The 54,319-nt window shown below is 72.3% G+C and carries 58 protein-coding genes, 1 tRNA gene and 2 pseudogenes (2 of these 61 cut by a window edge); 37 read left to right on the plus strand and 24 right to left on the minus strand.

Annotated elements, in window-relative coordinates; genetic code table 11:
• The 4 genes in view from HG542_RS16080 to HG542_RS16095 are tightly spaced (at most 38 nt apart) and all read left to right on the plus strand, a layout consistent with a single transcriptional unit that may run on beyond the window.
• Positions 1-1,081: the 3' portion of a glycosyltransferase gene (locus HG542_RS16080; protein ID WP_171081983.1), read on the plus strand. 98 nt of this gene lie to the left of the window's left edge; only the last 1,081 of its 1,179 coding nucleotides appear in the window; its start codon lies off the left edge, out of view; its stop codon occupies positions 1,079-1,081.
• Positions 1,081-2,256, plus strand: a complete 1,176-nt coding sequence (locus HG542_RS16085) for a nucleotide disphospho-sugar-binding domain-containing protein (protein WP_171081985.1) — start codon at positions 1,081-1,083, stop codon at positions 2,254-2,256. The genes HG542_RS16080 and HG542_RS16085 overlap by 1 nt, the downstream gene beginning before the upstream one ends.
• A gap of 38 nt (positions 2,257-2,294) precedes the next feature.
• Positions 2,295-3,584, plus strand: a complete 1,290-nt coding sequence (locus HG542_RS16090; protein WP_176606608.1) for a nucleotide disphospho-sugar-binding domain-containing protein — start codon at positions 2,295-2,297, stop codon at positions 3,582-3,584.
• The gene (locus tag HG542_RS16095; RefSeq protein ID WP_171081989.1) at positions 3,577-3,789 is read left to right on the plus strand and encodes a DUF6059 family protein; all 213 of its coding nucleotides are present in this window, start codon (positions 3,577-3,579) and stop codon (positions 3,787-3,789) included. The genes HG542_RS16090 and HG542_RS16095 overlap by 8 nt, the downstream gene beginning before the upstream one ends.
• Before the next feature lie 44 nt (positions 3,790-3,833).
• Here the strand turns inward: HG542_RS16095 and HG542_RS16100 are convergent, their stop codons facing one another.
• Positions 3,834-4,574: a VC0807 family protein gene (locus HG542_RS16100; RefSeq protein WP_171081990.1), complete on the minus strand. Its 741-nt coding sequence runs from the start codon at positions 4,572-4,574 to the stop codon at positions 3,834-3,836.
• A gap of 163 nt (positions 4,575-4,737) precedes the next feature.
• Between HG542_RS16100 and HG542_RS35790 the strand changes: the two are divergent.
• The 3 genes and pseudogenes from HG542_RS35790 to HG542_RS16115 all read left to right on the plus strand — a co-directional run.
• Positions 4,738-4,821 (plus strand): annotated as a pseudogene (locus HG542_RS35790) (MBL fold metallo-hydrolase); the annotation flags it as partial.
• A gap of 111 nt (positions 4,822-4,932) precedes the next feature.
• The gene (locus HG542_RS16110; protein ID WP_218039043.1) at positions 4,933-5,418 is read left to right on the plus strand and encodes a hypothetical protein; all 486 of its coding nucleotides are present in this window, start codon (positions 4,933-4,935) and stop codon (positions 5,416-5,418) included.
• 137 nt (positions 5,419-5,555) lie between these two features.
• The gene (locus HG542_RS16115) at positions 5,556-5,936 is read left to right on the plus strand and encodes a hypothetical protein (RefSeq protein WP_171081992.1); all 381 of its coding nucleotides are present in this window, start codon (positions 5,556-5,558) and stop codon (positions 5,934-5,936) included.
• Positions 5,937-5,963: 27 nt separating this feature from the next.
• Here HG542_RS16115 and HG542_RS16120 read toward each other — a convergent pair whose 3' ends face one another.
• Positions 5,964-6,593, minus strand: a complete 630-nt coding sequence (locus HG542_RS16120; protein WP_171081994.1) for a VC0807 family protein — start codon at positions 6,591-6,593, stop codon at positions 5,964-5,966.
• Positions 6,594-6,703: 110 nt separating this feature from the next.
• On the opposite strand from HG542_RS16120, the gene HG542_RS35095 reads away from it, so the two are divergent.
• Together HG542_RS35095 and HG542_RS35100 are read left to right on the plus strand one after the other, a co-directional pair.
• Positions 6,704-7,996: a sensor histidine kinase gene (locus HG542_RS35095; protein ID WP_171081995.1), complete on the plus strand. Its 1,293-nt coding sequence runs from the start codon at positions 6,704-6,706 to the stop codon at positions 7,994-7,996.
• Positions 7,948-8,604, plus strand: a complete 657-nt coding sequence (locus HG542_RS35100; protein WP_171081997.1) for a LuxR C-terminal-related transcriptional regulator — start codon at positions 7,948-7,950, stop codon at positions 8,602-8,604. Before HG542_RS35095 ends, HG542_RS35100 begins: the two co-directional genes overlap by 49 nt.
• 7 nt (positions 8,605-8,611) lie before the next feature.
• On the opposite strand, the gene HG542_RS16135 is transcribed toward HG542_RS35100, so the two are convergent.
• Positions 8,612-9,745 carry a baeRF3 domain-containing protein gene (locus HG542_RS16135; RefSeq protein WP_171081999.1) on the minus strand — a complete coding sequence of 378 codons (1,134 nt, stop codon included), beginning with the start codon at positions 9,743-9,745 and terminating at the stop codon, positions 8,612-8,614.
• Between the two features lie 118 nt (positions 9,746-9,863).
• Between HG542_RS16135 and HG542_RS16140 the strand changes: the two are divergent.
• Positions 9,864-10,468, plus strand: a pseudogene (locus HG542_RS16140) (HhH-GPD-type base excision DNA repair protein).
• 10 nt (positions 10,469-10,478) lie between these two features.
• On the opposite strand, the gene HG542_RS16145 reads toward HG542_RS16140, so the two are convergent.
• Both HG542_RS16145 and HG542_RS16150 read right to left on the minus strand, forming a co-directional pair.
• The gene (locus HG542_RS16145; RefSeq protein ID WP_171082001.1) at positions 10,479-11,672 is read right to left on the minus strand and encodes a glycosyltransferase; all 1,194 of its coding nucleotides are present in this window, start codon (positions 11,670-11,672) and stop codon (positions 10,479-10,481) included.
• Positions 11,669-12,448, minus strand: coding sequence for a MerR family transcriptional regulator (locus HG542_RS16150; protein WP_171082003.1), 780 nt, complete (start codon positions 12,446-12,448; stop codon positions 11,669-11,671). Before HG542_RS16150 ends, HG542_RS16145 begins: the two co-directional genes overlap by 4 nt.
• Positions 12,449-12,557: 109 nt before the next feature.
• Between HG542_RS16150 and HG542_RS16155 the strand changes: the two genes are divergently transcribed.
• The 4 genes from HG542_RS16155 to dmpI all read left to right on the plus strand — a co-directional run bounded on the left by HG542_RS16155 (position 12,558) and on the right by dmpI (position 14,382).
• Positions 12,558-12,758 carry a DUF5988 family protein gene (locus HG542_RS16155; RefSeq protein WP_171082005.1) on the plus strand — a complete coding sequence of 67 codons (201 nt, stop codon included), beginning with the start codon at positions 12,558-12,560 and terminating at the stop codon, positions 12,756-12,758.
• Between the two features lie 103 nt (positions 12,759-12,861).
• On the plus strand, positions 12,862-13,158 hold the full coding sequence (locus tag HG542_RS16160; RefSeq protein ID WP_004943146.1) for a type II toxin-antitoxin system VapB family antitoxin: 297 nt from the start codon (positions 12,862-12,864) through the stop codon (positions 13,156-13,158).
• A gap of 23 nt (positions 13,159-13,181) precedes the next feature.
• On the plus strand, positions 13,182-14,084 hold the full coding sequence (locus tag HG542_RS16165) for a LysR family transcriptional regulator (RefSeq protein WP_171082007.1): 903 nt from the start codon (positions 13,182-13,184) through the stop codon (positions 14,082-14,084).
• 115 nt (positions 14,085-14,199) lie between these two features.
• Positions 14,200-14,382 (plus strand): 4-oxalocrotonate tautomerase DmpI, encoded by a 183-nt coding sequence (gene dmpI / locus HG542_RS16170; protein WP_171082008.1) that lies wholly within the window; start codon positions 14,200-14,202, stop codon positions 14,380-14,382.
• 75 nt (positions 14,383-14,457) lie between these two features.
• On the opposite strand, the gene HG542_RS16175 is transcribed toward dmpI, so the two are convergent.
• The 7 genes from HG542_RS16175 to HG542_RS16205 form a co-directional block, all read right to left on the minus strand.
• A complete protein-coding gene (locus HG542_RS16175) occupies positions 14,458-15,144 on the minus strand; it encodes an HAD family hydrolase (RefSeq protein ID WP_218039044.1) in 687 nt (228 codons plus the stop codon).
• Between the two features lie 41 nt (positions 15,145-15,185).
• The gene (locus HG542_RS16180; protein ID WP_218039045.1) at positions 15,186-16,175 is read right to left on the minus strand and encodes an AfsA-related hotdog domain-containing protein; all 990 of its coding nucleotides are present in this window, start codon (positions 16,173-16,175) and stop codon (positions 15,186-15,188) included.
• Between the two features lie 28 nt (positions 16,176-16,203).
• Positions 16,204-17,400, minus strand: a complete 1,197-nt coding sequence (locus tag HG542_RS16185) for an MFS transporter (protein ID WP_171082009.1) — start codon at positions 17,398-17,400, stop codon at positions 16,204-16,206.
• Positions 17,401-17,465: 65 nt separating this feature from the next.
• Positions 17,466-18,527, minus strand: coding sequence for an aldo/keto reductase (locus HG542_RS16190; RefSeq protein ID WP_171082010.1), 1,062 nt, complete (start codon positions 18,525-18,527; stop codon positions 17,466-17,468).
• 51 nt (positions 18,528-18,578) lie between these two features.
• Positions 18,579-19,724 (minus strand): beta-ketoacyl synthase N-terminal-like domain-containing protein, encoded by a 1,146-nt coding sequence (locus tag HG542_RS16195; RefSeq protein WP_171082011.1) that lies wholly within the window; start codon positions 19,722-19,724, stop codon positions 18,579-18,581.
• On the minus strand, positions 19,721-20,956 hold the full coding sequence (locus HG542_RS35965) for a beta-ketoacyl-[acyl-carrier-protein] synthase family protein (RefSeq protein WP_171082012.1): 1,236 nt from the start codon (positions 20,954-20,956) through the stop codon (positions 19,721-19,723). Before HG542_RS35965 ends, HG542_RS16195 begins: the two co-directional genes overlap by 4 nt.
• Positions 20,949-21,221: an acyl carrier protein gene (locus tag HG542_RS16205; RefSeq protein WP_171082013.1), complete on the minus strand. Its 273-nt coding sequence runs from the start codon at positions 21,219-21,221 to the stop codon at positions 20,949-20,951. The genes HG542_RS35965 and HG542_RS16205 overlap by 8 nt, the downstream gene beginning before the upstream one ends.
• Before the next feature lie 242 nt (positions 21,222-21,463).
• Here HG542_RS16205 and HG542_RS16210 point away from each other — a divergent pair, with 242 nt between their 5' ends.
• Together HG542_RS16210 and HG542_RS16215 are read left to right on the plus strand one after the other, a co-directional pair.
• Positions 21,464-22,516 carry a ketoacyl-ACP synthase III family protein gene (locus HG542_RS16210; RefSeq protein WP_171082014.1) on the plus strand — a complete coding sequence of 351 codons (1,053 nt, stop codon included), beginning with the start codon at positions 21,464-21,466 and terminating at the stop codon, positions 22,514-22,516.
• Between the two features lie 52 nt (positions 22,517-22,568).
• Positions 22,569-23,273, plus strand: coding sequence for an SDR family oxidoreductase (locus tag HG542_RS16215; RefSeq protein WP_171082015.1), 705 nt, complete (start codon positions 22,569-22,571; stop codon positions 23,271-23,273).
• A gap of 121 nt (positions 23,274-23,394) precedes the next feature.
• Here HG542_RS16215 and HG542_RS16220 read toward each other — a convergent pair whose 3' ends face one another.
• Positions 23,395-24,918, minus strand: coding sequence for an FAD-dependent oxidoreductase (locus HG542_RS16220; RefSeq protein WP_171082016.1), 1,524 nt, complete (start codon positions 24,916-24,918; stop codon positions 23,395-23,397).
• Positions 24,919-25,001: 83 nt separating this feature from the next.
• On the opposite strand from HG542_RS16220, the gene HG542_RS16225 reads away from it, so the two are divergent.
• The 3 genes from HG542_RS16225 to HG542_RS16235 all read left to right on the plus strand — a co-directional run bounded on the left by HG542_RS16225 (position 25,002) and on the right by HG542_RS16235 (position 27,392).
• The gene (locus HG542_RS16225; protein ID WP_171082017.1) at positions 25,002-25,811 is read left to right on the plus strand and encodes an AfsR/SARP family transcriptional regulator; all 810 of its coding nucleotides are present in this window, start codon (positions 25,002-25,004) and stop codon (positions 25,809-25,811) included.
• Between the two features lie 115 nt (positions 25,812-25,926).
• On the plus strand, positions 25,927-26,616 hold the full coding sequence (locus tag HG542_RS16230) for a 4'-phosphopantetheinyl transferase family protein (protein ID WP_171082018.1): 690 nt from the start codon (positions 25,927-25,929) through the stop codon (positions 26,614-26,616).
• Between the two features lie 92 nt (positions 26,617-26,708).
• On the plus strand, positions 26,709-27,392 hold the full coding sequence (locus HG542_RS16235; RefSeq protein ID WP_171082019.1) for a LytR C-terminal domain-containing protein: 684 nt from the start codon (positions 26,709-26,711) through the stop codon (positions 27,390-27,392).
• 156 nt (positions 27,393-27,548) lie between these two features.
• On the opposite strand, the gene upp is transcribed toward HG542_RS16235, so the two are convergent.
• Positions 27,549-28,184 carry a uracil phosphoribosyltransferase gene (upp, locus tag HG542_RS16240; RefSeq protein ID WP_171082020.1) on the minus strand — a complete coding sequence of 212 codons (636 nt, stop codon included), beginning with the start codon at positions 28,182-28,184 and terminating at the stop codon, positions 27,549-27,551.
• Between the two features lie 171 nt (positions 28,185-28,355).
• On the opposite strand from upp, the gene HG542_RS16245 reads away from it, so the two are divergent.
• The 4 genes from HG542_RS16245 (at position 28,356) to HG542_RS16260 (ending at position 29,910) form a co-directional block, all read left to right on the plus strand.
• Positions 28,356-28,571 (plus strand): hypothetical protein, encoded by a 216-nt coding sequence (locus HG542_RS16245; RefSeq protein WP_171081898.1) that lies wholly within the window; start codon positions 28,356-28,358, stop codon positions 28,569-28,571.
• Positions 28,572-28,740: 169 nt separating this feature from the next.
• Positions 28,741-29,265 (plus strand): tRNA adenosine deaminase-associated protein, encoded by a 525-nt coding sequence (locus HG542_RS16250; protein WP_171082021.1) that lies wholly within the window; start codon positions 28,741-28,743, stop codon positions 29,263-29,265.
• 34 nt (positions 29,266-29,299) lie between these two features.
• Positions 29,300-29,815, plus strand: coding sequence for a tRNA adenosine(34) deaminase TadA (gene tadA / locus HG542_RS16255; RefSeq protein WP_171082022.1), 516 nt, complete (start codon positions 29,300-29,302; stop codon positions 29,813-29,815).
• Between the two features lie 10 nt (positions 29,816-29,825).
• A tRNA-Ser gene (locus HG542_RS16260) sits at positions 29,826-29,910 on the plus strand.
• Between the two features lie 66 nt (positions 29,911-29,976).
• Here HG542_RS16260 and HG542_RS16265 read toward each other — a convergent pair.
• The 5 genes from HG542_RS16265 to HG542_RS16285 form a co-directional block, all read right to left on the minus strand.
• Positions 29,977-30,672, minus strand: a complete 696-nt coding sequence (locus tag HG542_RS16265) for a response regulator transcription factor (protein ID WP_171082023.1) — start codon at positions 30,670-30,672, stop codon at positions 29,977-29,979.
• The gene (locus HG542_RS16270) at positions 30,665-31,330 is read right to left on the minus strand and encodes a sensor histidine kinase (protein ID WP_171082025.1); all 666 of its coding nucleotides are present in this window, start codon (positions 31,328-31,330) and stop codon (positions 30,665-30,667) included. Before HG542_RS16270 ends, HG542_RS16265 begins: the two co-directional genes overlap by 8 nt.
• A gap of 117 nt (positions 31,331-31,447) precedes the next feature.
• Positions 31,448-32,032 carry a ScbR family autoregulator-binding transcription factor gene (locus HG542_RS16275; protein WP_171082027.1) on the minus strand — a complete coding sequence of 195 codons (585 nt, stop codon included), beginning with the start codon at positions 32,030-32,032 and terminating at the stop codon, positions 31,448-31,450.
• Positions 32,033-32,220: 188 nt separating this feature from the next.
• Complete coding sequence (locus HG542_RS16280; RefSeq protein WP_229922662.1) at positions 32,221-32,997, minus strand: SDR family NAD(P)-dependent oxidoreductase; 777 nt, start codon at positions 32,995-32,997, stop codon at positions 32,221-32,223.
• Entirely contained in the window at positions 32,994-33,905 is a 912-nt protein-coding gene (locus HG542_RS16285) for a ScbA/BarX family gamma-butyrolactone biosynthesis protein (RefSeq protein ID WP_171082028.1), read from the minus strand. Before HG542_RS16285 ends, HG542_RS16280 begins: the two co-directional genes overlap by 4 nt.
• Before the next feature lie 230 nt (positions 33,906-34,135).
• Here HG542_RS16285 and HG542_RS16290 point away from each other — a divergent pair, with 230 nt between their 5' ends.
• From HG542_RS16290 to HG542_RS16300, 3 genes are all read left to right on the plus strand, one after another.
• Positions 34,136-34,768, plus strand: coding sequence for a ScbR family autoregulator-binding transcription factor (locus HG542_RS16290; protein ID WP_171082030.1), 633 nt, complete (start codon positions 34,136-34,138; stop codon positions 34,766-34,768).
• A 329-nt stretch (positions 34,769-35,097) separates the two neighbouring features.
• Entirely contained in the window at positions 35,098-36,474 is a 1,377-nt protein-coding gene (locus tag HG542_RS16295; protein ID WP_171082031.1) for a family 2B encapsulin nanocompartment shell protein, read from the plus strand.
• On the plus strand, positions 36,461-37,753 hold the full coding sequence (locus tag HG542_RS16300; protein WP_171082033.1) for a cysteine desulfurase: 1,293 nt from the start codon (positions 36,461-36,463) through the stop codon (positions 37,751-37,753). The genes HG542_RS16295 and HG542_RS16300 overlap by 14 nt, the downstream gene beginning before the upstream one ends.
• Positions 37,754-37,801: 48 nt before the next feature.
• On the opposite strand, the gene HG542_RS16305 is transcribed toward HG542_RS16300, so the two are convergent.
• Both HG542_RS16305 and HG542_RS16310 read right to left on the minus strand, forming a co-directional pair.
• Positions 37,802-38,239, minus strand: coding sequence for a GNAT family N-acetyltransferase (locus tag HG542_RS16305; protein ID WP_171082035.1), 438 nt, complete (start codon positions 38,237-38,239; stop codon positions 37,802-37,804).
• Positions 38,240-38,253: 14 nt separating this feature from the next.
• Positions 38,254-38,868 carry a mycothiol-dependent nitroreductase Rv2466c family protein gene (locus HG542_RS16310; RefSeq protein WP_171082038.1) on the minus strand — a complete coding sequence of 205 codons (615 nt, stop codon included), beginning with the start codon at positions 38,866-38,868 and terminating at the stop codon, positions 38,254-38,256.
• A 156-nt stretch (positions 38,869-39,024) separates the two neighbouring features.
• Here HG542_RS16310 and HG542_RS16315 point away from each other — a divergent pair, with 156 nt between their 5' ends.
• From HG542_RS16315 to HG542_RS16335, 5 genes are all read left to right on the plus strand, one after another.
• On the plus strand, positions 39,025-39,981 hold the full coding sequence (locus HG542_RS16315) for an NADPH:quinone reductase (RefSeq protein WP_171082108.1): 957 nt from the start codon (positions 39,025-39,027) through the stop codon (positions 39,979-39,981).
• 90 nt (positions 39,982-40,071) lie between these two features.
• Positions 40,072-40,632, plus strand: coding sequence for an SRPBCC family protein (locus HG542_RS16320; RefSeq protein WP_171082040.1), 561 nt, complete (start codon positions 40,072-40,074; stop codon positions 40,630-40,632).
• Positions 40,629-42,203: a class I adenylate-forming enzyme family protein gene (locus tag HG542_RS35105; RefSeq protein WP_171082042.1), complete on the plus strand. Its 1,575-nt coding sequence runs from the start codon at positions 40,629-40,631 to the stop codon at positions 42,201-42,203. The genes HG542_RS16320 and HG542_RS35105 overlap by 4 nt, the downstream gene beginning before the upstream one ends.
• Positions 42,200-44,176, plus strand: coding sequence for an FAD/NAD(P)-binding protein (locus HG542_RS16330; protein WP_171082044.1), 1,977 nt, complete (start codon positions 42,200-42,202; stop codon positions 44,174-44,176). The genes HG542_RS35105 and HG542_RS16330 overlap by 4 nt, the downstream gene beginning before the upstream one ends.
• Complete coding sequence (locus tag HG542_RS16335) at positions 44,173-45,537, plus strand: nitrosuccinate lyase (protein ID WP_171082045.1); 1,365 nt, start codon at positions 44,173-44,175, stop codon at positions 45,535-45,537. The genes HG542_RS16330 and HG542_RS16335 overlap by 4 nt, the downstream gene beginning before the upstream one ends.
• 158 nt (positions 45,538-45,695) lie before the next feature.
• Here HG542_RS16335 and HG542_RS16340 read toward each other — a convergent pair whose 3' ends face one another.
• From HG542_RS16340 to HG542_RS16350, 3 genes are all read right to left on the minus strand, one after another.
• Positions 45,696-45,869 (minus strand): DUF397 domain-containing protein, encoded by a 174-nt coding sequence (locus HG542_RS16340; RefSeq protein WP_171082046.1) that lies wholly within the window; start codon positions 45,867-45,869, stop codon positions 45,696-45,698.
• Positions 45,866-46,678: a helix-turn-helix domain-containing protein gene (locus HG542_RS16345; RefSeq protein ID WP_171082047.1), complete on the minus strand. Its 813-nt coding sequence runs from the start codon at positions 46,676-46,678 to the stop codon at positions 45,866-45,868. Before HG542_RS16345 ends, HG542_RS16340 begins: the two co-directional genes overlap by 4 nt.
• A gap of 220 nt (positions 46,679-46,898) precedes the next feature.
• Complete coding sequence (locus tag HG542_RS16350) at positions 46,899-48,020, minus strand: transaldolase family protein (RefSeq protein WP_171082048.1); 1,122 nt, start codon at positions 48,018-48,020, stop codon at positions 46,899-46,901.
• Between the two features lie 313 nt (positions 48,021-48,333).
• Between HG542_RS16350 and HG542_RS16355 the strand changes: the two genes are divergently transcribed.
• The 6 genes from HG542_RS16355 to HG542_RS16380 all read left to right on the plus strand — a co-directional run.
• Positions 48,334-48,963 (plus strand): flavodoxin family protein, encoded by a 630-nt coding sequence (locus HG542_RS16355; protein ID WP_171082049.1) that lies wholly within the window; start codon positions 48,334-48,336, stop codon positions 48,961-48,963.
• Between the two features lie 53 nt (positions 48,964-49,016).
• Positions 49,017-50,192 carry a 3-deoxy-7-phosphoheptulonate synthase gene (locus tag HG542_RS16360; protein ID WP_171082050.1) on the plus strand — a complete coding sequence of 392 codons (1,176 nt, stop codon included), beginning with the start codon at positions 49,017-49,019 and terminating at the stop codon, positions 50,190-50,192.
• A gap of 17 nt (positions 50,193-50,209) precedes the next feature.
• Positions 50,210-51,004, plus strand: coding sequence for a 2,3-dihydro-2,3-dihydroxybenzoate dehydrogenase (locus HG542_RS16365; protein WP_171082051.1), 795 nt, complete (start codon positions 50,210-50,212; stop codon positions 51,002-51,004).
• A 115-nt stretch (positions 51,005-51,119) separates the two neighbouring features.
• A complete protein-coding gene (locus HG542_RS16370; RefSeq protein ID WP_171082052.1) occupies positions 51,120-51,749 on the plus strand; it encodes an isochorismatase family protein in 630 nt (209 codons plus the stop codon).
• Complete coding sequence (locus HG542_RS16375) at positions 51,746-53,590, plus strand: anthranilate synthase family protein (protein ID WP_171082053.1); 1,845 nt, start codon at positions 51,746-51,748, stop codon at positions 53,588-53,590. The genes HG542_RS16370 and HG542_RS16375 overlap by 4 nt, the downstream gene beginning before the upstream one ends.
• 132 nt (positions 53,591-53,722) lie before the next feature.
• Positions 53,723-54,319, plus strand: the start of a protein-coding gene (locus tag HG542_RS16380) for a class I adenylate-forming enzyme family protein (protein ID WP_171082054.1). It continues 987 nt past the right edge of the window; only the first 597 of its 1,584 coding nucleotides appear in the window; its start codon is at positions 53,723-53,725; its stop codon lies beyond the right edge, outside the window.

The raw sequence follows: 54,319 nt of genomic DNA on the forward strand, positions 1-54,319 counted from the left end.
CGGGTGCCCGCCGTCGCTGGTGCCCGTCGCCGTCCGCACCGGGCTGCCGTCCATGGCCGTCGGGCACGACTTCGATCTCGGTCCTGTGATCCAGCGGCTGCTGCTCAAGGCGAAGCCGGGCGCGTCCGGGCCGCGCCGCCGCGATCGCAACGGGACCGCGCCCCGGACCCCCCTCGACTCCTTCAGCGACACGGCGGACGCCATGGCCGACGGCCTCCTGGAGGCATGCCGGCTGTGGCGGCCCGACGTCATCGTGCACGACGCCACCACCTACGCGGCCACGGCCGTGGGGCGGGCCCTGGGGATCCCCACGGTCCGGCACCTGTGGGGCATCGACTACACCTATCTGCAACGGGAGTTCGAACCCGTGGCCTTCGGGCCGTTGTACCGGCGACTGGGCCTGGACGAGGTCGTGGTGAGCGGCGAGACCCCCACCCTCGATCCCTGCCCGTCAGGTCTCCAACTGCCCGTGGACTACCGGCCCGTCCGGCTCCGGCACATTCCGTACAACGGCTCGGCGGTGCACGATCCGGGACTGCTCGCACGCTCGCGACGGCCCCGGCTGTGCATCACGTGGGGCACCACCAGCAGCCGGTTCGGCGACGACGACCCGGTACTCACCATGGTCCTGGAGGCGGCCGCCGACCTCGCGGTGGACGTGGTGTTCGCCACCACGGGCAAGGAGGCCACGCCTGTGGCCCTGCAACCCCACTGGCGTACCGCCGTCATGCAGCCGCTGCACCTGCTCCTGCCGTACTGCGACGCGGTCGTCAGCCCCGGCGGGTCCGGCACGGTGATGACCGGTGTGATGGCCGGCCTGCCCCAGGTGTGCCTGCCGCTCCTGCCGGACCAGCAGGTCACCGCCGACCGGCTGGTGGCGTCGGGAGCCGGTCTGCGGGTCACGCCCCGTGACGCGACCCGGGCCTCCGTGCGCGACGCCCTGGAGGCGGTGCTGACCGACGCCCGCCACGCGGACGCGGCGCGCGGTCTGCGCGAGGACGCACGGCAACAGCCGTCGCCGCGTGACGCGGCGCGGTTCCTGGAGCGGCTGGCCGCCGGTTGTGCACCGGAGGAGGCGTGATGCGCGTCCTGCTGACATCGTGGTCATGGCCCACGCACTACAACTGGCTGGTCCCGGTTGCCTGGGCCTTCCGGTCCGCAGGGCACGAAGTGCTCGTCGCCGTTCCGCCGGGGGGCACGCACGGGGTGACCCGGGCAGGTCTGCCGGCGGTTGCCGTGGGCGCGGACTTCGACGTGGACCGGGTGATCTCCAAGTACTACTGGTCGTCGCCGATCGCCGAGATCTCCGCACGCGGCGACGACGTCGACTGGGACCGGATGCGGGAGGAGGGCCAGCAGCCCCTGGCCGTCTACGCACTGCTCGCCTCGATCATGCAGGACGGTCTGGTGGCCCTGACCCGTGGCTGGCGCCCGGACCTCATGGTCTTCGACGGGGTGAACTACGCGGCTCCGCTCGCCGCGGCCGCCTGCGGGATCCCTGCCGTCCGCCAGATCTGGGGCGTGGACTTCAGTTCCCAGCTGGCACCGTTCGCGGACGAGGCACTTGCCCGCCATCGCGCGCAGCTCGGGCTCGGCGAGGTCGACGTCCTGGGCACCGCCACTCTCGATCCCTGTCCGCCGAGCATGCAACTCGTGGACGGGGTACGACGGCTGCCCACGCGCTACCCCTCGTACAACGGGCCGGGGAAGGCCCCGCGATGGGTACTGGACCGGCCGCGCAGGCCACGTGTCTGCGTGACGTGGGGGACGGTGTCCCACCTGTTCAACGGACGCATCTTCCCGCTCGGCGGTGCTCTGGACGCCCTGGCGGACCTGGACGTCGAAGTCGTCGCCACGGTGCCGAAGGGGGGCCGGAAGGAACTCGGCTCCGTACCCGCGAACACACGGGTGGTCGAGGATCTGCCCCTGCATCTGTTCATGGCGAGCTGCGACCTGGTCATTTCGCAGGGCGGAGGAGGGGTCACGGCAACAGCGGTCGAAGCCGGTGTTCCCCAGCTCACCGTGCCCCGCACCAGCGAGCAGGTACTCATCTGCCGCTCGCTGGAACGCACCGGCGCGGCACGGATGATCGCACTCGACGACGCGTCGACCGCCCTGCTGCGCGAGGAGGTCGTCCGATTGCTCGGTTCGGCCGCGCACACGGCCGCCGCCCGTTCACTGATGCGGGAGGCCAGGGCCCAGCGCTCCCTGGCCGACACCGTCGACACGCTGACCGCACTCGCCGGCCGGGCGTGAGCGCGCAGGGCGAGAGGAGAGGACACACCGTGCGCGTCATGTTCACGACCTGGAACTGGACCACGCACTACTTCCCGTTGGTGCCGTTGGCCTGGTCGATGCGGGCCGCCGGGCACGAGGTGGTGGTCGCCACCCAGCCCGGCCTCGCCGGGACGGTCTCCCGCTCGGGCCTGCCCGTCGCCGCCGTGGGCACGGACGTCGACGTGGCCTCGATGATGAGCAGCTACGTCCGGCGCGCGGAACGCCACGCCGCCCGGCTGCCGGAGTGGTCGTCGATGCGGAAGTTCGGCGCGGGGAACTGCTGGCTGAGCGTGGCGATGTGCCGGGCCATGGCCGACGGGCTGTGGGAGTTCGCCTCCCGCTGGCGTCCCGACCTGATCGTGTTCGAGCCCACGACGTATGCGGGACCGCTGGTGGCGGCACGGCTGGGGGTACCGGCTGTGCGGCACACCTGGGGCATCGACTTCGCCTATCTCCTGCGGGAGTTCGACGAAGAGGCGCTGGCCCCGTTCCGCGAGCAGTGGGGCCTGGGGCCGGTGGAGACGCTGGGCGAGGTGACCGTGGACCCCTGCCCGCCCGGGCTGCAGATTCCCTCCGGCGGAACGGTCCCGGTGGCAGCACGCCGGCTGCCCATGCGCTACGTGCCGTACAACGGCCCCGGCCGGGTGCCGGATTGGCTGCTGACACGGCCGCGCGCACCACGGGTGTGCGTGACGTGGGGCGTGTCCTCGGGGCAGTTCGACCCACGGCAGGTCGTCCTCGACGAGACCGTACGTGCCGTGGCCCGCCTGGGTGTGGAGGTCGTCGCCGCGGTGTCCCGCGCCGACCGCCGTCTCCTGTCCACGGTGCCGGACAACGTACGCGTGGCCGAGGGCGTGCCGCTGCATGCTCTCCTGCCCACGTGCGACGCCCTGGTGTCGCAGGGCGGACTGGGCACCGTGATGACCGCCGTCGCATCGGGCGTCCCCCAACTGCTGGTGCCGCAGACGACCGACCGCCTCGTCAATGCCGACCGCCTCGGCGCCACCGGCGCGGCCCGCACGCTCCTTCCGGACCAGCACGGTGCGCAGGCCGTCGGCGACCACGTGACGGCCCTCCTCACCGACCCCGCGCATGCCGCCGCCGCCCGCCGTCTCCGTGCCGAACAGGACGCCCTGCCCGACAGCAACGCCATGGCGGATCTGCTGTCGGGGACCGTGCTGCGCGGCGCGGCCCTTGGAGATATGTCAGAAACGTCAGCACCAGGAGTCCCCGTGTTCACGGAAACCGGCCGGCCCGGCCCGGCCACCCCCGCGCTCATATCGCGCCCGGGAGCCGCCCATGCGTAGGTCATTGAGTTCGTTCCTGCAGGCCGTCGGAGTCGGCCTCATGTTCTTCGGCGCCTTCCACTACGCGCCGGTGGGCCTGGGGATACAGCGGGAAAGGGACCGGCTCGACGGGCCGCCGCCGGGGCACCCGGAAAGGCTGGTGCCCCAGGTGGCACTGTCACCGGTCGAGAAGGAGCTGTGGAGGCAGATGCGGTCCATAGGGTGACAGCCGGCCCCCGTCCGCAGCAGGACGGGGGCGGCCAAGCCCGTTCAGCCCGCCGCGAGTCGGCCGTCGAGCGGGTCGGCGTCCGGCCGCGGCCCGACGACGCCCTCGCGGTGCAGCTGGTCGTGGACCTCGTCGACAAGCCCGTGCAGCACCTTGATCTGGAACTTGGTGAAGGCCAGCACGGCGACGATCAGTACGAGGCCGGGCAGCTGGGACAGCAGGAAGGACTCGTTGAACTTGTCGACGTCGTAGCTGTAGACGACGATCACGCGCAGCACGGAGTCGATCAGCGCGGCGAGACCGAACGCGGCGGTCACGGCGCGCTCACGGGCGCGGAACGGCTTGGAGCGCTCCCAGGCCTGCTCGTAGGCGACGGTGCGGTCGGGGTCGCCGTCGGTGGCCATCGGGGTGGCCGCCACGTAGACCAGGGGACGCCCGAAGACGCACGTGGACAGCAGGTACAGCGCAGCGAGCAGGGTGTAGAAGGACGGTTTGGCGGCGACCAGGCGCGGGTCGTCCGATATGAACAACAGGGCGACGGTGAGCGCCATTTCGAGGACGACGAGCAGGCCGATGACGTCGAGCTTGCGCCGCTGGACGGTGTGGATCAGCGTCCACACGCCGCCCGCCGCACCGGCGAGGGTCAGTGCCCAGACCTGGCTCAGGCCGGCCAGCTGGTGCAGGACGTAGAAGCCCGCGATGGGGATGACGAGGTCGAGCAGCATCGGGGCCAGGGCCCGGAACTTCTGCGCCGGGTTCGGTGCCGTACCGGCCGGGGTGGACATGCAAGGACTCCTTGACGAGCTTTCCAGTACCGGGGGACGGCACCAGCCCCCGCCCCGTACCCCGCACGTGCTTCCAGCCCGAGCCACGATGTGTCTGCGGCCGAGTCCTGTGTGAGCCCCCCGCGCATGATCATCGCACGGCGTGACACACCAGCAGCAAGGGGTCGTCACCGGCGAGCGCGACGCCCTGCTCGTCGACGCCGGCTTCACGCGGGCCGACGGCCACCGCCTGGCCGCCGCGGTCCTGGCGATGGCGTGACCGAACGGCCGAAACGAGGGCTCTCCCGACGGGGAGAGCCCTCTGTACCTTGCCCTCGTCAACTGCCTCCGGAATCACCGCTGGAAAGGACGTGACGAGATGCAGTCACCCCGCCCCGCACGTGCGAGACGCAAGGCCGCCGCAGCGGCCCCCGCGGCCCTGGCCACGCTGGCGGCCGCCGTCACCCTCGGCCTCGCCCCAGCTGCGCAGGCCGCCCCGGCCCGGGCCGAGAACCTGGACGGTGTCTGGTCCTGCTCCGTCCCGCAGGGCTACACCTACGACCAGGTGGTCAGCCGACTCGGCAGCTGTGGCCAGGGCTTTGCCCCGCAGTACCACCTGCGCGCTCCGCAGGACGGCATCTGGGCCTGCTCCGTCCCCGATTCGTCCTTCACCTGGGACCAGGTGGTCAGCCGGGTCAACACCTGCTCCACGTCCGGCTTCGCGGTCAGCTACCACATGCGCGTACCCGTCAACGGCCTGTGGGCATGCACCGTCCCGCCGGGCTTCGTCTACGACCAGGCCGTGAGCCGCGTCTCCACGTGCAGCACCTCCGGCTTCGCCTACAGCTATCACCTGCGCGGCTGAACTCCCGTACGCCCACAGCCCGTTAAGCCGTTCCACCGGCTCATACGAACGGGCTAAACCGGCGACTTCCCGCCGTTTTCCGGTCCGGGGGACGCAAAGATCCATGCGTACCGTCCCCCGGAACAAGGAGCACGCCCATGTCCCACGTCACCATGCGGCACATCGCCGCCGTCGCCGCCTCGGCGGCCCTGCTGTCCGGCGCCGCCACAGCGGCCGGGAGCGCGGCCTACGCCGACGCCCCGGGCCACCAGCACCACGGGGCCGGGGTCTCGGCCGAGCACAAGGAGGAGGCGCACGTCACCGTCCAGGGCAACCACCACGACCACGGCCTGCACCTCGGCTGGGACAAGGGCGTCGACAAGAAGAAGGACCACTTCGACGCCAAGCACAAGGTCTGGCAGCGCTGGGACGGCGACTCCCGCAGCTACGCCCGGTGGGACGAGCACACCCGCAGCTGGGAGCGCACGTACAAGGGCCATGTGCAGCACTGGGACAACGCCCACAAGGCGTGGAAGTGATCCCGGTTCCCTGAGCCGGGTGCTGCGTCACCGCGTCCCGCGGTGACGCAGCACCCGCACCGACCCCTGCCGCACCACGATCAGCAGCACGACCAGCAGCACCGCACCGGCCACGGGCACGACGTCCACCGGCAGCGTGTACGCCATGACGACCCTGGCCGCCGCGTCCAGCAGGAACGCCCCGCCCCACAGCACCGTGACCAGGCGCAGCCTCCGGCGGAAGCGCGGGTCGTTCGCCCAGGACTCCTCCCAGCGCCGCGCGGCGGCGCCCCGCAGGAACTTCAGCGTCACGTCGAGCAGGAAGGGGCGGCGGCCCAGCAGCGATCCGACGATCCACAGGCCGAACGCCGCGGTGCTCCAGCTCTCCCTGGCGAGCAGCAGCCGCGGGCTGCCCGTCAGCAGCGGCATCACAGCCGACAGCGCCATCGTCACCAGGACGAACAGGCCGATCGAGTCGATCCTGCGGGTGCGCACGAGGGTCCAGACGGTGTGCAGCAGCGGCGCCGTGCCGGAGAGCGCCAGGGCCCACCACTGCCCCGCCCCGGCCGCGCGGAGCCCGTAGTAGCCGGCAAGCGGAACGCACACGTCCAACAGCAGGGCCGGTACCGGCGTCGTCTTCGTCCCAGCGGTCTTCGTCCCAGTCTTCGTCTCAACCATGGCCACGACGCTAGGAATCCGCCGCCGCGCCCGGAATCCACAGAAGCACCGTCCTGAAGTGCACTTTTCTCCACTGCCCGGGCCGCGACCGGTGGGCGAGAATGAGCGGCATGATCCGAGACGCGCGTACCCGGGCCCGGTGGATCGCGGTCCTCCGCGAGGGGTCCCGCGCCCGGCGCACCGGCTTCGAGTGGCTGGGGCTGTCGCTCGTCCTGATGGCGGGGCTGCTGCTCTCCCTGGCCGCCCTCGGCAGCCTCCTCCTCGGCTTCACCGCCGCGTTCCCCGCGGTCGTCGAGGCCAACCGGCAGCTGCTCAACCGTGTCCGCACCGCGGTCGGCATCGAGGTGCCGTACCTGCCTCTCCCCGAGCCGGACACGGCCCGGGCCCGGGCCCTGCTCAGGGACCCGGCCACCGCGCGGGACCACGTGTGGATGCTGCTCGGCCTGCCGGCCGCCCTGCTGCTGTCCGCGCTGCCGCTGGTGATCGGCGTCTACGGGCTCGTCGCCGGCATCATCGGCGGCCTGCGCAACACGGTCCGCCCGGAGCCCGTCCCCGCCACGGGCTGGGCGGTGCTGACGAACCCGGCTGCCGCGCTGGGCCATTGGGCCTGGCTGGCCGTCCCGGCCGGTCTCGCCCTGTTCGCCGGAGTGCTGCTGCTCGGCACCACCGCACTGCGCGCCCAGGCCGCCTTCGCCCGCGCGCTGCTCCGGCCCACCAAGGCGGCCCGCCTCGCCCGGCGCGTACACCACCTCGCCGCCAGCCGCACCGACGCCACCGACGCGCAGGCCGCCGAACTGCGCCGCATCGAACGGGACCTGCACGACGGCGCGCAGGGCCGCATGGTCGCCGTGGGCATGGCCCTGCGCACCGTCGAGCACCTGCTGGACACCGACCCGGCGGCCGCCCGCGAACTGGTCGCCGAGGCCCGCCGCACCTCCGCCGCCGCGCTGGCCGAACTGCGCGAGCTCGTCCGGGGCATCCACCCGCCCGTGCTCGCCGAGCGCGGCCTGGCCGACGCCCTGCGCGCGGCCGCGCTGGACGCCGCGCTCCCGGTCACCGCCCACGTCGACCTGCCCGGCAGGCCGCCCGCGCCGGTCGAGGCGGCCGTGTACTTCGCGGTCCGCGAGCTGCTCACCAACGCCGCCAAGCACGCCGCCGCCGGCCGGGCCGAACTGTCCGTCCGGCACCGGGAGGGTTCCCTGCGCGTCACCGTCGCCGACGACGGCACGGGCGGCGCCGACCCGGACCGGGGCAGCGGGCTGCGCGGCGTGGAACGCCGGTTGGCTACATTCGACGGCACCTGCCAGGTCGACAGCCCGCCCGGCGGGCCCACCACGATCACCCTGGAGATCCCGTGCGCGTTGTCCTCGCCGAGGACCAGTACCTCCTGCGGACCGGCCTGACGCGGCTGCTCACCGCGTACGGCTTCGAGGTGGCCGCGGCCGTGTCCACCGGCCCCGAACTGCTGCAGGCCATGACCGAACTGCGCCCGGACGTCTCCCTCGTGGACGTCCGCCTGCCGCCCACGTTCACCGACGAGGGCCTGCGCGCGGCCCTCGCCGCGCGCGCCCGCGTCCCGGGCCTGCCGGTCCTGGTGCTCTCCCAGTACGTGGAGACGCTCTACGCACGCGAGTTGCTCGCCGACGCGGCCGGGGGCATCGGATACCTGCTCAAGGACCGGGTGTTCAGCGACGACGAGTTCGTCGACGCCCTGCACCGCATCGCCCGCGGCGGCACGGCGATGGACCCGGAGGTGATCGCCCGCCTGGTGTCCGGCGGTTCGGCAGGCGGCCGGCCGCAGCCACTCGACCGCCTGACGCCCCGCGAGTGCGAGGTGCTGACCCTGATGGCGGAGGGCCGCTCCAACGCGGCCATCGCGGAACGGCTGTTCCTGTCGGCGAGCGCGGTCACGAAGCACATCGCGAGCATCTTCGACAAGCTCGGCCTGGCCGCCTCCGGCGAGGACAATCGACGGGTGCTGGCGGTTCTGACATACCTGAGCGCCCCGTAAGGGGTGCTCAGAACCGCAGCACCCCCGCGATATGCCCCTCCTCCGCCAGGTCGCCGTCCGGGACGAACCGCACCTCCGAGCCCTTGTCCAGGGCGGCTTCGACGAGTTCGTCGACGATGTCCTCGTGCACCCCGTCCGGGGAGCCGGCGGCATCGGGGCCGGCGACGACCAGGTGACCGTCCTCCACCCGGGCCGCGGTCTCGTACCCCTCCTCGACCGCCAGCAGCGCCATCCGCCCCTCCTGCACCGTCTGCCACACCTCGTCCAGGCCTGCGGCGTACCGGCGTTGACCACGGGCGTCCACCAGACGGCGCTGGATGTCGACACGGCGCCGCTCGTGGCAGTCGTCGAAGGCGGGGCCCAGCAGGCCGCGCAGTTCGGCGGCCGTCGCGGAGGCGGCACCCCCGCGCCCGACGCGCGCGGTGACGGCCCCGCCGTGCGCGGAGACCTCCTCGAACCGGGCCAGCGACACCGGGAGCCCCACCAGGTACACCGGGCGCGGGTCGCGCTCCAGCACCCGGCCGAGCGCGCCGTCCACCGAGCGCAGATACTGGCGCTCCCGCTCCGTGCGGTAAGGGCTGGGCCGGCTGCCGTAGTTGGCGAAGTTCGCGCCCGGCAGCGCGTCCACCTGGTCGGGGATGGCCGGCGTCACCGGGAAGCCGTCGCCCGTCACCTCCTCCAGGTGCCCGCCGTGCGGACCGCCGCCGCTCCACAGCCGCGTCTCGCCGTCGGACAGCACCAGCGCCCAGTACGGCTCCTCGCCGATCCGCGCGGCGACCAGATTGCGGGTGAGGAAGGTCCCGTTGATCACCACTCGCTGCGGCACGGGCCGCGGCAGGTACCAGAGTTGGTGCTCGCCCGGCGCGGCGAGGAGCAGCAGCCCCTCGGCGGGGTGCAGGAAGTCGACCTCGGAGGCGGCTGCGTCCAGCTGCTTCTCCACGTCCATCCGGACGTCCCGCGAGACCTTCGGATCCTCCCCGAGCCGCCGCTTCGCCTCGGTCAGGGCGTTCCGCAGCCGGACCTTGTCCTCCGGGTTGCCGGGCTCGCGCCGGCGCGTCGGCACGAGGAGGGAGACGGCCGGGTACGTCCGCGGTCGGCGCACATCCTTCAGTACCGCGTCGGTGAGATCGCCGATGTCCATGGATCGCCCTTCTTCCTGACCCGCCGGGAAACCCTTTCAGACCACCAGAGCCCCGCCCCGGCTGCCATTCGTGCGCGTCCGGTCGAAGGAGGCCGCGCCGCCGGGGGATCATCGGGGAATGGACCGTTCCCTCCGCATCGCCCAGCAGCCGGACGCCGACGACCTGCTCTCCCGCAGCCCGCTGGCTGCGCTGACCGGCATGCTGCTGGACCAGCAGGTCCCCATGGAGTGGGCCTTCACCGGGCCGTACACGATCGCGCAGCGCCTGGGCCGCGACGACCTGGACGCGCACGAGATCGCGGCCTACGACCCGGAGGCGTTCGCCGCCCTGTGCGCGGAGAAGCCGGCGGTGCACCGCTATCCCGGTTCGATGGCCATGGGGGTCCCCCCATGCCGTTAAGGCTATGGGGGAGAGTGCAGCAGCTGTGCCAGTACCTGGTCGAGCACTACGACGGTGACGCGGGCGCCGTCTGGCGCGACGCGGACACCGGCGCGGAGCTGCTGCGCAGGCTCAACGACCTCCCGGGCTTCGGCAAACAGAAGGCCCAGATCTTCCTGGCCCTGCTGGGCAAGCGCCTGGGCGTCCGCCCGGAGGGCTGGCGCGAGGCGGCGGGCCCGTACGGCGAGGAGGGCTCGTACCGCTCGGCGGCGGACAGCACGGGGCCGGAGTCGCTGGCAAAGGTGAGGGCCTTCAAACAGGCGGCGAAACGGGGTGCCCCGTAGGGGCGGCGCTCTACCGGGCGAGCCGTTCCACCGCCTCCCGTGCCGCAGCGGCCCCGTCCTCCGCCGCCATCCGGCGCGACAGCGCCACCGCCGCCGCGCGGTACCCGGGCTCCTCCACGGCGGACCGCACCGCCGCCGCGAGCCGTTCCACGGAAAGCCCCGCGCGCGAGACCGGGGCCACCGCGGCCCCGACTCCGGCCACGCGCCGTGCCCAGAACGGCTGGTCCGCCGTCACCGGCACCGGCACCGCCGGCACCCCGGCGCGCAGCGCCGCCGCCGTCGTGCCGGCCCCTGCGTGGTGCACCACCGCGGCCATGCGCGGAAAGAGCAGCGCGTGCGGCACGTCCCCCACGGCGAAGAGGTCGTCACCGGACGGCGCGTCCGGCAGCTGCACGACGCCCCGGACCCCGGCCCGCCGCAGCGCCCCGGCGACCAGCGCGCCCAGCCCTTCGGCGGCACCGCCCATGCTGCCGAAGCCGACGAACACGGGCGGCGGCCCGGCCTGCAGGAAGTCCTCCAGATCGGCCGGCAGACCGGAGGGCACGTGCGGCCACCAGTTGCCGACGACGTCCAGCCCCGCCCGCCAGTCCGCGGGGCGCGGCAGCAGGGCCGGGCTGAAGCCGTGCAGCACCGGCCACCCGGCCCGTTCCCGGCGGGCCCGTTCCGCCCGCGGGCCGTGGCCGGGCGGCAGGTCCAGGCGGGCGCGCAGCCGCCGGACCGCCTGCGCGTGGAGGCGGTCGACGACCCGCAGCGAGAGCCGGCCGGCGGCCCGGTTGCCCCAACGACCGAGCGGGCGCCCGGTTCCGCCGACGGTCGGCGGGAACTCCCCGGTGGGCGCGACGGGCTGCAGGTAGGCGCCCAGCGAGGGCACCCCGAGCGCCTCGGCGGCATGCCAGCCCAGCGGGGCGGTGGTCGCGGAGAGCACCAGCAGCTCGGCGTCCCCTTCCGCCACGGCGTCCGCGACGCCGTCCCCCAGCGCGTCGATGTACGCCGCCGCCCTGCCCAGCAGCGAGCCCCCGGCGCCGATGCCGGCCTGTGCATCGGGCAGCGGGCGGAACCCCAGCCCGCAGTCCCGCACCGCCGCCGCGAAGCCGGCGGGCGCGGCCAGCACGACCTCGTGCCCGGCGTCCCGCAGCGCCGTGCCCAGGCCGGTGTACGGCACGACGTCGCCGCGCGACCCGGCCGCCATGACGAGGATCCTCACCGCTGCCTCCCGGCCGCTCCGGCGTTCGCGTGCACGGCCTGCCGCACGTACGCGGCCAGCCCGGGCCGCTGTTCGGCGGGCGGCACGACGAGCGCGAAGGCGCGCGCGTCCTCCACGTAGTCGTCGGCGATCCGGCAGTGCATCTCGTGCGGGCAGGGCGTGAACCAGCGGCCGATGTGCTGCCGGTGCTCCTCGGCGAGTTCCCGCGCCCGTTCGCCGTCGGCGTCGGCGCCCTCGTCGAACGCGGCCAGCAGCCGCCCCCGCCAGCCCGCGGCCTCGGCCATGAGCTGCCGCCAGTCCTCCTTGGTGTGGGCCGCGGCCCGGGCCATGGCCTGCCGGTGCCCGTCGCTCCGCCCCCACTTCAGGTGCGCGTCCGTCGCATAGCTCAGGTCGAAGGCGACGTCCCCGAAGACCTCGAACCGCTCCTCGGGCGACAGGCGCACGCCCGTGCGCTGCACCTCCATGGCCCGCTCGGCGACCTCCACGAGCCGCTGCAGCCGCAGGATCTGCTCGTTCAGCCGCCGGTGCCGTTCCCGCAACTGCTCCAGCGCACCGGCCTGCGGGTCCGCGAGGATGGCGGCTATCTCGTCGAGGGAGAAGCCGAGTTCGCGGTAGAAGAGGATCTGCTGCAACCGCGCCAGGTCCGCTTCGCCGTACTGCCGGTAGCCGGCCGGCGTGCGTTCGCCCGGGGACAACAGCCCGGCCCTGTCGTAGTGGTGGAGGGTCCGTACGGTCACTCCCGTGAAACCGGCGACCTGCCCGACCGAGTAGCTCATCCCATCACCTTTCGTTCGCGGTCAGGCTGGACCCTGACGCGGCGTCGGGGTCAAGCCGCCGTCGGCGCGTCGGGAAGCCGCGGCGGCCGATCGCGGCAAGACTGTGCGCATGTCTGCCAAAGCGTTCCTCGAAGGCGGCCCGGACGATCTCCACACCCGCATCGTCCCGATCACGCCTCCCGGGGTCGAGCTGAAGATCCCGCACCGCGGCGGGTACGAGCACTTCAAGACCACGCCGCGGCACACGGACACCGCCGAGGGCCGGCTCCCGGTCTACGAGTGGTTCGAACGGACGGAAATCGCGGAATAACGGCGAGCCCGCCGCGGCAAAGACGCGGTATGCGGCCGATTGCACCCTTCGCTCTGCCGTGCCATGGCTGCGCCGGGAGCCGCTCGCCCGGTAGGCTTTCCGTGTGATCTTCAAGCGCATCGGAAACGGTCGGCCGTACCCCGACCACGGCCGGGAAAGCACCCGCCAGTGGGCGGACGTCGCCCCGCGCCCGGTACGTCTTGACCAGCTGGTGACGACGAAGCAGCAGCTGGACCTGGAGACGCTGCTCGCCGAGGACTCGACGTTCTACGGGGACCTCTTCGCCCACGTCGTGAAGTGGCAGGGCGATCTCTACCTGGAGGACGGGCTGCACCGCGCGGTGCGCGCCGCGCTCCAGCAGCGCCAGGTGCTGCACGCACGGGTGCTCGAGCTGGACTGAGCCCGGTCCGCCGGGGTTCACACATGGAATTACGCCAGGTCCGGTACTTCGTCGTCGTCGCCGAGGAGTTGCACTTCGGCCGCGCCGCTGAGCGGCTGCACATCGTGCAGTCCGCCGTCAGCCAGCAGGTGCGGCGGCTGGAGCGGGAACTCGGCACCGAACTCTTCGACCGATCGCCCCGGCATGTGCGGCTCACCGGGGCCGGCGCCCGGTTCCTGCCCGCGGCTCGGGAGCTGCTCGCCGCGGAGGAGCGGGCCCGCGCCTGTATCACCGAGTTCACCGGGCGGGCGGGCCGCACCCTGCGGCTCGGGACCAGCGCCGGGCTCGGCGCCCACCTGGACCGGCTGCTGGACGCCTTCGCGGCCACGGCCCCCGATGTCACCGTGGAGCTCGTCTCCGTCCCCGCGCGGCAACGCACGGAAATGGTGGCGGCCGGAGAACTGGACGCGGCCTTCGTGCGCGGCGGCATGCAGACGCCGGGCCTGGAGGTACTCCCCGTGTGGCACGACCCCCTGGTCGCCGTGGTGCCCGCCGCGCACCCGCTCGCGGCCTCGCCGGACGTCGCCCTGGCCCAGCTCGCGGACCTGCCGCTGCGGCTGCCGCCCCGCCGGGACATCCCGGCCCTGGTCGACCTCGTCGTCACCGCCTGCCACGACGCCGGCTTCGAGCCCGTCCCCGGACCGCCCTCGCGCGCCCTCCAGGACACCCTCGCCGCGATCGGCACCGGGAAGCCGATGTGGACCGTCGCCTACGCCGCGCACGCCGACCAGCTGCGCACCACACGGGTGGCCTTCCTGCCCTTCAGCGGCCCGGGGCTGCGGCTGCCCACGGGGCTGGCGGTGCGCTCGGAGGCCGTGTCCCCGACGCTGTCCCTCCTGGTCGAGGCGTGCCGGGCGGCCGCGCCCGGCGACGATCGGCTGTCGTGATCGCTGCGAGCACGAACTGCTTCTTGGTGCACGGCCGCCAGAACGATGAACTGGGGATGTGCCGGTGAGCGCCCCGGAAGAGCCGGGGAGCCGCCTCTCACGAGGGAGTACCGCCATGCCCGTCGTCACCGTTCACCAGGGCCCCCGCAGCACCGAGCTCAAGCGCGAGCTGGTCAAGCGGATCACCGACTCGTTCGTCGACGCCTACCAGATCCCCGCCGAGACCGTGCAGGTGTGGATCCACGAGGTGCCCACCGACAGCTGGGGCACCGCCGGCAAGCTCACCGCCGACAAGTGACGCCGGTCCCGGTGCACACGACGACCCCGGCGGCCCGCTGAACGGGCCGCCGGGGTCGTCGTCACCGGGCAGCGGTCAGCCCGGTATGCCGGGCAGCCGGCGCCAGCCGTGCCGCTCCGCGACCGCCGTCACCTCCGGGTGGGCGCCCACGGCCACCGGGTTGCCGACCAGCTCCAGCAGCGGCAGATCCGAGACGTGGTCCCCGTAGGCGAAGCACTCCGCGGCGTCGGCGCCCCGGCCGGCCAGGACGGCCTTCGCGGTGTCGGCCTTGGCGGCGCCGATCATCGTGGTGAGCACCTCCCCGGTGTACACGCCGTCCCGGATCTCGGGCCGCGTGCACATCACCTCCTCCGCGCCCACGTGGGCGGCGACCGGATCCAGGCACGCCGGGAAGGAGCCCGAGACCAGGACGACTCCCAGGCCCTCCGCCCGGTGCTCGCGGAGCGCATCGAGGACGTCCTTGTGGAACAGTCCGCCACGCTCCATGTGACCGTCGAACCAGGCCTGCCCGATGGCCTCGACGCGGTCGGCCCTGTACCCCGCGAACCGTCGGTAGAAGAGCCGGTTGCCCTGCTCCCTGGGCAGCCCGGGGCGCAGCAGCGCACGGGCGTCCTGCCGGCGCTCCTCCTGCTCCTCCGGGCTGTGCCCGACGGCGGCGAGGAAGTAGTCGTAGAAGTCGAACATGGTCTTGACAGTGGTCAGCGTCTCGTCGACGTCGAAGAACGCGACGGGCCGCGCCGCCGTTCCGGGTGCTCCGGACACGCGGTGCTCCTTGAAGTGGGAGTCGGGGAAGGACAGGGCGCTCAGCCCAGGGTGACCAGGACCTCGGCCACGGTGTCGTCCTGCTGTGTGGCGGCCATGCGGAACGAGCCGGGCCCGCCGCAGGCGTCCGGCACCGCGGTCAGCTCGACCTCGGCGTCGAGCTCCGCGAACTTCCTGAACGTTCCGTGCACCCGCAGCAGTCGGGCCGTTCTGACATCCGTGCCGTTCGCGCAGAGCAGGAGCCCGCACTGGCGCGCCGCCTCGCTGAACACCATGGCCGGCACGTGGTCGTAGGGGTGGTCGTACATGCTGCGGTTGCGGAACGTGCGCGGGCTCAGCCGGGCGGCCACGAACCCCTCGTCGCGGCTGACCGCGTCGAGCACCGTGTTCTCCTGGTCCAGGCGGCGCACGAGTGCGGGGTCGACGGGGGTGCCGACCGGATTGGCCGGCAGGCCGAACGCGGTGGGCACTTCGGCGTTCCGCTGCATCCGCCGCAGCGCGTGGTACTGGTCGGTGGGGGTGCAGCTGACGTCCATGGTGAGCCGGCCGAGGAGGCGGCCGTCCAGGGCGAGATCCATGGCGAAGACCAGCTGCCGCAGTCGCCCGCCGCGGCGGCGCCGGTCCGTGATCTCGGCGTCCATGTGCAGCTGGCCCGGGCGCTCGCCACAGCGCAGCGCCTCCGGAACGGTGATGTCCAGTGTCCAGGAAGTCACCATGAAGGTGGTGTCCCGGGGCACGCCCTCGTGGACGTGTGCCGCGTACGTCACGGCCTGCCGGCAGCTCTCCAGGACCAGCAGCGGGTCGTGGAACTCCCGGCCACGCACGTGGTCACGGAAATAGCCATGGGACAGCGGGAGTTGGGCCGCCGCGGTGAAGAGGCCGTCGCCGACCGCGGCGGAGTCGGTCAGGAACACCTCCGACAGGGCCCAGCGGTGCACCAGCGACCGGGACACGGTCCGGTCGTAGGACAGGCCGGGGTCGAGCTCGGAGACGAACGCCTGGAGGTGCTCGTCCCGGATTGCGGTTTCCACAGTTGCTCCCTTGGCGTGCGATGACAGGTCAGTTGGAGGAGGAGCTGCCGCTCAGGACCGGCGCGGCGGGTGCCGGGGCCGTCCGGGTGCGCTCCGCGGCCACGCCGATCCCGGCCAGCACCAGACCGGCGACGGTCACAAGGGCACCGGCCCAGTTCAGGGCGGGGTAGCCCATACCGGAGGCGATGATCCGGCCGCCGAGCAGCGGGCCGGCGGCGTTGGCCAGGTTGAAGGCGGCGATGTTCGACGCGGACGCGAGGGTGGGGGCGCCCTCGGCCTTGACCATGATCCGCATCTGCAGCGGCGAGATGGTCGCGAAGGTGGCGGCACCGAACAGGAAGACGGTCACGCAGGTGGCCACCTTGTCGTGCACCGTGAAGGTGAACGCTCCCAGGACGATCGAGAGCAGCGCCAGCGAGCCGCACATCGCGGCGTTGGGGGCCCGGTCGGCCACCCGTCCGCTGATGAGGTTGCCGACGAACATGCCGACGCCGAACAGAACCATGATCAGAGTGACGGCGCCGCTCGAGAAACCGGTGACCTCGGTGGCCATCTCCGCGATGTAGGTGTAGGAGGTCATCACGCCGCCGAAGCCGAGGACCGTCGTCAGCAGCACGAGCACGACCTGCGGACGGCGCAGCACGCCCAGCTCGGCACGCAGGCCGGTGCCCTGGGGGGCGGGGGTGCGGGGCACGAGGGCGGCGATGCCGGCCAGGCCCAGGGCGCCGAAGAGGGCGACCATCCAGAACGCCCAGCGCCAGCCGAAGTTCTGGCCGATGAACGTGCCGGCGGGAACACCGAGGATGGTGGACATGGTCAGGCCGGCGGCCACCATCGACACCGCCCGGGCCTTGCGGTTCTCCGGGACCAGATCGGCGGCGACCACCATGGCGACGCCGAAGTATGCGCCGTGCGCGAAGGCGGAAAGCACCCGTCCGGCCATCAGCACGCCGTAGTTCGGGGCCAGCGCGGACAACAGCGTGCCGGCCAGGAACAGCACCATCAGTCGTACCAGCAGCCGCTTGCGCTCCGTCCGGCCGCACAGCACCGTCAGGCCGGGCGCCCCGATGACGACGCCGAGCGCGTATCCGGAGACCAGGAGCCCCGCGGTGGGGACGGACACTCCTAGGTCGGAACCGATGTCGGGGAGGATCCCCGCGATGATGAACTCGGTGACGCCGATGGCGAAACCGCTGAGAGACAGGGCGATGACGGCAATGGGCACAGCAGTGCTCCCGGATCGAATGGTCGACGGACGGGTCAGGGGTTTCCCGTGGGCCGGGCAGAGGTCTAGAGGTCGCCGGGCAGGCTCCTGTCACCGGCGATCTGGCGCATGTGCCAGTACGGGTAGGGCGCGGGGCGGTCGCTCGCGGCGTCCAGCAGGCCCATCTCCTCCTCCGTCAACCGCCATTCCGTGGCACGGAGGTTGTCGTCGAGCTGACCGGGCCGGCTGGCGCCGAAGACGACCGAGGTCACACCCGGCTTGCCGAGAACCCAGTTCAGGGCGACCTGCACGACGGGCACGCCTCGCTCCTCGGCGATGCCGTCCAGGACATCGACGATGTCATAGGCCTGCTCGCGGTCGGTGAGCGGTGCGATGGAGGCCGGGCCCTCGTGAGCCAGCCGGAAGTCGGCGGAAGCCTCCTGGCCCCGGCGGTACTTGCCGGTGAAGAAACCGCCCGCGAGCGGGCTGAAGACGGTGATCCCCACCCCTTGGTCGACGGCGGCCGGGACGATCTCGTACTCCAGCTCCCTGGCACCCAGGTTGTAGTAGCCCTGGTACGCCGCGAACGGCACGAGGTTGCGCCGGTCGGCGATGTCCAGGGCCTTCATCAGCTGCCAGCCGGGGAAGTTGGAGCAGCCGGTGTAGCGGATCTTCCCGGCGCGCACCAGGTCGTCGAGGACGCCGAGCGTCTCGTCGAGCGAGGTGCGCGGGTCGACCCCGTGCAGGTACAGCACGTCGATGTAGTCGGTGTCCAGGCGGCGCAGACTGGCCTCCACGGCACGCACCAGGTGATGGCGGGTGGAGCCGGCCGCGTTGATGTCGTCCGGGTCGGTGCGCAGGCGGGCCTTGGTGGCGATGACGGCCTTGTCCCGGCGGCCCTTCAGGGCCAGGCCGAGGAGTTCCTCGCACTCGCCGTCCCGGTAGACGTCGGCGGTGTCGAAGAAGTTGACCCCGGCGTCGTGGCAGGCGTGCACCAGGCGGACGGCGTCATCGCCGTCGTTGACGCCGAACTGGGACCAGTCCGCGCCGGCCAGGCCGCCGAATGCCTTCGGGGTGCCCAGGGTCGCCGCGCCGAAGGACAGCTCGGAGACCTGCAGGCCGGTACGGCCGAGATAGCGGTAACGCATGACGGGTGTTGTCCTTTGCTTCGTGGGTGATCCGTTGCGGACGGCGCCGGTTCAGCAGGCCGCGTCCGGCCGCAGGAGCACGGCGCAGCCGACCGCGCCGTCGGACGAGAGGGAGGTGACCACGGCGGCACGCTCCCGGCCGGCGTCGGTGTGCGGGTCCTGCCAGCGCGCGAGGACGGCGGCCAACTGCAGGGCGACACCGGCGCCGTGGGTCTCGCCGGTCACGGCCTGCACCCGCAGGCGGTGCCGGCCGGGTGCGGGTGGCAGCACGGTCCGCAGGGCACGTTCCTCCACCGCGGCCCAGCCCCGCCGCCCCGCCGCGCCGGGCGCGACCACGGCCACGTCCGCGGGTGCGATGCCACTGCGGGCGAGCGCGTCCCGTACGCACCGGGCCAGCCGCAGGCCGACGGCCAGGGGGCCGCGCGCCGGGTCGGCGAAGCCGGCCTCGCATGCCGCGAGCCGGGCCAACGGGGCCTGGCCGGAGCCGTGTCCGGCGGGACGCCGCAGGGCGAACACCGCCGCGCCCTCGCCCAGTGCCGTGCCCGGGGCGAGGACCCGGGCACGGTGCCAGGCCCAGGCGCCGTGCGGGGAGAGTTCCTCCACTCCGCCCGCCAGCAACTGCCGTGCATGTCCGTGCAGCAGGGCGTTGCGGGCGAACCGCAGGGCGTACAGGGACGACAGCGGGCCGCCCGACAGCGTCGCGTTGGTGTCGGTGAGACCGTGCCGGATGGCGGTGCGTCCGGCGGCCGAGTTCATCAACGTCCCCGGGAAGTCCGAGGGGTTGACCAGGTAGGGACGTTCCTGGACGAACGTCTCGCGGGTGAAGCGGGCGATACCGCCGGTGCTGCCCACGGACGTGCCGAGCACCACTCCCGTCCCGTCCGGGTCGTCGGCCCCGGCCAGTGCCAGGGCGCAGGCGGCCATGCCGAGCCGGTCGGTGCGGGTCAGCCGGCCCAGCCCCTTCCGGCCCAGCAGGTCGGCGGGCGAGAAGTCCGCCGCGAGCAGCGGCATCGGCGGATAGGCCTCGCCCTCCTCCGCATCGGCCCGGCCGCCTGCGGCGGCGCCCTGCCGGAGGGCGTCGGCGAGGGGCTGCAGCCCGGTGCCGGCGGCGCTCACCACGCCGGCGGCGACCAGGTCCACCGGCATCGCCGGCGGCAGCACGGACGGCGTGCGCACAGCGCTTTCCACGGTCGTCATGCGCGGAACTCCCCGAATATCGTGATGGCGTTGTTCCCGCCGAAGGCGAAGCCGTGGTTCTGTGCCACACGCGGCCGGGCGCTCCGTGCCTGTCCCGGCACGCAGTCCAGGTCCGGCCCCAGAGCCGGGTCCAGCCGGCGCAGCGTGGCGCTGGGCGGCAGGAATCCCTCGGCCAGTGCGGCACAGCACACCAGCGCGCCGAAGCCGGCGGCGGCACCCATCGTGTGGCCGAGCATCGACTTGATGGAACTGATCGGCGGCACCCGGTCGGTGAACACCTCGCGGACGGCTGCGGTCTCCGTGGAGTCGTTGGCCCGGGTGCCGGTGCCGTGGGCACAGATGTAGTCCACGTCCCCCGGCTTGATGCCCGCGTTGCGGTGCGCGCGCCGGATGCACTCGGCGATGGAGGAGGCGTCCGGGTTGGTCATGTGGCGTGCGTCGCACGTCATGCCGTACCCGAGCACCTCCGCGTAGATGCGGGCGCCACGGGCCAGCGCCGCGTCGAGCGGTTCCAGGAGCAGCGCCGCACCGCCCTCGGCGGTGACGATGCCGTCCCGGTCTTCGTCGAAGGGGCGCGGCACGTCCTCGGCCAGGGCACCAAGCCGGTGGAATCCGGCGTGGGTGGCACGGTTCGAGGCATCGGCGCCGCCGCACAGGGCGGCGTCGGCCTCTCCGGTGCGGATCAGGTCGTAGCCGTATCCGATGGCGTAGTTGCTCGCGGCGCAGGCCGTGCCGACCGTGACCGCTTCTCCCCCCAGGTCCAGCTCGGCACTCACGGCCTGCGCGATCCGCCCGGCGTCGGCCCGTGCGGCGAGCTCCGGGTCGACGGCGGAGAGGCCGCCCGCAACCCATTGGGCCGTCAGCCGCTCCAGGACCTGGGATTCGCCGTTGGTCGTGCCGAAGCAGCTCGCGGTGCGGCCCGCCGACAGTGCGGCGGGGTCGGCGGCCGCATCGGCGACCGCCATCCGCGCGGCCGCGGCGGCGAACTGCCCGCTGCGGCCCCAGCGTTCCGGATCCGTGCCCGTCAGGTGCGACTCGGGCCGGAATCCGCGCACTTCACCTGCTCGGGTGCGCTCGAAGCCCGCACCGTCGAACTGCTCGATCGGCCCGATGCCGCTGCGTCCCGCCCGGATCCCGGAGAGGAGGTCCCGGGCGCCGAGCCCGAGACTGCTCACCGCGCCGAGGCCCGTGACGACCACCCGGCGGCCGTCGTCGGCGGACTTCTCAGACACCCAGTGCCTCCGGGGCGCTGTGCCGGGCGACGACGGCGTAGGCGGCCGGCAGGTCGTCGAGCTCGACGAGCTCCTCCTGCGGAATCCTGATGCCCAGGTCACGCTCGAACCGCGAGAAGATCTCGATGACGAGCAGCGAGTCCGCGTCGAAGTCGTCGGCGAAGCTGCTCTGTTCCGTCAGGTCGTCGGCGTCCACCTCGAGCACCTCCGCAACGATGTCGCGGACCTTCACACGCTGCTCCTCGGACATGACGATGTCGCTCATTTTTTTCCCCCTAGGCGTGATGAGTGATACGGAACGTCGTTGCCGGCAGAGGCGGTTGCGCCTCGGATCTCCGACGCCCTCAGCCAACCTCCAAGCGGAGGCGGCGACAAGCACTTCGAAAGTGACACAAGGCCTTTGCGCAGGTCAGAGGCGTGACAGGGCGATCTTTGCCCGGGCTTTCATCACCGCTTCCCACCATGGCCGCCATTACGACGACAACACGGGGAGGAGCGGGGCAGGCAATGCTGACGACTCATCCGGTGGGCATAGCGGCGGCCGCGCTGTGGCTGCCCGAAGGACGTTCCGCCGCGGCCGACGCGTTCGGCGCGGGACGGCTGCGCGCACGGGACGTCCGGGACCTGGGACACGAGAGCGTCCCGGACGCCGGTGCCACGGCACCGCCCGACCTCGCGGTACGGGCCGCCCGCACGGCACTGGAGACCTCGGGGACCGACCCCGGCGAGCTCGATGTGCTGGGGCACGCGTGGATGTACTACCAGGGGCACGACCTGTGGTCGCCCGCCCACTACATCGCCCGTTCGCTGGGCGCCCGGGCGGCGCTGCCGGTCGGCGTGCAGCAGGTGTGCAACGGCGGCGCGGCAGCCGTCGACCTGGTCGCGGCGCATCTCGCCGCGGCACCGCCCGGTCCCGCCGGCCGGCCACGGCTGGGGCTGGTGACCACGGCGGACCGCTTCGGCGAGCCCGGCTTCGACCGCTGGGCGGCCGACTACGGGGTGGCCTACGGCGACGGCGGCACGGCCGTGGTGCTGCGCCGTCCGGCCGCGGCCGGCGACGTCCTGCACCTGCGTGCCGTCGCCACGTACGCCGCCACGGACCTGGAGGAAATGCACCGCGGCGCCGACCCGTTCATGCCGGCCGCCCGCACGCACCGCCCCCGCGTCGACATGCGCGCCACCAAACGGGCCTACCTCAGCGCCCATGGCGCCGACCAGTTCACCGCGACCAACGAACACGCCATCCGCACGGTGCTGGAGCGCGCCCTGAGGACTGCGGGCATCGGGCCGCGCGACCCGCGGCTGCGCCATGCCGTCCTGCCCCGCTTCGGGGCCCGGACACTGAGGGACTCCTGGCTGCCCGTGCTGTCCGAGAGCACCACGGCCCAGCCCCTGGACCTCGGCCGGGAGACCGGCCACCTGGGGGCGGGAGACGCCATCGCGGGGCTGGCCGAGCTGGTGCGCCAGGGCCTGCCGGCCCCCGGCGAGGCGGCCCTGGTCTTCAGCGCCGGCGCCGGATTCACCTGGTCGTGCCTGGTCGTCGAGGCCCCGGCCCGCTGACCCCGATCATCCACCCGGCCGGGCGGCCGCCCGGCACCCGATAAGGAGAATCATGTCTCGTTCGGTCTTCGTCACCGGCGGCAACCGCGGAATCGGACTGGCCGTGGCCCGCGCCATGGCCGCCGACGGCGACCGGGTGGCCATCGGCCACCGCACCAGCGCACCGCCGGACGGATTCCTGTCCGTGCCCTGCGAGGTGACCGACCAGGAGTCCGTGACCGCCGCACTCGACACCGTCGCCCGCGAACAGGGCCCGGTGGAAGTCCTGGTGGCCAACGCCGGCATCACCCGGGACACCCTGCTGCTGCGCATGGACGACGCGTCCTTCGACGAGGTCGTGGACACCAACCTCAAGGGGGTGTTCCGCACCGTGCGGGCCTGTGCCGGCGGCATGCTGGCCGCGCGCCGGGGACGCATCGTGCTGGTCTCCTCCGCACTGGGGTTCCTCGGTTCCCCGGGGCAGGCGAACTACGCCGCGACGAAGACCGCGCTCCTGGGCTTCGCGCGGTCGCTCGCCTGGGAGTTGGGGTCGCGCGGCATCACCGTCAACCTGGTGGCGCCGGGCATCATCGACACGGACATGACGCAGGTCCTGTCCGACCGCCGTATGCGGGACGTGATGAGCATGACCCCGCTGGGCCGCACGGGCACGGCCGACGAAGTCGCCGCGGCCGTCCGCTTCCTGGCCTCCGAGCAGGCCGGCTATGTGACCGGCGCGGTCCTGCCCGTGGGCGGCGGCATCGGCATGGGAATCTGACCGGCGGCCGCCGCCCCCGCCCCCCGGCGAAAAGGTCCTGTCCGGCCGGACAGGACCTTTTCGCATGTCCCGGTACGACAGGGCCCCGGAAGCGCTGCACGCTTCCGGGGCCCTGTCGTGCTCACCGGCCGCCCGTGGCCGTTTCCGCCAACGCCGGGAGAGCGGCGGTCAGTTCGTCGTCGAACGGGTCCCGCAGTGCCGCCACGGCACCGTCGGGCCGGACCAGCACGGCGCACGGCCGCTTCACGCCGAGCAGGGCGTGAGCCTTGTCCGCCGCATCCGGAACGACCACGACACGGACGTCCTCGTGCGCCTTGCGGAACCGCTCGGCCACACCGCCGACCTCCTTCCGGTGCTTTCCCGTCCCGGGGAACAGCAGCAACAACGGTGCCGCGGAGGAGAGTTCGTCCCGCAGCCAGCGGCCCCCCAGGGGCACGTCGGGCAGCCGCATCCCGGCCCGCAGGCGCCCGGCGCGTTCCCGCGGCGCGGGGTAGGCGAAGGACAGCTGCGCCTGGCGGGGCACCACCACACGGTTCAGCGCACCGCTGCGCTCCCCCGCACCCAGCACGGCGTCCCGCGCCCGTGCGCGCCACCCGCTCATCATCCACATCCGCGTCTGCCGGTCCGTGTCGCCGACCACGGCCCGTGCCACGCCGAGCCGTTCGGCCTCCCACTGGTCCAGCACCCGGTCCCCGTAACGGCCTTCGCATACTCCGGCCAGCCGCCAGGCCAGCGACGCCGCGTCCTCGATGCCGGTGTTCAGCCCCTGCCCGCCCGCCGGGCTGTGGATGTGTGCCGCGTCGCCGGCCAGCAGGACCCGTCCCGACCGGAACCGGTCGGCCGTCTTGCGGTGCACCCGGAAGACACCCGTCTGCTGTTCGCCGACGAGCTCGATGGGAACCGGGCAGCGCTCGGACGCCGCCTGCTGGACCGCTTCCCGGGCGTCCTCCCAGGAGCGCCCGGGGGCCACGCTCACGAAGGTCCGGTACAGGCCGCCCGGCAGCCCCACGACGACCAGGATGCCCGCCGGCGACATGAAGTAGTGCACCTCGTCGTGGGCGAGCGAGGTACGGACCGGCCCGTCGGTGAGCAGGAACTGCTGCGGGTACGAACTGCCGCGGAACGGCACGCCGAGGATGTCGCGCACCGTGCTGTGCGCACCGTCGCATCCGACCAGCCAGTCGAACCGCTCGGTCCGCGGTCCGTCGCCGGTCTCCAGTGCGGCCTCGACGCCGTTGCCGTCCTGCGTGAACCCGGTCAGCGAGGTGCCGAACTCGATGGCGCCGCCGAGCCCGAGGAACACGTCGCGCAGCACTCCCTCCGTCTCCCGCTGCGGTATCGACAGGGCGTAGGGGTAGCGGGTGCGCCGCAGGCCGCCGAACGCCAGCCGGGCGACACGGCGCCCCTGCGAGTGGTAGTTCTGCGCCCGGAGCACCACCCCCCTGCGGTGCAGCTCCTCCGCCGCGCCGTACCGGGCCAGGGCCTCGATGCCCCGGGGCCACAGGGCGATCGCCTTGGAGTGCGGGTTCGGCCGCTCGCTGCGGTCCACGAGCCGCACCGCCACTCCACGCCTGAGCAGTTCGATCCCCGTGACGAGCCCCACCGGGCCCGCCCCGACCACGAGTACCTTCGGCGATTCGGTCATGTTTCCACCTTCTGCTCTGATGTCTCTTTGGGCTCAGGCATGCGCTCCTTGCGGAGCAGTGCCACCGTTTGCAGCGTTTCCCCGTGTTTGGATTCCGAGCCGTGCGCGTCGGTGCGCACCAGGACGACGAGTTCACGGGGGTGTGCACAGCAGTGACTGACGGGACGTTCTTCTCGGTGCTGGGACCGCTTCGCATCACAGCGGGCGGGGTCGCGCAGACCTTGCGAGGCCCCATGGTCAACAAGGTGATGGCGCTGTTGCTGCTCCGGGCGGGCCAGGTCGTGGACGTCGATCTGCTCGTCGACGAGCTGTGGGAGGAGGATCCGCCGCGCTGGGCGGTCAGCACCGTGCGGACGCACGTGTACCACCTGCGCCGGCAGCTGGACACCGTGCTGGACGTCCCGGCCGGCCGTCTGCTGCGGACCCGCCGGTCCGGGTACGTCCTCGACGCCGCTCCCGAACGGGTCGACGCCGAGCGCTTCGTGCGGTCCGTACGGGAGGGCCGGCGGCTGCTCGCCCAGGGCCGCCCGTCGAAGGCCGCCGCGGCATGCCGGGAAGGACTCTCCCTGTGGCAGGGCAGCGCGCTCTCCGGCGTGTACCCCGGCCGGGTCCTGGCCGGCCACGTGCACTACCTGGAGGAACAGCGCCTCCAGGCGCACCGGCTGTGTGTCGAGGCCGACGCGCAGCTGGGCCGGCATGCCGAACTCGTGCCGGAACTGCGGACCCTGGTGGCCGACCACCCCCTCGACGAGTGGTTCCACCACTCCCTGATCGAGGCCCTGCAGGAGTCGGGGCGCCGCGGGGAGGCTCTCGTCGCCTTCCGCAGACTGCGCACCCTGCTCCGCGAGGAGCTCGGCCTGGAGCCGTCCGCCGACCTGCGCATCCCCGCATGAACGGGCCGCGTGCGCCATGGACACCTTTCCACCACCTCCCCTTGTCGCCGTGATGCTCCGGCACGGCGATGAAAGACCGGGCAAAGCACGGGGGCCACACCTCGGGGCGGCGGCCGTGGCCGTGCGTCCGGCACGCGACGCGGTGGCCGTGCTGCGGCTGCACGGCGGCGAACAGGACGCCGCCCTGCTGCACCCCGCGGAACGGGTGCTGGCGCCCGCGGAGTCGTCCGCCCGCCGCCGCGACTTCCTCGGCGGACGCAGCGCGGCCGCCCTCGCCCTGCAGTTGCTGGGCAGGCCGGGCCCGGTGCTGCGGGTGGGACGCCGGCCGCTCTTCCCGCCCGGCGTCCTCGGTTCGCTCAGCCACAGCCGGGGGATCGTGGCCGCCTGCCTGGTCACCACGCGGGCGGACGTCGCCGGCGCCGGGGTGGACGTCGAGCTCACCGGCAGGCTCACCCCGGCGACCGCCGACCTGGTCTGCACGGCCTCGGAGCGCGCCTCGCTCCCCCAAGGGCCGGAAGGAGAACGGTCGTTGACGGTGATCTTCTCGGCGAAGGAGGCGTTCTACAAGGCGACGGGCTCACTGGGCCTGCCGCGCCCGCCGGTCTTCCACGACCTCGAGGTGACGTCGTGCGTCCCGGGAGCGGGCACCCTCCTGCTGAGGACGGCCGACGGTCTCCTCCCGGACGGCCACACGGCCCATGGGCAAGTGCGCTCGCTGGGCCCCTATGTGTGGACCACGGTCCTCGTGCTGCGCGGCTCCGCCGCGTCTGCGGCGTCTACCGCGGCGGGGTCCCGCGCATCATGATTCGGCCACGTATTGACCCTTTTGGGTTGGCGCGCGGTCAACCCATTGATCATTTAGTAGGCAGCGGCATTCCCCGGCACTACGCTGCGCCCATGAGCATGCTCACCCCTCCCGGCATGGGCGGAAAGTATCGCATCACGGGCAATCGGTTCCCGCACATGCGCCGCCCGAGAAATCGCCGCAGGATCGTGCTCGCCGTCGTCTCCGCCGCCGCCGTGCTCGGGCTGGCCGGGTGGGGGACCCTCCAGCTCGCCGAGGTCTTCTCCGGCGGCGGGAGCAGGACGGAAGCGGCGGCACACAGGAGCAGCGGCGACTGCAAGAACGCAGGCCGTACGGCCGGGCACCGGGTCCCCCTGGAACTGCCCAGGCCCTCCGACATCACGGTCAACGTCTACAACGCGACCCCACGCGGCGGGCTCGCGAAGATCACTGCGGATGAGCTCGAACGCCGCGGCTTCAAAATCGGCAAGGTGGGCAACGCCCAGGCCGAGTACGACAAGAAGGTCCCGGGACCGGGGCTGCTGATGGGCGGCCCGGGTGCGGCGGAGGGGGCGCTGCGGGTGCTCGGCACGCAGCTGGCCGGGGCGGAGACGCGGAGCGACCAGCGCGAGGGGCAGGACGTCGATCTGGTGCTGGGGGATGCGTACAAGGCGCTGACGGCGAAGGAGGATGCCGATCGGCTGCTTGCCGGGTTGACGGCGCCGGTTTCGTCGGCTCCGCCGACGCCTTCTGCGGTGGCCTCCACCGCGTCGGCGTCCGCTCCCGCGAAGTGCTGAGGCCGGTTCTCGGACTGCAGGTCGCCTGTGGCTGGTCGCGCAGTTCCCCGCGCCCCTGAGGGGCGCGGGGAACTGCGCGAGCAACCACGGACCGCGCGCACCCGACCGACCGGGGCACCGCCCCGGAAGAGACGCGAGCGGCCCGCAGGGCTCCCGTCAGCCCGCCGTGCCGTACATGCGGTCGCCCGCGTCGCCCAGGCCGGGGACGATGTAGCCGTGCTCGTTGAGGCGCTCGTCGATCGAGGCCGTGACGACGGTGACGGGGGCGCCCTCGAGTTCGCGCTCCATGACCTCGACGCCCTCGGGGGCGGCCAGCAGGCAGATGGCGGTGACGTCGTCGGCGCCGCGCGCGATCAGTTCGTTGATCGCCGCGACCAGGGTGCCGCCGGTGGCCAGCATCGGGTCCAGGACGTAGACCTGGCGGCCCGAGAGGTCGTCGGGCATCCGCGTCGCATAGGTCTCCGCCTTGAGGGTCTCCTCGTTGCGGATCATGCCCAGGAAGCCGACCTCGGCCGTGGGCAGCAGGCGGACCATGCCGTCGAGCATGCCCAGGCCGGCGCGCAGGATCGGCACGACCAGCGGGCGGGGGTGGGACAGCTTGACGCCCGTGGTCGGGGTGACCGGGGACTCGATGTCGACCTGCTCGGTGCGCACGTCGCGCGTGGCCTCGTAGGCGAGCAGGGTGACCAGCTCGTCGGCGAGACGCCGGAAGGTGGGGGAATCGGTGCGCTTGTCGCGCAGCGTGGTGAGCTTGTGAGCAACCAGGGGGTGGTCGACGACGTGGATCCGCATGACATCGACATTAACCGAGCTTCGAGGCCCCGGCGCCCGCCCGTACCGGCCACGCCCGCGCGGGCGGGCCTGCCGGGGCCCTGGCATCAAACCACCGGGCGGGGGGAAAGTGGGCACATACGCCCGGTCTGTCGCTCCGGGCGAGGACCTCGGCACGAGGTGGTGCTGCCCATGGCCGGACAGGACGAACCCAGGCGGAAAGCGGACCCGGCGGACCCCGTGGATCCCGGAACGGAGCCGGAGAGCGCCGACGAGCGCAGACGGCGGCGCGCCCAGTTCCTCCGCGAGCTGAACGAGGCCAGGGAGTTGCGGGAGCGCGTCCAGCCGCGCCGCGCCCGGGCCGCCCGGATGCGCCAGCAGATGCGTATGCGCACGTTCCGCTGGTGATGCGGCACGACGGGCCCCTGGGACCCCACGTGAGCGACATCTCTTCGGACTGCTGCACGACGCAACGCGGAAGACCTCTCGCAACGGCGAGGTTTCTGCCACGATTCCGAGTGGGCGGGGTACTCCCCGTCCGGCCCCGGCACCGCCTATGACCAGTGGGAGAGTCACGGTGTACTTCGCCGCAATGCTCGCGCGCACCGAAGACGGGTGGGAAGCGAGCGACACAGAACTCGACAACGTGGAGACCCTGTCCGACATCGCAGATCTGGCCCGTGACAACGCGGTGGACGACGACACGGTCCTGGTGCTCATCGAGCAGGAGGACACCTGGTTCGGCATCGTGCGGGTGGACGGCGAGGACGACCCCCGCGTCTACGTGTCGAACGCCGCCCTCGCCGCCCGCAGCTCGTACGGGGCGATGCTCGTCGACGAACTGACCGGCCGTGACGAGGAGGGGGGCGAGGAGCTCGGCCTCCCGGACCTCGACGGCACCGAGGACGGCGAACCCGAGACGGAGGAGGACGGGGACGACACCGCGGCCGCCGAGGCGGCGCCGTTCGGGCCGCTGGGCGACGACGGGCTGCTGACCGATCTCGGGGTGAGCGGCAAGGAGCTGCAGAGCCTCAACGGCGACGCCCTCGGCGAGATCGCCGACGTGCTGGGCTGCACCGAGGTGCTGGAAGCAGTGCGCTGACCCGCCCCCGGACGGGTTCGCTCACACTGGTGCCATGAACGAAGCCGTCCCCGACCAGCCGCACGACCCCGTGCGCGATCCGTGGCGGGCCCCGATGCGGGCCGCCCTCGAGGAGGCCGCGCGGGCGCCCGGCACCGGTGACGTGCCGGTCGGCGCCGTCGTGCTGGGCCCGGACGGCTCCGTCATCGGCCGCGGCCGCAACGAGCGCGAAGCCACCGGCGACCCGACCGGTCACGCGGAGGTCCTCGCCATCCGCGAGGCCGCGCGGGCCGTCGGTGAGTGGCGTCTCTCCGGCTGCACGCTGGTCGTGACCCTGGAGCCGTGCACGATGTGCGCGGGCGCGATCGTCCTCTCCCGCCTGGAGCGGGTCGTCTACGGCGCGGCCGACGAGAAGGCCGGCGCGGCCGGCTCCCTCTGGGACGTGATCCGCGACCGCCGCCTCAACCACCGCCCCGAAGTCATCGAGGGCGTGCTGGCGGAGGAGTGCTCCGACCTGCTCACCCGCTTCTTCCGGGGCACCGATTTCGGAGCACGGCCGACCATCCGCTAAGCTTCCTCTCGGTAGCGTGTCCGAGCGGCCGAAGGAGCTCGCCTCGAAAGCGAGTGTGGCGCAAGTCACCGAGGGTTCAAATCCCTCCGCTACCGCCGATGGAGCCGCCCCGTCCTGCTGATGCAGGGCGGGGCGGCTTCTTTTCCGCTTCTTTTCCGCGGTCAGCTCGCGGCGGGCAGGCGGCGGCTCTGCTGCGGACGGATCAGGTCGAAGGCGACCGCCTTGTTGACCGCGTCCAGCCTCGACACCGCGTCCAACTTCTCGAAGATCTTCCGCAGATGCCGTTTGACGGTCCCTTCGGCGATGCCGAGCCGAAGGCCCACCTGGCGGTTGCTCAGCGCGCCGGCCACCAGGACGAGGACCTCCGCCTCCCGATCCGACAGCCGCCGTCCGACCGCGGTGTCCCCGCCCCGCTCGGGCAGGCCGCCCGGCAGCACCGACAGGGTCACGGTGCGCCGCCCGGTATCGGTGCGTTCCCGGATGGCGGCGGCCAGCGTCTCGCGGCTCACGCTCTTGTGCAGGTAGCCGCGGACGCCCAGGTTCAGCAACTGCCGCACCAGCACGGGGTGATCGTCCATGCTCAGGATGATGATCCGCATGTCCGGCCGGATCCGGAGGAGTCTGCGGACGGTGGCCACCGGATCGGCGTTGTGCGGCATCCGGACGTCGAGCAGGGCGACGTCCGGGAGCAGCCGCTCCGCCTGGCGGACGGCGGACTCCGCATCACCGGCCTGGGCGACGACCTCGAAGTCCGCTTCGACGCCGAGCAGATCACACAGAGCCTCGCGCAGCAGGGTGTGGTCGTCGGCGACCAGGATGCGGATCGGGTCCGCGATGTTCGCCGCGTGGTCAGTCATCGATGTCATCCCCCTTGATCGGTATCCATACGGTGACAGTGGTGCCGCGGCCCGGAGCGGATGTGACGGTGGTGGTGCCGTCGAGGGCACGGGCCCGCTCCTCCATGCCCAGCAGGCCGTTGGCGCGGCCCGGGGCGCGCGGGGCGGAGGCGTCGAACCCCACGCCGTCGTCGGCGACCACGGCGTGCACCTCGTGCGGGGCCAGGCAGACGCGGACCGTCACCCGGCGCCCCCCGGCATGGGCGAGGGCATTGCGCAGCGCCTCGCGCACGACGACGAACACCTCGCCGGCGATCAGCGGCGGCACCCAGGAGTCGTCGCCGTCGACGCGCAACTGCACCTGTACGCCGAGCGGCTCCATGGACCGCAGAAAGCCGCGCAGCTCGCCCTCCAGCGAGGCCCGCACAGGGGCGGCCGGGGCCACCGCCGGGCCGCGCAGGGACGAGACGACCTCCCGGGCGACGCCCAGCGTGTCCAGCAGAGCAGCACGGGCGTCGGCCAGCCGGGCCCGCTCGGCCGGGGTCAGTCCGGTCGCGGTCAGCTCCAGGAGGTCCAACCGCCGCAGAGCCAGCGCCAGTCCGGTGCCGATGCGGTCGTGGACCTCACGCGCAAGCCTTCCGCACACGGCTGCGTCGGGGGCGGTGTCGATGTGCGCCACTGCGTTCCGCCTTCCTCTCCGAATCGGGCGAGCGGATGCCGAAGGCCCTCCCCCGGAGTGCTCACGGCGGCGACCCACACAGCAAGAATACAGAACACTCTCTTTGTTTTCCAGGCGTCAGACGTCGCCGACCGCCACACCGTTCAGCACCAACTCCCAGAGCCGGGCAACCCGGTTGGCGGCGCTCTCCCGCTCGCCCGAGCCCGTGCGGCGCCACACTTCGGCCCCCACCAGCAGATGCGCGATCAGTGCGGCAACAGCCATGGGCCGTGCCTCGGCGCGGAGTTCGCCCTGTCCGCTGGCATGGTCGAGCAGCCTGCGGACGGCGGGAAGCCAGGCCGCGGCCCAGTCGGCGGCGTCGGGCCGTTCACGCGTCAGCAGCGCGGCCGAACGCACGGCCGCGTCCTCCTCCAGCAACCGCGCGAGCCCCAGAGTCAGCGCCCCCACGGACCGCAACGCATGACCCTGCGTCCCGGCCACCTCGTCGACAAGCGCCCGTGTGACCTCGCAGCCGCGCTTCACGACCGCGTCCGCCAACTCGCTCTTGCTGGCGAAGTGAAAGGTCAGCGCCCCCATGGAGACCTCCGCGGACTTGCAGATGCCGGACAGCGTGGCGCCCGCGTAGCCCTTGCGGTCGATCTCCGCAGCCGCCGCCCTGACGAGGGCCTCGCGCGTCCGGACCGCCCTCTCCTGCGCCACCATCGCCCCTCCCGGATTCGTGACGAGCCCCCCACGGCCCCATGCCGACTCCGGCAGCACGATAGCGAGACGACCGGGCAATATCAAAGCGATCGTTCTGTATCTTTTGGGCCGGACTCCCTGCCGGAAAACGCAAGTTCCCCGTGCCTCGAACAGGCACGGGGAACCGGGCGGACGACACGGCCGGGCCGCTAGACGGCGGTCCACCCCCCGTCGACCGGCACGGAGGCCCCCGTGACGAACGACGACCTCGCGCTGCACAGCCATGCCGCGGCCTGCGCCACCTCGTCGGGTTCCGCCATCCGCTTCTGCACCGGGCGGGCGAGGAACTCCTGTCCCAACCCCGGTTCCGCATCAAGCACTTGTTCCATCATCTCGGTCAGCGTGTTGCCCACGATCAGCGCATTGACCCGGACTCCCTGCGGTCCGTACTCCGCGGCGGCCGCCTTCGTCATGCCGATGACCGCATGTTTGGCGGCCACGTACGCGGCCGAGGCCCCGGTCGCCACCGTCCCGGCCACGCTGGAGGTGTTCACAATGGAACCGCCGCCGCAGGCGAGCATCGCGGGCAGCTGGTGGCGCATGCAGTTCCACACGCCCCACACATTGACGTCCATGGTCCGCGCGTAGACCGCGTCGCCGACCTCGTGCAGCAGCGCACCGGACGTGGCGTAACCGGCGTTGTTGAAGGCCGCGTCCAGCCGCCCGAAGGTCCCGGTCGCCGCGGAGACCGCGCGCTCGGCGTCCTCGGGCACCGTCACGTCACCGGCCACCGCCAGGGCCCGGCCCCCCTCGGAGCGGATCCTGTCGGCGAGGGCGCACAGCCGGTCCTCGCGCCGGGCCATGAGGACCACGGCGGCCCCCTCGGCGGCGAACAGCCGGGCCGCGGCCGCACCGATTCCGCTGGAGGCCCCCGTGATCAGGGCGACCCTGCCGTCGAGCATCCCCCGAGCGCCGCCCGCGTTCATATCCGCTCCAGGGTGACCACGGAGGAGAAGACGCACGCCTCGTTCTGGACGGCGGAGACCAGCACTCTTCTGCGGCCGGCCCGGTCGGCGGGGAGCCGGTCGGTCAGGATCCAGCAGGGCGCGTCGAGTTCGGCGTACGCGGTGAAGGTGACGTCCATCGCGACCGGGACGATCCGCTGCGGGTACGCGGCCGCATGCGCCGCCTGGCGTGCCGCTTCGAGCAGCAGCATGCCCGGGGCGTGGTCGACGAGGTGGTCGAAGAGCGCCGGATGGAAGAGGTCGATGCGCAGCTGGTGGACGTCCCGGGCGTGGGTGGGCGACAGGACCACGTCGGCGAACCGCTCGCGTCCCGCGCGGCACGGCGCCGTCGGCGGGGCGAGCGGGACCGTGCGGGAGACGGCCTCCGCGAGATTCGCGTAACGGCCGCGCAGACGACGATAGACGGCGGGCCGGTGGTTGGCGAACCCGGTCCGCGCCCGGCCCAGCCGTACACCGGCGCGTACGACATCGACGTCCATCGCGACGGAGACCAGCCGGCCGGAGCGGCGTACGACGTCGGAGCACGCGATGCGCAGTTCGACCTCGGCCGGGCCGGGACCGGCCGCCAGGGCCGCGGGGTCGAGGGCGAACCGCAGATCGCTCCACGACTGACGGTCCCCGAAGGGCACGTCGAAGGCGGCGTGACTGAGCAACGGAACGGTCTGGCGCACGGATTCGGCCAGCAGGAGCGGGTCGTGGAGGCCGTGCCGCGGGCCGTAGAAATCATGGGTGACGGGCCAGCGCGCCGTGACGACGAAGGCGCCGGGGCCGGCGGGCCGCCATCCGGTGAGCAACACCTCGGACTCGGCCGTCTTGTGGACGAACGCGCGGGGCACCGTGCTCATCGTGCCTGTAGCGCTGGACGACATGATGCATTCCCCCTGTGCAGTGGACGGGCCGGGCCGGATGCCGGGCCGAAGCCGCAGAACAAACATAAAGAGTGCTCGCTTTTCTACCCTCATGAACGTCTCAAGTAATTCCCATGGATCGACCAAGTGGCAGACAGGGGGTCCGGTAATTTCGTTCCGCAAGGGGGCTGGGAGAATCACCCCGGACACTGTTAACGTAAAGGTCGTTCTAATTTTTTCCAGGAGGCAGGATGGGACGCCCCAAGCAGGAACGGGCCGTGCAGACCCGTGAGGCGATCCTTCGTGCGGCGGCCGAGGTCTTCGACGAGTACGGCTACGCCGGTGCGAGCGTCAACCGCATCCTCGAGCGTGCGGGCACCACGGCCGGAGCCATGTACTTCCACTTCAAGTCCAAGGAAGGCCTGGCCCGCGCGGTGATGGGCGCGCAGCCGCAGACGATCGTCCCGCTGCTGGATTCCCAGGGGCTGCAGCGGCTGGTGGACATCACCATGATCTGGTCCTTCCAGCTCCAGCGCGACCCGCTGCTGCGGGCGGGGGTCCGGCTGGCCACGGAGCAGTCGGGCCTCCAGGACGCCACGTCCTACGTGGAGTGGGCACAGATCATGGCGGACTGCCTGGTCGTCGCCTCCGACAAGGGCGAGCTCCAGGCCGGCGTGGACCCGCAGGAGACGGCCGAGTTCGTCGTCGAGGCGTGCACCGGCATGCAGATCTATTCGTCCGTCACGACCGGGCGCCAGGATCTCCCCGAGCGCGTGGTGCGCATGTGGCACCTGCTGCTGCCGGGCATTGCGGTGCCGGCGGTGGTGGCCCGCACCGAGGTGAGCCCTTCCAGGGTCCGTCTTCCGGAGCACGCGGCAGACTGAGGCCGGTTCGGCGACTGCGGGTTCGTTGTGGCCGCTCGCGCAGTTCCTCCCCCAGCTACCGCTGGGGGTACCCCCAGCGCCCCTGACGGGGCGCACCCGGAACGCAACGCTCCACGGACCGGTTCCGGTCAACTCGCAGGCAGAACACCCGTTCCCTTGATCGTCTTCTCCCCATGGTCAGGGCCGTAAGCCCATTCACTGGTTACCGTGTCCAGCATGCGGACGGCGCGCCAGCGGCCGATTCCGTCACCGACCGTCTTGTGATCGTCACATGCCAGCCGCACGATCGGTCCTCGTCCAGCCCCAAGGAACGGCTCCGAGGAGACGACATGAACGATCGGCTCAGCCTCGCGCCCGATGCCGCACGGCAGTTGGCGACGACCACCAAGACCACCCCGCAGATGCGCGGGATCACCCCGCGCTACCTGCTGCGCGCCCTCCCCTGGGTCGACGTCGACTCCGGTGTCTACCGGGTCAACCGGCGCCGTACGTTCATCCTCGGCGACGACAGGATCAGCACCTACCAGGACGGCGACAACCACCGCGTCATCGCCGACGACCTGCGCGAACTGCCCTACCTGCGCGAGGCCGAGGACGGGCTGCTCGCCGAAATGGCCGGGGCCTTCACCCAGGTGACCTTCGACGCCGGGCAGGTGCTGGCCGACGAGGGCAGCTCCTCCGACCGGCTCTGGGTGATCGTCCTCGGCCGCGCCGAGAAGCGCGTCACCGGCCGGTACGGCGAGGACGCCCTGCTGGAGGTCGTCGGCGACGGCCAGTTCTTCGACCTCGACTCGTGGACGCGCTGCTCGCCGCTGCCGTTCCGCGTCAAGGCACTCACCTCCGGCGTGGCGCTCACCGTCGAGCGCAGCGTGCTGGAATCGCTGGCCGGCCGGGATGCCGCACTGCGCGCCGCCATCGACGCCCACCTCGCCGGCAACACGCCCGCACCGGGCTCCGAGGTGCCGGTCGACCTCGCCGGGGGCCACGTCGGCGAGGTCGAACTGCCGGGCACCTACGTCGAGTACGAGGACACCCCGCGCGAGTACCACATGACCCTCGCCCAGACCGTGCTGCGCGTCCACACCCGCGTCTCCGACCTGTACAACGAGCCCCACGACCAGACCCGCGTGCAGGCCGGGCTCACCATCCAGGCGCTGCGCGAACGCCAGGAGTCGATGATCCTCAACCACCCCGACTTCGGCCTCTTCAACAATGTCGCCCCCGGCCAGCGCGTGCAGACCCGCACCGGCTCGCCGACCCCCGACGACCTCGACGAGCTGCTGTCCCGGGTGTGGAAGCAGCCCGGCTACTTCCTCGCGCACCCGCGTGCCATTGCCGCGTTCGGCCGGGAATGTACGCGTCGGGGTGTGCCCCCGGTCACCGACTCCAGGTTCGGCAGCCCCCTGCTGACCTGGCGCGGAGTCCCGCTGCTGCCCTCCGACAAGGTGCCCCTCACCGGCGCGGGCGGGACGTCGCAGATCCTGCTGATGCGCACCGGCGAGGCCGAGCAGGGCGTCGTCGGCCTGCGCCCCTCCGGCGTGCCCGACGAGGTCGAGCCCGGCCTGTCCATGCGCAACATGGGCACCGACCACAAGGCGATCACCTCGTACCTGCTGACGGCCTACTTCAACGCCGCGGTGCTGGTCGAGGACGCGCTCGCCGTCCTCGAGAACGTCGAGGTGTCGAACTACCATGACTACTCCTGACGTTGCCGCCGGGACCGCCACCGCGGACCGCCCGGACGTCCGCACCGGGAGCACCCGCGCCGGCGGCTTCGACCCCGAACTCGCCCGGCGCGACGTCCCGATCCTGCACCGCACGGTCAACGGCCGTCCGCTGGTGTGGCTCGACAACGGCGCCACGACCCAGAAGCCGCGCCAGGTCATCGAGGCCCTCGCCGGCTACTACAGCACCACCAACTCCAACATCCACCGCGGTGCGCACACCCTGGCCCGCGAGGCCACCGAGGCGTACGAGGGCGGCCGCGCGGCCGTGGCGGGCTTCCTGGGGGCCGCGTCCCCGGACAGCATCGTCTTCACGCGCGGCACGACCGAGGCCGTCAACCTGGTCGCGCAGAGCTGGGGGCGGGACAACCTCGGTCCCGGGGACGAGATCCTCGTCTCCACACTGGAGCACCACTCGGACATCGTCCCCTGGCAGTTGATCGCCAAGGAACGCAAGGCCCGGGTCGTGCCCGTCCCGCTGCTGCCGGACGGGCAGATCGACCAGGCCGCCTTCGCGGACCTGCTGTCCTACCGCACCCAGCTGGTGGCCGTCAGCCACGCGTCCAACGTGCTGGGCACGGTGCCGCCCGTCAAGGAGATGACCGCGCTCGCGCACCGCTACGGCGCCCGGGTGCTGATCGACGGCGCCCAGGCCGTGGCCCACTTCCCCGTGGACGTCCAGGACCTGGACGCGGACTTCTACGTCTTCTCGGGCCACAAGCTCTACGGGCCCACGGGGATCGGCGCGCTGTACGCCAAGCCGGATGTGCTCGAGGCCATGCGGCCCTGGCAGGGCGGCGGGAACATGATCGACCAGGTCGACTTCGCCGGCAGCACGTTCGCGCCCGTCCCGCACCGGCTCGAAGCGGGCACGGGCGACCTGTCCGGCCCGGTCGGGCTGCGGGCCGCCATGGAGTGGCTGACGTCCTTCGACCACCGCGCCGTCGCCGCGTACGAGACGGCCCTGACGCAGTACGCGCAACAGGCACTCGCCACGGTGCCCGGCCTCGAAGTGCTGGGGTCGGCGCCCGAGCGGGTGGCCGTGCTGACGTTCACGATGGCCGGGCAGGACCCGTCGGCCATCGCGTCCTGGCTCGACCAGGACGGCATAGCCGTCCGGGCCGGACACCACTGCGCACAGCCGGCGCTGCGGTTCTACGGCCTGGAGAGCGCGGCACGGGCCTCGCTCGCGCTCTACAACACCGCCGAGGAAGTAGACCAGTTGGTGGACTCGCTGATGCGGATGCAGGAACAGGGCTGAGGAGCAGGGGCGGGGGCGGTGGCCCGGGTTTTCGAGGGCCCGCCCCCGTCAGCGCAGCGGGCTCGCGAAGTGGAAGGCCGAGACCGTCATACCGCGCGCGTGGTAGAAGCGGTGCGCACCGCCGTTCGTCACGCCCGAATCCAGCTCCAGGCGCTCACAACCGGCCCGCGCCGCACGGGATTCGAGCTCCTCCCACAGCCGCGCCCCGATGCCCTCGGAGCGGCGTCCGGGATCGGTGACGAGGTCGTCCACGAACAGCACCCGGCCCCGGCTCGTCGCCAGGACCCGGTACGTGGCCAGCCCCGCGCAGCGGCCGTCCGCGTCGTCGTACGCGGCGAGGAAGACCAGCCCCTGGGCATGCGCCTCCGTCACGAACGCGGCACACGCCTCCGGGGTCAGCGCCGGGCGCAGGGTGTGCAACAGCGGTTGCACGTCGGCGGCCATGCGGGAGTCGCCGGGCTCGACCACCGTCGTGGTCAACTGCATCGACCGCACGGGCATCAGTGGACGTCCAGCGATCCCGTACGCGTCCGCTTCAGCTCGAAGAAGTCCTGGTAGCCGGCCAGCAGGCGGACGCCGTCGAAGACCTTCAGCGCATCCTCGCCGCGCGGGATCGAGCTGAGGACGGGCCCGAAGAACGCGACACCGTCGATGTGGATCGTCGGGGTGCCGACGTACGCCTCGGCCACCGGGTCCTTGCCCGCGTCGTGGCTCGCGCGCAGGGCCTCGTCGTAGTCGGTGCCGTGCGCGGCGTCGGCCAGCCCGGCGGGCAGCCCGAGTTCGGCCAGCGACTCGCGGACGACGGCGTCGTAGTCGTCGTTCTTCTGCTGGTGGATGCGGGTGCCGAAGGCCGTGTAGAGGTCGTGCAGCCGCTCCTCGCCGTGGTGCTGCGCGACGGCGGCGGCCACACGGGCGGGGCCGATGGACTTGTCGACGAGCTCGCGGTACCAGTCCGGCAGCTCGTTGCCGACGTTGTGCAGGAACAGGCTCATCGCGTGGAAGCGCACCTCGATGTCGCGCTGCGCCTCGACCTCCAGGATCCAGCGGGAGGCTATCCAGGCGAAGGGGCAGGCGGCATCGAAGTAGAAGTCGACGGTGGTGGGGTTCTCGGTCATGCACCGAACCTAACCGGCCACTGGACCAGGGCCGCAGGCCACTTGGGGACCGATTCCCTGGGCCAATCGGGGCTTGCCGACTTGACAGACCTCCCGGGAAAACCCGTACGGCCGCAGACGGCCGCTCGCGCACGGTGCCACGATCGGCCCGTGATCATGCGCGCCGCTTATACAGAAGAGCTCGGGCCGCCGGAGGTCATCCGCTACGGCGAACTGCCCGTTCCGCAGCCGGGGCCGACCGACGTGGTGGTCGAGGTGACGGCGACGGCCGTCAACCACGTGGACACCTTCGTGCGTTCGGGTGCGTGGCGCACGCCGCTCACGTTCCCGTTCGTCGTGGGCCGCGACCTCGTCGGCACGGTGGCCGAGGCGGGGCCCGGGGCACCCGGGTTCCGCCCCGGGGACCGGGTGTGGTGCAACAGCATGGGCCACGACGGGCGGCAGGGCGCCGCGGCCGAGCGCGTGGTGGTACCGGCCGACCGCCTCTACCGGCTGCCCGACGGTGTGGACCCGGTGGAGGCGGTGGCCCTCGCCCACCCGGCCGCCACGGCCTACTTGGCCCTGTTCACGCACGGTCGGCTGCGGGCCGGTGAGACGGTCCTGGTCGCCGGGGCGGCGGGCAATGTGGGCAGCGCCCTGGTGGTGATGGCGGCACAGGCCGGGGCCCGGGTCGTTGCCACGTCCCGGGCCGAAGATGCGGATTACTGCCGCGCGTTGGGCGCGGCCGAGGTGATCGACTACCGGGATCCGGAGGCGGTGTACCCCGGCGGGGTCGACGTGTACGTGGACACGTCGGGCCGGAACGATCTTTCGTCGGCCGTGGAGTTGCTGGCGAAACGGGGGCGCGTGGTGGTGATGGCCGGGCTGCGCACGCGGCCGGTGCTGCCGGTGGGGCCGCTGTACCTGAAGGACTGCTCGGTGACCGGCTTTGCGATCTCGCAGGCGACGACGAGCGAACTGGCGGATGCGGCGGCGGCCATCAACCGGTTGACGGCAAGCGGGCTTTTGCGGCCGCGGGCCGTGGAGGTGCTGCCGCTCAGCGAGGCCGCGGAGGCGCACCGGCGGGTGGAGGCGGGAGAGGTGCGGGGCAAGTTGGTGCTGCGCGCCCCGTAAGGGGCGCCACGGGGCGCCGTGGAAGCCAACTTGACAACAATTCACCCGCACCTTTGACCCGCCCCCAAAGCCACCGGCATGGTAAACGCCATGAGCGAATCCATCATCGATTCCGTCCCCCTTTTCGAGGTCCGCGCAGAAACGCGCGTCAGCGCGTCCCCCCTCGAAATCTATTCCGTCGTGAGCGACCTGCGCCGCAGTTCCGAATGGAGCCCCGAATGCCGGGGCGGTGAATGGATCCACGGGGAACCGGCCGCCGTCGGCGCCGTGTTCCGGGGTGAGAACCTGCGGAGCGAGGACGTCGTCGCCTGGGCCCCGCTCGTGCGGGGCACCTGGTACACCGAGGCCCGCGTGGTGGCCGCCGAGCCGGGACGGACGTTCCGGTGGGTGATGCTCACCCACGCCCGGGAGAACCAGGAAAGCCTCTGGGGATTCGACATCGAACCCGCCGGCGACGCCGCCTCCCTCCTCACCCACCATTTCCGGATGGGCCGCGCCACCGAGGGAATCCACAAAATAGTCGCCGGCCTGGACGAGGACGGCCGCCGCCGCTTCGTGCACGACTGGTCCGCGAAACTCGTCGACGACCTGCACGTCACGCTCGCCCGTATCAAGGCCGTCATCGAGAAATCCGAAAAGAGCGACCGGTGATTCTCCAGCGCATCGGCAACAGAGGAATCCGGCTCGGCACGCTCTTCGACCGCGCCGCGGCCCGGCACCCGGCGGGCCCGGTGGTCCTGGACCACACGCTGGACATCGCCCCGCAGCTCGGCACCCGGCTCACTCTCACCGAACTGGCCGAGCTGATCGACGACTTCGCCTCCCGGCTGTGGGCCGCAAGGGTGCGGCCCGGGGAACACGTGGTCGTCCACAAGACCGACGGCTTCGACATCTCCCTCCTCGCCTGCGCCGTGGCCCGCCTCGGCGCCGTCCCGGTGCTGCTCTCGTCGAAGCTCGACGGCGCGACCGTCGCCGAGCTCATCCGCCGCGTCGACCGCCCGCACCTGGTCACCGACGGGGCCAAGCTCGAACACGACCTCCCGGACACGGTGTTCGGCCTCGCCGAGCAGGTGCTGCTCACCTCCGGCAGCCACACCGGGGCGACCCCGCTGGCCTCGCTCGCCGGTTCCCCCCGCGTCGCGCCCGTCACCATGTCGCCGGACCACCCCACCCTCGTCACACACACCTCCGGCACCACGGGCACACCCAAGCTCGCCGTGCACACGGGCCGTTCGTTCCAGGCCCGATACCGGCCGCAGGCCTCCGTCGTGGCCTTCGTCAGCAAGCGCGAACCGCTCGCCGTGCACGTGTCGTTCGTGCATTCGCGGATGTTCACGGCCATGCCCATCGCCGTCCTCCAGGGACACCCGCTGATCGTGCTCCGCGACGACGACCCGGCCACCGTCGGCGAGATCTTCGCCCAGGCGCCGCCCGGGTTCATCGAGGCGCACCCCAACTCGTTCATGCGCTGGGAAGAACTCGTGGACGACCCGCGGCGGCCGCTCGCGAACGTGAAGTACTTCAGCAGCACCTTCGACGCCATCCACCCCCGCACCGTGCACCGCCTGCTCGGCGCCTCGCGGCGCGAACACCCGCTGTTCGCCCAGGCGTACGGGCAGAGCGAGGTCGGCCCGATCGCCGCCCGCACATACACCAAGGGCCGCGGCGCGGAGGCCGACGGGCGCTGTGTCGGCGTCCCGTTCCCCGGGATGACGGGCGTGCGCGTCGTCAGCCGCGACGGCAACCCGCCGTCCCGGACCAATCCCGGCAACATCGAGGTCCGCAGCGACGGCCGCATCATCACCTACCTCGGCGAGCACGAGCGCTGGGAGCAGCAGACCGCCGACGGCGACTGGTGGCGCATGGGCGACGTCGGCTACCGCACGAAGCGCGGCTGCCTGCACCTGCTCGACCGCGAGATCGACGTGATCCCCGGCATCGAGAGCACCCTCGCCGTCGAGGACACGCTCTTCGCGCGGCTCCCCGAGCTCGTCGAGGTCATCATCGTGCCGGGCGGGCACGGCACGGCCGTCCCCGTCGTCTGCACCAAGGACGACAAACCCCTCGACCAGGTCGCCTGGCAGGCCGCCGTCCGCGGTCTCGCCCCCATGGCGGACCCCGTCCAGTGGCGCCTGGAGGACCTGCCGCACACCGCCACCACCAAGATCAAGCGCGTGGAGCTCGCCAGGCTCCTCCAGGCCGGGAAGGGCGGAGCCCAGTGAGCGACAAGAGCCCCATCGAGGTCTGCATCGTCGGTGCCGGGCCGCGCGGACTGTCCGTCCTGGAGCGGCTGTGCGCCAACGAGCGCGCCACGCCCTCGCACCGCTCCGTGACCGTCCACGTGGTCGACCCCGCGGCCCCCGGCGCCGGCACGGTCTGGCGGCCCGAGCAGTCCCGCGAGCTCCTGATGAACACCGTGGCCTCGCAGATCACGGTCTTCACGGACGACAGCGCCCGGATCGAGGGCCCCGTCGAGCCCGGCCCGAGCCTCTACGAGTGGGCCCGGAGCGAAGCCGTGGAAGGCCAGGACCCCGACACCGTGGCCGAGGCCCGCCGGCTGGGCCCCGACACCTACCCCACGCGTGCGTTCTACGGCCGCTATCTGCACGACTGCTTCCGGCACGTCGTCGACCGGGCACCGCAGCACGTCGAAGTCGTCGTGCACCGCTCGCACGCCGTGGCCATGGCCGACACCGAGGGAGTCCCCGGCGGCCCGCAGGGCATCCGCCTGGAGGACGGCACCCGGCTGAACCGCCTGGACGCCATCGTCATGGCCCTCGGCCACGTCCCCGCCCACCTCTCGCCCCGCGAGGCCCGCACCGCCAGCCTCGCCCGCATCCACCACCTCGGCTACATCACGCCCGCCAACCCGGCCGATGTCGACCTGACGGCGATCCGCCCCGGCGAACCCGTCCTGCTGCGCGGGCTCGGCCTCAACTTCTTCGACCACATGGCCCTGTTCACGGCAGGCCGCGGCGGCACCTTCGACCGCGACACCGGGGGACGCCTGACGTACCGGCCGTCGGGCCGGGAACCGAAGCTGTACGCCTTCTCCCGGCGCGGCATCCCGTACCACGCACGCGGCGAGAACGAGAAGGGAGCGTACGGGCGTTACTTCCCGCGCCTCCTCACCGCCGAGCACATCGCGACCCTGCGCGACCGCGCGGCCGTCGGCATCCCCGTCCGCTTCGGCACCGACCTGTGGCCGCTCATCGCCCGCGAGGTGGAGAGCGTCTACTACGGCACGCTGCTGGAGTCGTGGGGGAGGGCGGACGAACGCGAGCCGTTCACGGTCCGGTTCCTGGCCCTGGAGGACGAGGACGAGCGGGACGCCCTGCTCGACGAGCACCGCATCCCGCCGGCCGACCGCTGGAGCTGGGAGCGCCTCTCGAAGCCTTACGGCGACCGGGAGTTCGCGTCCCGCGAGGACTTCCGCGCCTGGCTGCTGACCTACCTCGCCGAGGACGTGCGCGCCGCCCGCGCCGGCAACGTCAGCGGCCCGCTCAAGGCCGCCCTCGACGTCATGCGCGACCTGCGCAACGAGATCCGCCTCGCCGTCGACCACGGCGGCCTCGAAGGCACCTCGCACCGCGACGACCTCGACGGCTGGTACACCCCGCTCAACGCCTTCCTCTCCATCGGCCCGCCGGCACAGCGCATCGAGGAGATGATCGCGCTGATCGAGGCGGGCGTGCTGGAGGTGACGGGACCGGGCACGGTCGTCCGCATCGACACGACGGAGGCGGCGGCGTTCACGGCGAGCTCGGACCTCGTACCGGGCGAACCGATCCGCTCCAAGGTCCTGATCGAGGCCCGGCTCCCCGAACCCGACCTGCGCCGCACCGCCGACCCGCTGCTGCGGCACCTGCTCAACACCGACCAGATCACGACCTTCCGCATCGACGCCGCCACCGGCAGCAGCTACGAGACCGGCGGCCTCGCGGTCACCGAACGCCCGTACCACGTCATCGACGGCCGCGGCCACGCCCACCCGCGCCGCTTCGCCTACGGCGTCCCGACCGAGGCCGTGCACTGGGTGACCGCGGCCGGCATCCGCCCCGGCGTCGACTCGGTCACGCTCGGCGACTCGGACGCCATCGCCCGCGCGGTACTGGCCCTCCCGCCGGTCGCCCATGTACCGGTGGCACTGCGCCCGGTGCGCCCGGAGTCGGAGCTGACGGGGGTGATCGTGTGACCGACGCCCTGGAGGACGCCGGCCTCCTCTCCCCCGTCCGGGCCGGCACCCCCGCCGAAGCGGCCGTCTGCGACCGGGCCTGGCTGCAGGCCATGCTCGACGCGGAGGCGGCCCTGGCCCGCGCCCAGGCCCGCCTCGGCACCCTGCCCGCGAAGGCCGCGGCCACCATCACGGCCGCGGCCCGCGCGGAGGCCATGGACCTGCGGGGGCTGGCCCTCGCGGCGCGGGAGACGGCGAACCCGGTCGTGGGCCTGGTCCAGGCCCTCACCCGGGTCGTCGCGGAGACGGATCCGAAGGCTGCGGAGTATGTGCACCGGGGCTCGACGAGCCAGGACATCCTGGACACGGGCGCGATGCTGGTGGCGCGGCGGACGATGGGGTTGATACGGGCGGACCTGGCCCGAACGGCACGCGGGTTGGCGGTACTTGCGGCCGAACACCGGGACACGCTGATGCCCGGCCGCACCCTGGCCCTGCACGCCGTACCGACGACGTTCGGCCTGAAGGCGGCCGGCTGGCGGCAGTTGGTGCTGGACGCGGATGCGCGGCTGGCGGAGGTGGAGGCCCGGCTCCCGGTCTCGCTCGGCGGGGCGGCGGGGACGCTGGCGGGGTACGTGGAGTACGCGCGCCTGGAGGGCGTCCTGGACGGAGCCGCGTACGCGGGCCGACTGCAGGCGGCGTTCGCGGAGGAGACGGGTCTGGCGGCGCCGGTCCTGCCCTGGCACGCGCTGCGAACCCCCCTGGCCGACCTGGGCTCGGCCCTGGCCTTCACGGCAGGGGCACTGGGAAAGATCGCCGTGGATGTGCTGGCCCTGACGCGCACGGAGGTCGGGGAGGTCACGGAGGCGGCGGTGACGGGGCGGGGAAGCTCGTCGGCCATGCCGCAGAAGCAGAACCCGGTGCTGGCGACGCTGGTGAGAAGCGCGGCGCTGCAAGTGCCGGTGATCGCCGCAGGGTTGACGCAAGCCCTGCTGACCGAGGACGAACGCTCGGCGGGCGTCTGGCACGCCGAGTGGCAGTTGCTACGGGAGTGCCTCCGCCTGACGGGAGGCGCCGCCCACACCGCGGCGGAACTGGCCGAGGGCCTGACCGTGCACCCGGACCGCATGCGGGCCAACCTGGCGCTGACCGGCGCGCAGGTGGTGACGGAACGGATCGCGGCGGTACTGGCACCGCGGCTGGGCAAGGCGGAGGCGAAACGGGCCCTGACGCGGGCGGCGGAGGAGTCCAGGGCCGGTGGGAAGCCGCTGCCGGAGCTGCTTGCGCAGCACTTCACGGCGGACGAACTGGCGGAACTGTGCGACCCCGCTGGGTATGTGGGGGTTGCGGGGGCGCTGACGGACCGGGCGCTGGGGCGGTAGGGGGTGCCACGGTCTTGCAGCGCCCCGTAAGGGGCGCGGGGAACTGCGCGACCAGCCCCCACCGGCCGGCAGGGGTCCGGGGCGCAGCCCCGAATACCTCGACTGCGGGTGCGCCGTGGTTGCTCGCGCAGTTCCCCGCGCCCCTTCGGGGCGCTGGCCTACTCGGTGTGCCCTATGAAGGCCATCCAGGCGGCCGGTGAGAGTCTTATCTGCGGGCTGTTGCCGAGCTTCGAGTCCCGGATGAGGACGATGCACGGGCAGGCGGCGACTTCAATGCATTCCCCCGTGTCGTCGCTGAAGCTGGACTTGATCCATATTCGGTCCGTGTTCACAGTGCCTCCGCCAACCTGCTGATGATTTCCGCTGATTCCTTGGGACGGAGGGCCTGACCGGCGATCGCCGCGAAGCGCTGGGACAGGAGGCTCACTTGTTCTGCGGAGCCGTAGAGCAGCTGCACCAACTGTCCCTCCACGTAAGCGAGGCGATCATGGTCGGGCAGATCCAGGAGGCTGAAAGACCCACTGAGCCCGGAGTGGCAGCCCCCCGTCTCCATCACCTGAACGTTCACGTTGCGCTGAGCACCTACCTCCAGCAGGCGACGTAGCTGGCGCCGGTGCGCCTCGGCACCGGCGAGCTGATGGTGCAACACCGCCTCCTGGATGATGAAGTTGAACGATGTCGTCGGCTTCTGCAGAAGCGGCTGCCGAGCCAGTCGGACCGCCACGAGTTCGTCGATCGACTCGTCATCCAGGGGAGGCCAGCGAGTGGCAAACATCGTGCGCATCGTCTCCTCGGTCTGGAGCAGTCCGGGAAACGTCAACGGGCGATAGGTGCTGACGGCGACCGCCTTGGCCTCGTACCGCATATATTCCTGCGTCCGCACCGGAACAACCGACTCGGGCTGCAGATACTCCTTCCCGGCGAGCAACTTCCCCCGTGCCCCGAACATCTCGTCCGCGATCTGCAGCACCCGTTCGGTCGGCCGCCGCCTCCCCAGCTCCATCGACTCGATGGTCGCGTACCCGTACCCCGCCTCCTTGGCGAGCTCCTCCCGCGTGAACCCTGCGCCCGTGCGCCACAGCTTGATCTGGTTCCCGCAGTACCGCCAGCCGAGCGGCGGCTGGGAAGCCTCGTCCGTCACCGCACCCCACCTCCCCGGTGCCGAGGGGCGCGGGCCCGTCACCCGCACTCACCTCGCTACCGCGAATCCTGCTCGGCAGCCAGACACCTTTCAGCCCGAACGGCCGAACTCACCGCTCGCGGGTGAGGCTCGACAGGTACTCCCGTTCCGGCAGGCTCAACGTGAGCCGGGCGGCGGAGCCGTCCGCCGGTTCTCGACATGCTTCCGGTGCCGGAAACTGTTATTTCTGCCCGCCGAAAGTGACGGTTTCCGACACCGGAAGCACCGGCTCCCCCACCGCCTCCCGCACCCGGCGCCATGTTCCTCGCGCCGCCTCCCTGCTCCTGTCCTCCAGGGTCCGGCACACCGCGCCGTACGACACCCCCAGCCTGCCCAGCGCCCCCCACACCGCCCGGCCCGCCGCTTCCCGGCCGCTCAGCGTGTCGCCCTCCAAAGGCAGGGGGCATATCCCGTTCCCCGGCCCCAACGGCAGCGCCACCGCCGTGCCCCAGGCCACATATCGCTCCACGCAGCGCACCCCCGACCACATCACCGTCTGGGGGACGGCGCCGGATGCGGCGAGGGAGGCCCAGCGATCGCCGCCCAGGCGTTCCTCGTACGCGTCGTACACCATCTGAGCCGCCGCCCGGCCCGCCTCGCCGCGCAGGGCGCGGGCCTGCGGGGTGCCCAATCGGGCCAGAAGGCGGTCCACTTCGGTGCCTATGCGGCCCACCGGCAGCTCCGCCACCGAGGCGATGCCGGAGAGTGAGTGGCCCGCGGCGCGGGCGTGTTCCAGGCCGGTCGTGTAGGCGTCGGCGACCTCCCCGTAGCGGCGCAGGGAGAAGATCTCCGTGACATGCACGCCGATCCTGCGCCCGATGCAGGCGCGGACGGTCTCCAAGGCGGTGGGGGACGTTGCCGGGATCTTCACCAGGATATTGGGCCTGTTGACGGCGCGGACCAGGGCCTCCGCGTCGGCCGGCCGGGGGTCCGGGCCGGCGTCCGCCGAGACATGGCCCTCCCGGCCCCGCGTGGCCTCGTACACCGGCAGGAGGTCGTCGCAGGCCCAGCGCGCGTCGCAGGCGATCAGGGCCTGCAGCGCCGCGTCCGGCCGCACGTCGCGGTGGGCGAGGAAGCGGAGTTGCTCCGCATACTCGTCATACGCGTCGTCGGCGCCGGCCGGCGAAGCCGCCAGCACCGCCGCGTCCAGGCGTGCCCCGCGCACCCCCCGGTGCCGGACCAGATCCGCCAGGCCGCCCGACGCGAGGAGTCGCCTGCCGGCGCCGTCGAGCCACGGCGACACCCCTTCCGCCGCCAGTCGGTCCAGGTCGCCGCCGACGGCGGTCAACTCCCGTTCTGTCATGGAATGGTCCGGCTTCTGTGAGCTGTCGGGTTGTGGGTTGTGGGCTGGTGTCCGATGGGCGAGGAAACGGGTGGGGGCGGGAATCAGGATAAGGAACGTCCAGGATGCGAACCAGCGGTTCCCGCACGGTCGTACACGGTCCGTCACCGGACGCACGCCGACTTGATGGATCCGCCCGCCTTTTGACGGAGTCCGGCGAACTCCCCCGGCTGTCCTGGCAGTTTCCGCGGTGCCCTTGCAGCATCGGGAACGGATCACTTCGGTCCGTTCGTATCCGTTCCCGTTCGCTCACCCGCCGAGGGGCATCACCTTCATGATCAAGCTTGCCGTCATCTACTCCTCCTCGACCGGAAATGTGCACCGGCTCGCCGAGGCCGCGGCGGAATCCGCGGAAAAGGCCGGTGCCGAGGTCCGGCTGCGCAAGGTCGCCGACCGCGCGGAGACGATCGTGCCCGGCAACGACGCCTGGAATACTGCGTGGACGGAGCACGTGGCGGCCACCCGTGACATTCCGGAGGCCACGCTCGACGACCTCGACTGGGCCGACGCGGTGCTGTGGGGAACGCCCGGCCGCTACGGGCTTCCCTCGGGCCCGCTGAAGCAGTTCATCGACACCACGCTGCCCCTGCACAGCCGCCGCGGGCTGGTGAACAAGGTGATGTCCTCCTTCACCTCGACGGCCACGCTGCACGGCGGTCAGGAAAGCACGATTCTCGCGCTGAACAATGCGTTCTACCACTGGGGCGCCATTGTCGTTCCGCCGGGCGTGGCCGACCCGATCCAGCTGGCGCCGACCAATGGCAACCCCTATGGCGTCAGCAGCGTTTCGCGCAACGAGCCGGGCAATGTCGACGAGGACAATCTCGCCGCCATCGCCTACCAGTCGCGCCGGGTCGTCGAGATCACGACCGCGCTCCGCCGGGGCCTCGAGGCCGCTGCCTGACGGCAAACCCCTTCCGGCCTCCCTCACCGGCTTCATCGGCCCTGGAGACTTCCGTGAACAATGCACTGCTCGACGCACGTCTGAGACCCGCCCTGCAGCAGCCCGACTGGGGCGACGCCGCACCGCAGGCCCGGCGGGTGCGCGAGGAACTGGCCGCGCTGCCCGCGCTGGTGCGGCCCTCCGACATCCGCATGCTGCGCGACCGCCTGGCCCTGGTGGCCGGCGGGGAGGCGCAGGTCGTGCAGGCCGGCGACTGTGCGGAGGACCCGGCGGAGTGCACGGCCGGGTACGTGGCCCGCAAGGCCGGGCTGCTGGACGTGCTGGCCGGCGTCCTGAAGATGATCACGCACCGGCCGGTGGTCCGGGCGGGGCGCATCGCGGGCCAGTACGCCAAGCCGCGGTCCAGCCCGGTCGAGCTCGTCCACGGCACCGAACTCCCCGTCTACCGCGGGCATTTGGTCAATGATCCCGAGCCTCATCCGGATCGCCGCCGGCCCGACCCGCAGCGGCTGACGGCCGGGTACCGGGCCGCGCAGGAGGCCATGACGCATCTCGGCTGGCGCGGCCCCGCCCGCCGCCCGGGCGGCTGCCCGCCGGTGTGGACCAGCCACGAGGCGCTGCTGCTGGACTACGAACTGCCGCTCGTGCGGCGGGACGAGGAGGGGCGGGCCTGGCTGACGTCCACGCACTGGCCCTGGATCGGCGAACGGACCCGCCGCACGGACGGCGCGCACGTCGCCCTGCTGGCCGAGGTCGCCAACCCCGTCGCCTGCAAGGTCGGTCCGGCCATGGGCACGGACGAACTGCTGGAACTGTGCGCACTGCTCGACCCGGACCGGGAGCCGGGCCGGCTGACCCTCATCGCGCGTATGGGGGCGGATGTCGTGGCCGACCGGCTGCCGCCGCTGGTGGCGGCGGTGCGGGACGCGGGGCATCCGGTCGCCTGGCTCACCGACCCGATGCACGGCAACACCGTGGCCGGGCCGGACGGGCTCAAGACCCGGCTCGTGGACACGGTCGTCCGCGAGGTCCGCGGCTTCCAGCACGCGGTGCGCACGGCGGGCGGCGTCGCGGGCGGCCTGCATCTGGAGACCACGCCGGACGACGTGACCGAGTGCGCGACGGACGCCTCCGCGCTGGGGCGCGTGGGCGACAAGTACACGAGCTTCTGCGATCCGCGCCTCAACCCGCGGCAGGCCGTCACGGTGGTCTCCGCGTGGCAGGGCTGACGGGAGGAGGGACAGACGTGGAGAAGAGGACGAGGACTGCCCTGGTCACCGGTGCCGCGAGCGGCATCGGTGCGGCGGTGGCGCTGGCGCTGGGCCGGGCCGGGGACGACGTGGTGATCGCGGCCGTCGACCGCGACGCGGAGGCCCTGCGGGGCACCGTGGCGAAACTGGCCGCCGCCGGGGTGCGGGCGGAGGGGTACGTGTGCGACGTGACCGACGCGGCGCGCGTCGCGTCGGTCGTCGACGAGGTCGAGAACCGGCTGGGCCCGGTGGAGAGCCTGGTCAACGCGGCCGGCGTGCTGCGGACGGGCGCGGTCGCGGACCCGGACTCGGACTTCGGGGACGAGGACTGGGACGCGCTGTTCTCGGTCAACGCGAAGGGCGTGTTCCACGTGTCCCGGGCCGTGGTGCGGCACATGACCGCACGGCGGCGCGGGGCGATCGTGACGGTGGCGTCGAACGCGGCCGGCACACCGCGCCATGGGATGGCCGCGTATGCGGCCTCGAAGGCGGCGGCCGCGATGTTCACCAAGTCGCTGGGGCTGGAGGTGGCGCCGTACGGGATCCGGTGCAACGTGGTTGCACCGGGGTCGACGGATACGCCGATGCTGAGCTCGATGTGGACGGAGCGGACCACGGTGCGGAGCACCATCGAGGGCAGCCTCGACACCTTCAAACTCGGCATTCCGCTCGGCAAGTTGGGGCGGGCGGAGGACGTTGCGCAGGCCGTGGCCTTTCTGCTCTCCGAGCAGGCCGGGCACATCACGTTGCACGAGTTGACCGTGGACGGCGGGGCGACGTTGGGGCGTTGAGCATTCGACTGCACACCGCGCCCCGTAAGGGGCGCTGGGGGCACCTCCCAGCGGTAGCTGGGGGAGGAACTGCGCGACCAGCCACAACCGACCCGCACCCACCCAAGGACACTTCATGCCCGGCATCCCCCCGATCACCCCCTACCCCATGCCCACCGCCCACGAGTTGCCTGCCAACACCGCCTCCTGGGCCGCCGATCCCTCGCGTGCCGTGCTGCTCCTGCACGACATGCAGCGGTACTTTCTCCGGCCCCTCCCCGAGGGGCCCCGCCGCGAGCTCGTCCGTAATGCCACCCGGCTCCGCCGCGCCGCGCAGGCGCACGGGATGCCCGTCGCCTATACCGCGCAGCCCGGCGGGATGACCGACGAACAGCGCGGGCTGCTCAAGGACTTCTGGGGGCCCGGCATGCGCGTCGACCCCGCCGACCGGCAGGTCGTCGAGCCGCTCGCGCCCGCCCCGGGCGACTGGGTGTTCACCAAGTGGCGCTACAGCGCCTTCTTCAAGTCCGAACTGCTCGACCGCATGCGCGCCGCCGGCCGCGACCAGCTGATCATCGCCGGTGTCTATGCGCACGTCGGTGTCCTGATGACCGCCGTCGAGGCCTACACCAACGACATCCAGGCCTTCCTCGCCGCCGACGCCGTCGCCGACTTCTCCGAGGAGTACCACCGCATGGCCCTCACATACGCCGCCGAGCGGTGTGCTGTCGTCGCCACCACCGAGTCACTCGTGGCGGCAGCATGAACGACGGCCTGCTCGACCGCATCCTCGGCCCCCGGCCGCCCGCCGCCTTTGCTCTCCTCCACCGGCCCGAGACGGCCGGGCCGGGCACGCTCGATGTGCTCGCCGGGCGCATCACCGCCCCGGAGACCCTCGCCGACCTGCCGGTGGACGACTGCGACGACGTGCTCGTCCTCGTCCCCTACCGGCAGATCGCCGAGCGCGGGTTCACGGCGGCCGACGACGGCTCCCCGCTGCTCGCCATGTCGGTCACGGAGAAGGCGGTTCTGCCCGTCGGCGAAGTGCTCGGCCGGATACCCGACGTGCCGATCACCCTCACCGGCAAGCACTTCGACGTCGACGACGACGCCTACGCGGAGACCGTCCGGCGGGTGATCGCGGACGAGATCGGGGAGGGCGAGGGCGCCAACTTCGTCATCAAGCGCTCCTTCACGGCCGACATCACCGGCTACGGCACCGCGCACGCGCTGACCTTCTTCCGGCGGCTCATGGAACGCGAGTCCGGCGCGTACTGGACGTTCCTCGTGCACACCGGCGGTCGCACGTTCGTGGGGGCCACGCCCGAGCGGCACATCAGCGTGCACGGCGGGCGGGCCGTGATGAACCCGATCAGCGGCACCTACCGCTACCCGGCCGCCGGGCCCAGCCTGCCCGAGGTCATGGACTTCCTCGCCGACCGCAAGGAGGCCGACGAGCTGTACATGGTCGTCGACGAGGAACTCAAGATGATGGCCCGCATCTGCGACACGGGCGGGCGCGTGACCGGCCCGTACCTCAAGGAGATGGCGCGGCTGGCGCACACCGAGTACTTCATCGAGGGCACCACCGACCGGGACGTGCGCGAGATCCTGCGCGAGACGATGTTCGCGCCCACGGTCACCGGGAGCCCGCTGGAGAGCGCCTGCCGGGTCATCGGCCGGCACGAGCCGCAGGGCCGCGGGTACTACAGCGGCGTGGCCGCCCTCGTCGGGCGCGACGAGCACGGTGCGCGGACGCTGGACTCCGCGATCCTCATCCGTACCGCGGACATCGACCGGGCCGGGCGGCTGCGCATCGGCGTCGGTGCCACGCTCGTCCGGCACTCGGACCCGGCGTCCGAGGTCGCCGAGACGCGGGCCAAGGCGGCGGGGCTGCTCGCGGCCCTGGAGGCCGGGCCGTCCGCCCGCTTCGGCGCCCACCCGAGCGTCCGGGAGGCGCTCGCCCGCCGCAACGACACGATCGCCGGCTTCTGGCTGGCCTCGGGGGCCGGGCGGCAGCACACGCACCCGGCCCTGGAGGGGCGGCGGGTGCTGGTCGTCGACGCCGAGGACACGTTCACGTCGATGATCGACCACCAGCTGCGGGCCATGGGGCTCGCCGTGACCGTGCGCCGCTTCGACGAGCCGTACACGTTCGAGGGGTACGACCTGGTCGTCCTGGGGCCGGGGCCCGGGGATCCACGCGAGGCGGCCCACCCGAAGATTGCACATCTTCGGGGGGCGGTACGGGGGCTCCTCGCGGAGCGGCGGCCGTTTCTGGCCGTGTGCCTGAGCCATCAAGTGCTGGCGCTGGAGCTGGGGTTCGGACTGCGTCGGCGGGCGGTGCCCAACCAGGGGGTGCAGAGGCGCATCGATCTGTTCGGGCGCACCGAGCGTGTCGGGTTCTACAACACGTTCGCCGCGCACGGTGAGGGTGTCGACTCCGTCGAGGTCAGCCGCGATCCGGAGACCGGGGAGGTGCATGCCCTGCGGGGGGCGCACTTCGCGTCGATGCAGTTCCATGCCGAGTCCGTTCTCACTCAGGACGGGCCACGGATCACCGGCACCTTGCTGGCGCGGCTCGCCGAAGGGGTGCCTGTCGCTTGACGGTTCGACTGCGGGCCGGCTGTGGCTGGTCGCGCAGTTCCCCGCGCCGGACTTCACTCCGTGCCCCGTAAGGGGCGCGGGGAACTGCGCGAGCAACCACACACCCACCCGCACCCGACAAAGGAGCTTCCCATGCTGCCGATCACGGCAAGCGACACCGGAATCCAGATGGGCCTCGTCGCCGAGCGTGCCGTACCCGCATACGGCGACACCCCCATCACCCTCGACCACGACATGCCGCTTCTCCCCGGCGCCGGACGGCAATTCACCTTCGCCGCCCTCGCCGACCACATCGATGACATAGCCGCCCGGCTCTGGGCCGCGGGCGTCCGCCCGGCCCAGCGTGTCGCCATCCACAAAACATCCGGCTTCGACATCAACGTCCTGTCCTGCGCCGCCGCCCGCATCGGCGCCGTCCCCGTGCAGCTCTCCCCGGGGCTGGACGGGGCCAGTGTGCTGGCCCTGCTCGACCGGCTGGAGCAGCCGTACCTGGTGACCGACCTCGCCAAGCTCGACGGGCCGCTCAGCGACCCCCAACTGGCCAACATCACCAAGGCCGTGCTCGTCGTAGCCGGTTCCCGCCCCGGCACCGTCGCGCTCGCCGGCCTGGCCGGCGCCCCCCGCGTCGAGGCCGTCGTCCAGGAGCTGGACGAGCCCGCGCTCATCACGCACACCTCCGGCACCACGGGGCTGCCCAAGCTGCTGGTGCACACGCCCCGTACGCTGCAC

The organism is Streptomyces morookaense, from assembly GCF_013030945.1.
In the GTDB taxonomy this organism is placed as follows: Bacteria; Actinomycetota; Actinomycetes; order Streptomycetales; family Streptomycetaceae; genus Streptomyces; species Streptomyces morookaensis.

Excerpts from the sequence above, each read along its gene's own strand:
- HG542_RS16085 (WP_171081985.1), top strand. The coding sequence starts at position 1,081 with ATGCGCGTCCTGCTGACATCGTGGTCATGGCCCACGCACTACAACTGG.
- HG542_RS16090 (WP_176606608.1), top strand. The coding sequence starts at position 2,295 with ATGTTCACGACCTGGAACTGGACCACGCACTACTTCCCGTTGGTGCCG.
- HG542_RS16095 (WP_171081989.1), top strand. The coding sequence starts at position 3,577 with ATGCGTAGGTCATTGAGTTCGTTCCTGCAGGCCGTCGGAGTCGGCCTC.
- HG542_RS16100 (WP_171081990.1), bottom strand. The coding sequence starts at position 4,574 with ATGTCCACCCCGGCCGGTACGGCACCGAACCCGGCGCAGAAGTTCCGG.
- HG542_RS16110 (WP_218039043.1), top strand. The coding sequence starts at position 4,933 with ATGCAGTCACCCCGCCCCGCACGTGCGAGACGCAAGGCCGCCGCAGCG.
- HG542_RS16115 (WP_171081992.1), top strand. The coding sequence starts at position 5,556 with ATGTCCCACGTCACCATGCGGCACATCGCCGCCGTCGCCGCCTCGGCG.
- HG542_RS16120 (WP_171081994.1), bottom strand. The coding sequence starts at position 6,593 with ATGGTTGAGACGAAGACTGGGACGAAGACCGCTGGGACGAAGACGACG.
- HG542_RS35095 (WP_171081995.1), top strand. The coding sequence starts at position 6,704 with ATGATCCGAGACGCGCGTACCCGGGCCCGGTGGATCGCGGTCCTCCGC.
- HG542_RS16135 (WP_171081999.1), bottom strand. The coding sequence starts at position 9,745 with ATGGACATCGGCGATCTCACCGACGCGGTACTGAAGGATGTGCGCCGA.
- HG542_RS16150 (WP_171082003.1), bottom strand. The coding sequence starts at position 12,448 with ATGAGCTACTCGGTCGGGCAGGTCGCCGGTTTCACGGGAGTGACCGTA.
- HG542_RS16155 (WP_171082005.1), top strand. The coding sequence starts at position 12,558 with ATGTCTGCCAAAGCGTTCCTCGAAGGCGGCCCGGACGATCTCCACACC.
- HG542_RS16165 (WP_171082007.1), top strand. The coding sequence starts at position 13,182 with ATGGAATTACGCCAGGTCCGGTACTTCGTCGTCGTCGCCGAGGAGTTG.
- dmpI (WP_171082008.1), top strand. The coding sequence starts at position 14,200 with ATGCCCGTCGTCACCGTTCACCAGGGCCCCCGCAGCACCGAGCTCAAG.
- HG542_RS16190 (WP_171082010.1), bottom strand. The coding sequence starts at position 18,527 with ATGCGTTACCGCTATCTCGGCCGTACCGGCCTGCAGGTCTCCGAGCTG.
- HG542_RS16195 (WP_171082011.1), bottom strand. The coding sequence starts at position 19,724 with ATGACGACCGTGGAAAGCGCTGTGCGCACGCCGTCCGTGCTGCCGCCG.
- HG542_RS16205 (WP_171082013.1), bottom strand. The coding sequence starts at position 21,221 with ATGAGCGACATCGTCATGTCCGAGGAGCAGCGTGTGAAGGTCCGCGAC.
- HG542_RS16210 (WP_171082014.1), top strand. The coding sequence starts at position 21,464 with ATGCTGACGACTCATCCGGTGGGCATAGCGGCGGCCGCGCTGTGGCTG.
- HG542_RS16215 (WP_171082015.1), top strand. The coding sequence starts at position 22,569 with ATGTCTCGTTCGGTCTTCGTCACCGGCGGCAACCGCGGAATCGGACTG.
- HG542_RS16220 (WP_171082016.1), bottom strand. The coding sequence starts at position 24,918 with ATGACCGAATCGCCGAAGGTACTCGTGGTCGGGGCGGGCCCGGTGGGG.
- HG542_RS16235 (WP_171082019.1), top strand. The coding sequence starts at position 26,709 with ATGAGCATGCTCACCCCTCCCGGCATGGGCGGAAAGTATCGCATCACG.
- upp (WP_171082020.1), bottom strand. The coding sequence starts at position 28,184 with ATGCGGATCCACGTCGTCGACCACCCCCTGGTTGCTCACAAGCTCACC.
- HG542_RS16245 (WP_171081898.1), top strand. The coding sequence starts at position 28,356 with ATGGCCGGACAGGACGAACCCAGGCGGAAAGCGGACCCGGCGGACCCC.
- tadA (WP_171082022.1), top strand. The coding sequence starts at position 29,300 with ATGAACGAAGCCGTCCCCGACCAGCCGCACGACCCCGTGCGCGATCCG.
- HG542_RS16265 (WP_171082023.1), bottom strand. The coding sequence starts at position 30,672 with ATGACTGACCACGCGGCGAACATCGCGGACCCGATCCGCATCCTGGTC.
- HG542_RS16275 (WP_171082027.1), bottom strand. The coding sequence starts at position 32,032 with ATGGTGGCGCAGGAGAGGGCGGTCCGGACGCGCGAGGCCCTCGTCAGG.
- HG542_RS16280 (WP_229922662.1), bottom strand. The coding sequence starts at position 32,997 with ATGAACGCGGGCGGCGCTCGGGGGATGCTCGACGGCAGGGTCGCCCTG.
- HG542_RS16285 (WP_171082028.1), bottom strand. The coding sequence starts at position 33,905 with ATGTCGTCCAGCGCTACAGGCACGATGAGCACGGTGCCCCGCGCGTTC.
- HG542_RS16290 (WP_171082030.1), top strand. The coding sequence starts at position 34,136 with ATGGGACGCCCCAAGCAGGAACGGGCCGTGCAGACCCGTGAGGCGATC.
- HG542_RS16295 (WP_171082031.1), top strand. The coding sequence starts at position 35,098 with ATGAACGATCGGCTCAGCCTCGCGCCCGATGCCGCACGGCAGTTGGCG.
- HG542_RS16300 (WP_171082033.1), top strand. The coding sequence starts at position 36,461 with ATGACTACTCCTGACGTTGCCGCCGGGACCGCCACCGCGGACCGCCCG.
- HG542_RS16305 (WP_171082035.1), bottom strand. The coding sequence starts at position 38,239 with ATGCAGTTGACCACGACGGTGGTCGAGCCCGGCGACTCCCGCATGGCC.
- HG542_RS16310 (WP_171082038.1), bottom strand. The coding sequence starts at position 38,868 with ATGACCGAGAACCCCACCACCGTCGACTTCTACTTCGATGCCGCCTGC.
- HG542_RS16315 (WP_171082108.1), top strand. The coding sequence starts at position 39,025 with ATGCGCGCCGCTTATACAGAAGAGCTCGGGCCGCCGGAGGTCATCCGC.
- HG542_RS16320 (WP_171082040.1), top strand. The coding sequence starts at position 40,072 with ATGAGCGAATCCATCATCGATTCCGTCCCCCTTTTCGAGGTCCGCGCA.
- HG542_RS16350 (WP_171082048.1), bottom strand. The coding sequence starts at position 48,020 with ATGACAGAACGGGAGTTGACCGCCGTCGGCGGCGACCTGGACCGACTG.
- HG542_RS16355 (WP_171082049.1), top strand. The coding sequence starts at position 48,334 with ATGATCAAGCTTGCCGTCATCTACTCCTCCTCGACCGGAAATGTGCAC.
- HG542_RS16370 (WP_171082052.1), top strand. The coding sequence starts at position 51,120 with ATGCCCGGCATCCCCCCGATCACCCCCTACCCCATGCCCACCGCCCAC.
- HG542_RS16375 (WP_171082053.1), top strand. The coding sequence starts at position 51,746 with ATGAACGACGGCCTGCTCGACCGCATCCTCGGCCCCCGGCCGCCCGCC.